This window comes from Faecalibacterium sp. i21-0019-B1, from assembly GCF_042852915.1.
In the GTDB taxonomy this organism is placed as follows: domain Bacteria; phylum Bacillota; class Clostridia; order Oscillospirales; family Ruminococcaceae; genus Faecalibacterium; species Faecalibacterium taiwanense.
This window is the reverse complement of sequence record NZ_AP031425.1, coordinates 1192287-1242544: the sequence shown is the minus strand read 5'-3', so window position 1 is coordinate 1242544 and position 50258 is coordinate 1192287. Positions and strand designations below refer to the sequence as shown.

The following is a 50258-nucleotide window of genomic DNA, read 5'->3' as shown; positions in this document are numbered from 1 at the left end:
TAGCCGCCCTCGCCGCTTGCGCCGCGCTCCACGCTGACGCGGAAATTGAATGCAGCGCCAGCCGTGGCGGTCTTATTCTCAAAGACGATGTTCACGCCTTTTTTTACCTCGGTCGTGGCATCCTGCCACACCGGGGCCGCGTCCTTGGCGTTGTTGGTCACCTCAGCCTTGAACTTTGCATCATCCGGGATGGAGCCGGTCACCTGAAGCACGGCAACGGTAATGTCGCCCTCAACGGCCAGCGGTTCAGCCAGCGTCACGCTTGCGGCGTGGACGGCCTTGGTAAAGGTCGCGGACGTGCTGATGGTTTCCTTGCCGTCGCTCACCTCAACGGTGATGGTGTGGTTGCCGTTCAGGATTTTCTGGAATCCGGCAGCGCTGGCCGTCTGCTCAAAGGTCAGGGCCGTGCCGCTGGCAACGCCGGTGCGGGTCTTGGTGGTCTTGCCGTCCAGCTTTTCGGTGACGGTCAAGGTGTCGCCGTCGGCATCCCTGACGGTGTACTTCCACGCAAAGGCCGCGTTCTTCTGCCCCAGAGCTGCGCCGTCCGTGCTGACGGTAGGTGCAGTGTTGACACTGACCGTGCCATCGTCAGAGACCACGAGTGTAGAGGGAAGAATGAAAGCGGGGCGAACACCATAGGAGTCGTCGTACCAGTTGTAGTAGGAGCCATCCGAATTGACGTACCAGACGCCGTAGGTGTTGTTGGTGACCGGAGAGCGCAGCCACCAGACGGCAGCGTCGCTGCCATTGTATGCAATACGCTTGCTGTTACCGCCGGAGCTGTTGCCAAAGTATGCCAGCCTCACACCGTCCTTCGGGAAATAGCCGTTGTCGCTGGTCGTCCAACCAACCTCATAACCAGACAGCAGGAACACTTTGGTGCTCAGGCCGTTGGAGCCGGTGGCAAGGCTGCCGCCGGAACCAGTGCCGTTCTGGTACGGGATTTTCACCTGCTTAATAGCTGCACGGATGTTGCTGTCGATGAGGTTGTAGAACGTCCCGTTCAGGTATGTGTGGATGCTGGAATCCTTGTAGGAGTTATTGTTGCCGAACGTGGACGTTGTGTAGATGTCCTTCATCAACAGCCACGTTCCGGCGCAACTCGAATCATAGGTGCTGGTATTCGGATTGCCCTGCTGCACAACAATAAAATCTTTGGACGCGCCGTTGACTTTGATTTTGACAATGCTGCCAACGGCTTTCGTGCCCAGTTTTACGTTTGCCATTGTTACCTCCTTGTTTTCGTTCAGGCCCACGGCATGATCTCCGCAGGCCGCGTGTTCTGCGATTCAGAGAGGGACAGGGCTTTGTGCTGCTTCTTGTAGATGCAGCGGCATTGCCTCGCCCGCCGTCTGTCACGCGCGAGTTTGTTCGAGTTGATTTTTCGATGGATAGGGATTTTACAGTCAAGCAATTTTTCGAGCCGGTCAGCGTACTTGCGGCGTAAAGAGTAGGTTTCACCATGGGCGGCATGGGCATCCCACGCATCAAAGCTCCGCAGGATTTCCTGCTTGGTTACTTCGCCTGCGGGGTATGCTGTTTCCCAATACTTGATCTTGTTCTTCATCCGCTTGGAGCTATCCCGGCGCAGCTTTTGGATGACCGCGCCGGTGTCGGTCAGGTAGCTATGGAATCCCAGAAAATCTATACCGTTCCGCAGCGGGAAGATGGCGGTTTTCTGGTTCAGCTCAAGGCCGTAACTGTCCATAAGCGCCCGCACATCCCGGAGAATGCACTGCAATTTACGCTTGTCCGAACAGATGATATAGAAATCGTCCATGTATCGGCCATAGTATTTGATGCGGTACTTCTCTTTGATGATGTGGTCGAACTCATCCAAAAACATCAGCGCAAAGAGCTGGCTCGTCTGGTAGCCCAGCGGCAAGCCGTCCTCCATCACGTCGATGTAGATGCAAAGCAGCTCATAGACACGCAGGTCAACGCCGCGCTTGTCCAGCACGGCCTTGAGCTTGCGTTTTAACTTCCGGTGGTCGATGCTGGCAAAGAAATGCCGCACATCGCCTTTCAGCACCCAGCCGTCCGCGCCGTGGCCCTCACGGCGGTAATAGTCCACCATGTGGGTTTTCAGGCGCATCAGGCCGTCGTCTGTGCCTTTGCCGGTCTGGCTTGCGTGGCTGTCCCGGATAAAGCTCTTTGTCAGAGCATCATACAGGATGTTATCGACCAGCGCGTGCAGCACCACCTTGTCCACAAATGCGGGGGCGTGTACCATGCGGCGCTTCGGCTCGTAGACGGCAAAGACCTCAAACTTGCTCGGCACATAGCATATCTGCTGCCGGATGTCGCCGCCCGGCTGGCGCACATTGCGCACGGCCAGCTTGCGGGACAGCTTTTCCGTACAGGCCAGCGCCTGCGCCTCGTACTCGATTGTTTTGCTTTTACTGCGCTTTCCCTTCCGGGCTTCAAGGTAGGCTTTGTAAAGCACCTCGAAGCTGCACAGTTCTTCGTATGTCAAAATTACCCTCCGCTGGTTCGCGTTACGGTAGTGGGCTGCATCCGGCAGGGATGGCCCACCTCAGCGGGATGTATTTATCACTTGCCTGCATCGGCAAGCGACAGGATGCGGTTTCCTTTGATGGGCGCACTGCTTTCAGCTTATGCCTACTCGTCACACGGTTCCATCAGAGCGGGGCGAACACCCCAGGAGTTGTAGCACCAGTTGAGGCTGCTGGAGCCATCGGTGTCGACGTGCCAGACGTTGTTGTTATTGTTGGTGTTCGGAGAGCGCAGCCACCAAATGGCAGCGTCAGACAAACAAACCGCACCCTTTATGCAAAGCGGTTGCCCGCTGTGCGTTTACGGTTCCGGGTAAAGGGCAGCTTTCAGGGCGGCAGCCTGTTCGGTCAGCCGTTTCCGTTCCGCTTCTGTCCGGAGTTTTTCGGCACGTCCGCGTTCCGACGTGAGCCACTTCATCGCCGGGTATTTTACGTCCGTGACCTTCTTTGTCCAGATACCGGCTTTCTTTGCGCTGATGATACCTTCCTCCGTGCAGATGGTCAGGTATTCCAGTAGCAGAGAGCAGCCGTCCACAACTGCGCCGATCTTCTCAATGCGCTTGTCGTAGTCGGTCTGGAAATTGACGTTGTTCGCCGCGTGTGCATCCAGCAGGATTTGCCGGGCAGTCAGCCGGATGCCCTCACCGTACAGACGGAAAGTGCTTTTGGAAAAGCCCTCCCTGTCCCGTGTGTCGAGTGCATGGACGGCAGTGCCGCACACCTTCTGGATGTCGCGCACATCTTCGAGCGCCGCGACTTTCTGGATGATCTTCCGGGCATCGCTCCGGCTGATGTCGTCGGTGACAATGCGGGTTGCCCTCTGGGTGTACCGCAGCAGCTCCCGCGCATTCGCGCCGACCTTGAATGTTTCAGCCATCAGAACTCCACCCTCGCCTGTTCGGCGTTCCACGCACCTGCCACGGTCAGGCCGTCCAGACTGCCGAACGTGGCAGAGAACGGATTTTTCGTGACGTTCGTGCCGAACTTCAGCTCAATGGCCTTGATGCTGGCGTTCATAGCTGCCACGCTGGCGCGGATGTCGCCGTGGGCGTTGGCTGCTTCGTTATGGGCATCCACCGCCGCGCTGATGCGCTGGTCGGTCTCGGCCTTTTTGTAGCTGTCCACTTCCCACCGCTGGCTCTCGGTCAGGTGGCCGTTTGCATCCAGCGTGGCAATGCCGCCCGGAATGCCGATCTGGTCAGTGCGGACAACATCTTCATCCGGCGCCTTGCCGGGGCCTGCATTAAAAGAACCGTATGCCATTTAGGTTCCCCCTTCCTGTGCATCCGTGTATCTCACGGTGCTTGTAATGTGATACTGTGCAGAAATTTTCTCGGTCGGAGCTTTGGCGGCCCTCAGCCGCAGCTTTCCTTCGAGGCTTTCGGTCGCAATAAAGCCCACCGCACCCGCCACATCGTAAAATTCCGGCAGTACCGTAACATCCACAATGTCGGTAGCCAACAGGCCCGCAATGGGGATGTTACAATAAAAATAGCCGGGGGAGGAATCATCCTCGCCCCAGCCATCGACCGGAATCGTAAAAGACACCGCAGCCGTGACATCCTGCTTTTCGTGCAGGATGTCATCGGTTTCCTCGAATCCGTTTGCCGTTGCTTCGGAAAGGTCTCCGATTGCGGTGTTGCACTGCTTGATGTGGCTGCAAAGCGCGGCAAGCCCTGTGCCCAAAAGCGTTTTAATCTTCGCTTTTGCCATAGAGCTTACCTCCTCATGTCTTAGTCAGCCAGCAGAGCGGCGATCTCCTCTGCGGAGAAGTCCTCCACGTCCTCGTCGTGCAGAACATTCTCCGGCTCGGTGTACACGACGACTTCCTTGCCGTCGATGTTCACATTGCCGTTGGTGGAACTGGCGGCAGTCTTGGTTGCGCCCTCAGAGACACCGGCCAGCTTTTCGCCCTCGGCATCGCTCATAAGGCGCTTGCCAGCCTCGGCGCCCACGAAGTCCGCAGGCTTCTTGCCGCTGTCGGTCAGATTGCCTTCGCCATCCAGCGCAGCAAAGTTGCCGGTGGTGGCACCGGCGACCTTATCGGCCTTGCCGGAGATGCCCACCTCCTCAGGGGTGGGAACATACAGACCATCGTCCTTCAGAACCAGGGCGTTGCCGACAGCAGCGGAAACATTGACCTTGACATCCACCTCATAACCAGCGATGGTAACGGTGGTGGATGCATCCTTGCCAGTGGCCTTGGCCTTATAGGTATCGACCAGAGCGGCCATGCTCAAGAAGGAGTAGGTGCAGGAGTCCGGGTTCTCTCCCTTGACGGCCAGCACCATGACCGGCTTGCCTTCCAGCTTGGGGTCGGTAGCGCCGGGATAGGTGGCAGTGTCGAACTTGAACTTTGCAACAAAGGTGGTCTTGGTCTGGTCGAGGAACAGCTCAGAGGGGAAGTCAACGGAGAATGCAGCGGAGCCGGTCTTGTCAGTGCTGGTGTAGAAGTTCACAGTGTTACCGTCCACAGCCAGAGACTTGATGCGGCGTTGGCGGCGGTCTGAACCGGAGTAAAGGCATCCTTCTTGACGAAGGTCTTCTTGATCTCGGCGGTCAGGTTGCGGATGGTGGTCTTGGTAGAAATCTGCTTAGACATAGTAGTGTCCTCCTAAAATTATTTCAGCATATCAACGATTTCCTGCTGCGTTTCTTCCTCGTTCAGCAGGTCTTCGCTCGTCATAACGGTTTCTTTGCGGACAGTCAGCGCGTTTGCGCTGTCAAAGTCAAGGCCTTCGCCAATGCGGACGGCAATAGCGCCGCTCGCGTCACGCTTCAAGCCCTGACCGATGCTTACGCTACCGGTTTCACCCGAACCACCTCCTTTCCCGAACAGGGTCACGGTCGCCTGAATATTATCGGACGGGATGCGCTGTGAAAAGAATCTGATGAAGCCATCATGCGTTTCGCACCCGTTCAGGACGCCCGCTTTGGTCGTAGTATAGAAGCTGCCGGGAGATACAACGCCAACGGGTACAAGCTCGCTGGTGCTGTCCGACAGTTCTGCATCATAAATGCACTGGTAGTAATCCATACCGCCAGCGTTTTCGTAATCATCCTCGCTGCGAGCGGGCTTCCACCCGTCAGCCGCAAGGGTGAGTTCGTAGGAGCCATAGTAGCCGCCGCCTGTGCCGCCGTCCACCTGCTCCTTGATAAGAGCCTTTACCTGTTCTTCGTTCAGGATTTCCCCGGATTCAGACAGGTTCTTCACGGCTGCGCTGACCGCTGCCGTGATTGTCGCCGCATGGGCGTCGGCATTGGCATTGTGCTTCTCGATCTCGGCTTTGACCAGCTTCATCAACGCCTGCACCTGAGGGTCAACGGCGATGGACATGTTGGCTTCTGCCGAAACAGCCAGCAGAACGGCGATTTCAAACGAAAACTCGGAGTTCGTGCTTGCGGCAGGGACTTCAATGCCGCGTTCATCCTGCATGATAAACAGGAGCGTTTCTGCGCCATCGTTCAAGACACCGAAAACGCCGATCTGGTGCATAACGTAGGTATCTGCTGCACCGGTGGCCTGAATGCTGACCTTGCGGGCGGTTTTGCCGTCGTCCGTGACGGTTTCAATGCCCAGCAAGGACAGTTCGTGTGTGTCTCCGCTGACTGCGGTTTCTGCCGACAGGTCGGTGTCAACAGAGCCGGTGCCGCTCGCGGCGCGGGTAATGGTCAGTGCGCCGCCGGAGAGAGATTCCGACAGCAGGGCGGCACCGGCTTTCGTGTAACTGGATTTTTCCCAACTCACGTTGTCTGTCCTCCAATCGTAATGGTTATGGTTTCATGTGTGTGTGCAAGCCTGCCTGCGGCATAGGCTTGCGCGGAAACGGATTTCGGGGTGATGATTCCGGGGATTTCGACTTCCGCCATCATCCTTGCCGAAGCGGCGGCACCGGCAGTGTATGCCGTGGCTCCAACAGCTCGCGGCTTGATTACACCCGGCAGCCGGATGGTGCAGGATGCATTAACATTGTATAATTTCCCGGAAATATACGCGAGCTTCGTTTTCGGCTGATACAGCAGAGATAGGCGATATGTCAAATGCGACGGTTTAATTTTCTTTATCTGCTTTACAATGCGAAGAACATTTACTTCCTCCGCATCATCTGCTTTCAGATAAACGCCAAAAGTATACGGTGCGATATACTCTCTAATTTCCACGTCACATTGCGTTGTTGCTTCAAGAATCCTTTTGAAACGTTCCGGGTTCATCGGAGCACGGGCGCCGCGGCGGGCGATTATGTCCGCCCGGCGGGCTGCCAGGCTCCGGCTCTCGTCCACCTCGATGCCGTAACGCTGCTCCCAGTAGCGCAGGGCCCAAGTTGCCGTTTCCGGGTTTGCCTGCTCCCGCAGTTCCGAGAAGCGGATCTCCGCGTCGTCCACCTCCTGGCCCATGACCTCATAAAGCCACTTCGCCACATAGGACCGCTCATAGATAGGCGAAACGCGGGAGATCATGCGCTGGGAAACGCGGTTTTCGGGGAATTTTTCAAGGTCGAAGTTCTTCCGGGTGCTCATTCGCTGGTCGCCTCCGTGTCCTTGATGCCGTAGATTTCACCGGTGCAGGGGTAGTCTGCCGGGTCCAGCGGAATGTCTTTCACGTCGCCGTTTACAAGGACCTTGGAGAAGTTCTTCACGCCCTCGGTGCGGGTCAGTGCCGCGTGGATCTCGTTATACTTCACCAGGCTGTCAGCCTTGGCGGTGATGTAATACTCAATCAGCGCAGAACGGAAGGTTTCTTCCACCTCCGTTGCGGTCTTGGCGCCGTCCAGCTGCAAACCCTCGACGGAAATGTTCACCACTTCGCCCTCGGGGGCCTGCACCAGAAGGATTGCGCCCACAGGTGCCTTGCGTTCAATCCGGTTGTCATCCCTCATAATGTGGTCATACACGTTTTGGATAATAGAGCCGTTGGCGGGCTCGCCGGAAGAATCCAGAATAATAAGGCGCACCCAGTTGGGATGCGTCTTTTCATACTGGGCATCAACCAGTACCGTGCCCACGCCGGAAACCTCTTTGGCCCAGCGGATATAGTCCGCGTCGCAGCCCACAAAGGATTCGCCCGAAGTTTCGTCATACTCCGCAATGCGCAGGCGGAGGGATTCGTCGTCTTCCTCCTCTGCGCCGCCGGTGATCTTGTCGGCGTTGTTCACAAGGGTAACGCCTGCAATCGGGTCCATCATAATTGTAATGACTCCCGCGCCCACGTTGCCGGTGGGGCCGGGCTCTACGGCCGTTACAGCAACGTCAACGGTGCCGTCCTCCCCGTCGGTCGCCTCGCCAATGTAGGCCGCGGAATCCGTGGCGTATTCAATGGCGGGCACTCCGCCGCAAGAAGGCGCACAGACCACAGTCCCCTCCGGGATCTGTGTGCCAGGCGTACCGGTGAAGGTAACGATACCGGCCGCAGCGTTCGCCGGGCGTCTGGAAAGGCCGTCAGCCCTGGCGTGGCCGTCAAGGTATGCACCATAGGACCACGCCGGAAACATCAGCTTCAAGGTTTCCACAAGGTGGAAATTCAGAAGTTCGTCCTTTTCAAGCGCTGTCGGATAGGTAAAGTCCCAAGGGAAACCGCCTTCGGTGTCGTCAATGTCGGGCGGGAGGCTTTCCATCATGCGCGCCTGGATCTGCTCTGCCGTTTCGGTTTTCAGCCAGTCAGGCGGAGAAAATGCCGGAATTGTGGCCATGCTCTCACCTCCTTACTTTGAAAAGTTCAGGTTGACGGTCTGGATCTCGTCATAGCCGCGGCCCTTTATGTTAAATGCACAATCGCAGCTGTCCGGCCCGTTCCATGTAAACGTGAAGTCGCGGCAATACTCTGTTTTGGGGTTTGCCATGATGGCCTCAATAATAGTCCGTTCCAGACTAGCTTCCACGCTGGCGTGGTCGCTCTGTGCAAGCGAGATTTCAAGCTCTGCGCCGTACTTGGTCGAATACGCCAGAAAGGCGTCCCGCTCCGTCATAACGGTTTTCATGCACCACTGCATATAGGCTTCGCGGCCGCTGGCTCCTGCCATGCGTCCGGCGCCGTCAAGGCGAAAATCGCCGGTCGCGTAGTCAAAATAAACAGAGGGTTTATATTGCTGCTTCCGGCTCTCCTCGTTCTTCTTTGTGACGAAGTCGGGGACTTCAAAAACGGGGTAAAGCTGCTTTTCAGCCATGGGAAAGTCCTTCCTTTCGTCTGGTTATTTTTTCAGGTCCTCCGCCGGGCAGATAATATCCACCACAACGGCCTCCGACTGCACCCAGGCCACCAGAACACGGTCCCCGGGTTTCAGGCGGCGCATTTTCTCGGGAATCAAAACGTGGTGCTGGTGGGCGCCCTCCGGTCCTCCGCTTCCCGCGTTGCTCTGCGGCGGGTCTGGCGGGTCTGGTTGAGCACTGGCTGCCACGCCAATCGATCCGGTGCAAGGCTTTCCGAGAGAATCCTTTAACTTTGAAACAACATTGTGTTCATGCTCTCCGCTGCCCGGAGAGCCAACGGCCTGGGTCTTCGCCAGAATGTCCCCGGTTTTGCCAAGGGTCAGCTGACGGCAGACGTGGTAATCTTCTACCGGAATCGGAATGGAAAAGGTGTTCGTTTGGAGGCTGTAATCATCCATGATCTCGCCAAAATCAAGGACAAGAGCGGAATTTCGGTCATGGTCCTTTTTGCTCTGACCGGCCAAAACCTGGGCCAGGTGGTTCACACCCTTGTTGCCAGAACTCGGGTTCACTGTTTCCTCCTTCCGTTATTTTGAAAAGGCACCTTCATCCACCCAGCCGTAAACGTGCGTTTCGGCCCAGTTCTGATAGATCAGATGGTACGGGTGTTTTGCACCTTTCTTTATGATGGTTATTTTAGCCTTGCCGGGCGAAAGGTTAGTGCTTGCGGCCTTTGTATCGGTGGAAGCCTTGTAATGGCTGCCACCGGCAAAGTTCACAATATCGCCCACCTTGTACTCGTCAGAGTCCTTCTTGTTCCCGGCCGGGTCTTCGTCCAAAACCTTAACGGTCATGGTCATTGTGCGGTTTGCGGCATCGTGCTGCACTCCCAGCACAGTGCAAAAGCCGTTCACGGTCCTGGCCGCAGCCCGGATTTTGTCGCCCTTGCGGATGAACGGAAGATCTGCGCCTTTCAGGGTGGTTTTCCGTGTAGGTTCTCCCTTTTCGTCAAGGGTCTTCTGTGCGGCGGACTTGGCCTGCGCGGCCGTATCGTCCGAACTGCGGGTATAGATCCGCTGCCGGATGCCGTACTCCGTTTTCCCGTCCAGGGTGGCTTCCACAGACCGCTTCTGGGTCTTCTTTTCAAGGCCTATCACCTTAACGCGGGTCACAAGGTCGGCCGTGCTGATCTTGTCTCCGCTCGTCGTCAGGTTGTCGTCCTCGTCAAAGTGGTAAACTGTTTCGTTGGCGTTGATGGGCAGAACGTTCACCTTGCCACCGCTCATTCTTATAACGTAGTTGTCCGCGCCGTGCTTTTCGGCATCGTCCAGAAGCTCCGTTATAATGTCCCCCAGATATTCCGCTTTGAAAAGCGTTTTTGCGTGGGGCTTGTCCGGGCCCTTGTATTCTCCGGCCGGGATTCCCCAATCGGAAAAGATGGCGTTCAGGGCGGATTTCGTGCCGGTTCCAGCCTTGATATAGCGGTCGTCCTGGCTCTTTTGGAGGTTGTAAAGGTCGTCGTAGCACACCACGGAAAAGTCCTTCATGGCGGCCCCGTCCTGCGGGTTCCACTCGATTACTTTCCCGCTGGCAACTTCCTGTTCATCGCCTCCGGCCGATGCCGTTACCACAATGGCGGTGTTCGGCTTTATGGTCGAAGAAAGCGGGCTCCCGTTATAGTCCACGTTTGCAACAGTGAACGAAAAACGGGAACTCAACTCGCTCTCTCCTTCCTCCCAGCCCAGATCCATGACTGCTGGGGTCACGTTCAGCCGGGTGCCGTCTTGCAGGACCGCATAAACATTGTATGCTACCTTGGAAACGTCGATCATGCGGTCCTCCTCACCCCGGAATGGTCAAAACCTGGCCCGGCTTAATCAAATTCGGGTTGCTCCCGATTACGGCCTTGTTGGAGTTGTAGATCTCCGAATACCGCGAACCGTTGCCAAGGTACTTCTTGGAAATGGACCACAGCGTGTCCCCAGGCTTCACAGTGTAGGTTTTGCCGGTCGCCTGTGTGGAAGCTGCGGCCGCTGCGCTTGCCGGGCGCTCGTCCAGGCTTCCGCCATCCGTTTTCCCGTCTGCCTCGTCCGTGGTTTTAATCAGAATGTCCTTTGCTTGCACAAAGGAAATGCTGTATTCTGCCCGGTCGAAGTATTCATGGGTAACGGTGAAGTTCTGGATATAAACGTCGTGGTTTATGGCCGTGCCGGTCACAAGAAGCCGAAGTTTCTTCCGGTTCTTCTTCCAGCCGTCAAGAATGCCGATCATCACGCGGGGCGGCTTCCAGTCGAAAAGCGAAACGATACCCATGCCCAGCATGGAAACGCCGGGGAGAATACCGTTCCAGGAAAATTGCGCCAGCTTCTCGCCGTTCGGGATCTTCACCTCGCCAACATTCAGGATGTTGTAGGAAATGAAATTCCCCTCCCGTTTGTCGGAAACCTTCTCGGGTGTAAGGGGGAGCGCAATTCTGGTTCCCGTGTCGAGCTGGGTAAGGTACACAATCTCGGGTAACATTTTGCCCTCCTTTCCTTATGCGGGCATATTCGCAAGGACACGGGCCAGGCGTTCGGCCATCTCGTCGCTTATGTCGTCCACCATTTCGCGGATGCGGGATTTCACGGTTGCGATAATCTCGTCCGGGCTCATGCCTGCGGTGCCCTGGATGATAAACTGCGGGTTCAGCCCAATTTCTACCGGAATAGAAATGGGCTGCGCTACGGCTCCTGCGGGCGCCTGCGGCGCCGGTGCCGGGTACACGACGGGGGAGAACGTGGGCACGTTTTCGGGCGTGTCGTCGTCCGAATCGCCCGAATAGTCGGCGCCAAGAATCGATCCCGTTTGATTCCAAAGATCAAGCGCTCTAGTTCGGCGGCTGCCGCCAAGCGGAATAATCGCTTCCGGGCCGTCTTCTGCCACAAGGCCAACGTGCGGGCTCGTCATAATGCCGCCCATAGCGTGCGGAGTAACACGGCCGCCTCCGCCGCCGCCGCTCGTGCCTCCGCCGGTCGTAAACGATCCGGCAGAGAGGCCAGAACTAAAGGCGTTTTTGGCGTTGGTGAAAAATCCGCTGATCTTGTCGCCCACGCCAGACCAGAAGCCGGTCCACTTCGCCGGAAGCGTCACGGTGAAGAAGTTTGCCGCGCTCGTCACGCTGCTTTCAACCCATGCCGGGACTTCCTTTGTCCAGAAGTCGCCAACGCCGGTCCAGAAGTCCGTCCACTTGGTCGGAAGCGTTTCGGTGAAGAACGTGACGGCCTTTTCGCCGGTGCTCTCCACCCATGCAGGGACGTCCTCGGTCCAGAACTCCCCTACACCATCCCAGAAGGCGGTCCACTTGGTCGGAAGCGTTTCGGTGAAGAACGTGACGGCCTTTTCGCCGGTGCTCTCCACCCATGCAGGGACGTCCTCGGTCCAGAACTCCCCTACACCATCCCAGAAGGCGGTCCAGTGTTCCGGCAGCGTGTTGGTAAAGAAAACCTTCGTTTTGCCCAGGGCGTAGCCGATTGCATAGGGGATTGTTTCGGAAAACGTGGTGCCCACGCCATCCCAGAAACTCGTCCAGTGCTCCGGCAGCGTCGAAGTGAAGAAGGTTCCAACCGTCTGTTTCAGGTTGTCCAGCGCTCCGCCTTCGTCCAGTGCATCGGAAAGCGCCTGGCCGATTTTGTCGCCAAAGCCCAGGGCGCCAAGACCACCGATACCGGCACCCACAAGAGCGCCGACGCCGGTTCCAACAACAGGCACCACAGTGCCCACGGCTGCGCCTGCCGCTGCGCCTGCGCCGACCATGCCGATCTTGGTCCCGCCCTTGGAATACTCGTTCTGAGCGCCCTTGCCGGTGGTCTGGGTGCCGCGGTACAGGTTTCTCACGCCTGCACCGATGCCCAGAAGGCCCAGAATGCCGCCCAGAATACTTGCGCCGCCCGCTGCGGCCGTGCCTGCCGCCGTGGTCGCATGGCTGCCCAGGGCCGTGCCAATGCCGCCCAGGGTGCCGCCAACGCCGCCGGTAACAGAAGTCAGGGTGCCGTCCGCGCTCATGGTGGCCTGGGTGGAGCCCTTTTGCAGGAGCTTGCCCAGCCAGCCATTTGCGGAAGTCAGGCCCTTTGCGGGCAGTGCCGCCGGGTCAATCTCAACGGCCGTCCCCTCAAAGGTCGCCTTGCCGTCGCCGAGGAGCCTTGTAGTGCCGGGCAGCGCTCCGGCCGTCGCCGGGGCGCCCGCGCTCGGGACAAGCGCGCCGCCGCTCGGCAGCGAAGGGCTGCCGGTGCCACCAGAAAAGGCCGCTTCTGCCGCCTGGCGGGCCTTGGAGCCAGCCTCAGCGCCAAAGTTGCCAGACTTCAAGACCACCATCTGGGCCGTTACGTTCATAACGGCTGCGGAAGTCTTGAAAGAGCCGCCCATGGAAGGCATACCAGAAGAGCCCATGCCGGTGCCCGTGCCGCCTCCAAGGCCCAGCGCCGCGGTAAGACCGCGAAGTTTAGAATAGGCGCTTGCTGCGCCCGTTACCAGCTTGAAGCCGAGAACGGCGCCAATGGCCGCCACCTGGGCCTTGTGGTTTTCCGCCCAGGTCTTCAAGCCGTCCAGGATTCCGTCGAAGTCCAGGCCGTCCATAAAGCCGGAAACAAAGTTTGCACCAATAGCTGCACCGTCGTCAATGGCCCCGGTGGGATCAATGCCCAGTAGCGCCAGGAATCCGGCGGTAATGCCGCTGCCAAGGCCACGGCCCAGGCCTGCGGCCCTGTCGGCAAAGAACTGGCGGCCGCTGCCGTTCCACCACTCGTCGAACGGCTCCGCCACGATCTTATCCCAGGCAATGCCAAGCTTGCCCCAAATGTCGGCGCTTGCCCACTCGTCGCTGGCGGTAAACTCTGCAATGGTGTGGCGCAGATCCTCGACCTTTGCGTCCACATGGTCCATCACGTCGCCGATTGCATCCTCTACCAGCGGCATTTTGTTGGTGATCCACGTTGCGAGCTCCCGAAGGTACGGAGAAAGGCGCTCGCCAAGGGCGATTTTTGCGCCGTCAACCGCCGATTGCAGCAGCGTAAAGCTGCCGTTCATGTTGTCCAGCATCGTGTCTGCCATCTGCTGGGATGCACCGTCGGCGTTGTTCACGGCCGCGGTCAGTTTGTTGTAATCGTCTTCGGATGCGTTGATGATCGCCAGCATACCGGCCATGGCTTCCTTGCCGAAGATGGTACTTGCGGCCGCGGTCTGTTCGGTTTCGGAAAGGCCGCCCAGGCTGCTGCGCAAGTTGTCCAAAACCTCGTGCATGGTCTTCATTTCGCCGTTGCGCTTGGTCAGGCTGATGCCGTACTTGTCCATGGCGGCTTCCATTTTGTCGGTGGGCGCTGCCATGTTCGCAAGGGAGGTTTTCAGGCTGGTGCCTGCCATGGAGCCCTTGACGCTGGCGTTTGCCATGAGGCCCAGGGCCAGGGAAACGTCTTCCACGGAATACTTCAAGGCGCCTGCCACAGGGGCAACGTACTTGAACGATTCGCCCATCATGCCGACGTTCGTGTTCGCGTTCGCGCTGGCCTGCGCCAGCACGTCGGCGAAGTGCCCGGAATCGGACGCTTTCAGCCCAAAGGCCGTCAAAGCATCGGTCACAATGTCGGAAGTGGTCGCCAGGTCCTCGTTTGAAGCTGCGGCCAGGCTCATAATACCGTCAATGCCTTGCAGCATATCTTCGGTCTTCCACCCGGCCATAGCCATATAACCGAAGGCGTCCGCCGAATCCTTGGCCGTGAATTTCGTGGTTGCGCCTTCCTCCTTGGCTTTGGCGGTCAACTTGTCGAACTCCTCGGCCGTAGCGCCGGAAATGGCCTTCACGTTCGACATGGATTCCTCAAAGGCTCCGTATGTACTCACCGTGTCGGCCAGGCTCACAGAAACGCCGAAAATGGCACCGGCCTGCAAGACGGGGTTTTTCACAAGGTTTATAATGCCCTGCAAAGGCGCCGTCGCCTTGTCAATGATGCCAACCGTAAAATTCCAGGCTTTACCGACGAAACCGTGCACCTTCGTTTCCACGTTCTGGATCGTAGCGGTTGCCCGGTCTACGGCATCCAGGTCAATGTGGAATCCCGTGCTTGTCAGCCGGTCCAGCCGGTCTTTGGTGTGCTCGATGCTCTTGTCGAATCCAGAAAGGCGCTTCTGGGCGGACTGTACGCCGGGGCCGGTATTGTCGTTGACGGTCGCGTCAATGGCAATTCTAAAAGTTTCAGAGGCCATTTGTTCCCTCCTCTCCGGCCTTCTGCTCTTGTTCGAGCTGCACCATCATGGAGGCCAAACAAAACGCTCTTTCACCATGTGGGGCGTTCCAGACCTTGCCCGGCATTACGCCGGTGCGCTGGAAGATCTGGTGCAAAAGCGTTGCGCGCCCTCCGGCGAGGATTAGTTTTTTGCCACGTCCTCCTCGGAAAGCTCATAGCCGCTGATCTGATCGATAAGGGAAAGAACGGCCTCTTTCTCGCCTGCCATCAGAAGCGCGTTCACGGCCTCGTAGCCGGTCACAAGATCCAGCTTCTTCCACAGAGCCTTGTTGCACCAGACCTTTACCTGGTCCTCCGGGGTGGTAGCCTGGAAAATCAGCTCTGCGCGGTAGTTCACAGCGTTCACTTCCTCCGGCACACGGATGCCGCCCTGGACTTTGCTCTTAACGAACTTGGTAAACTTCTTGCGGCAGCTGTTGTAGTCCTCCTCACTCAACGGGTGAATGTGGAAGCTGAACAGGTCCTTTCCGTTGCGGGAGATCACCACGTTTTTGATGCACTCTTCCGAAGTCTTGAAGTCCGCAGCAGCCAGAAGGCCGTCCAGCAGGGCGGTTTCATTCTCGCGGGCGTCCGCAATCTGCTCTTCTTTGGTGGTCTCGGTGGTTTCAGCAGCAGGGTTCACAGTAGCTTTGATGCTCATATATTTGTCCTCCATAACGGTCTTGTTCGTTCATGCGAATGAAATAGAAGGGAGGCGCCCTCGCAAGGCATCTCCCCCTGTATCTGTTCTTCGTTTTTGTGGCCTCTCTTATGCGGCCAGGAGCTTCTGGAGCTCCGGCGGGTCGTTGACCACAATGTTCCATGCGCGCTTAATAATATCACCCACAGAAGCGCCCTGGAGGTCAATGTTGCCATCGGGCACACAGCCGCGGTAGTTCATGCGCTGCTCGCTGCCGTTGCGACCGTAAACAACGCCCTGGAGGTTCCAGTTAGGCTGCTGGCCGCTGTGCATCATGGCGAACATATCCTCAATAAAGGCATCGTCCTCAATGGTGATTTGGGAGAAGGTCAGCGTCACCTTGTAACCGGTCATGGCGGCGTGCTGCTGCGCGTCGCCCAAAGGCTGGTAATCAGAATTGGAAACGTTCACCTGGACCTGGAAGCTCTCAACAGTGGCAAGCATAACGCCTTCGCCATTGAAAAGGACTGCGTCCTTACCGCTCAAAACCTTGCGGCTGTCGGCCGGGCCGGACTGATTATACATAGCTCATTCCCTCCTTTACTCGCTCACTTCGGTGGCGAAACGGAACTTATACGCCAGATAGACGTGTTCCAGGCTGTCCTTGTCCACAATGTCAAGGATAAACCATGCAGAATCGCCCTGCGGCGGGTTGCTTTCATCCTCGTACATATCGCCGGAAGTCAGCTTCTTTTCGCCCACCATGGCGGCAATGATCGCCTTGCCCATGGCAATAACGGTGGCGCGGCCGTCGCTGTCGTTGTCCAGTTTGCCCACAATGGGGTCCAGGCTGTCGTCGATGCGCTGCATAAGCTCGAAACGTTCCTTGGTGCGGCGGATTTTCTTCCAGCCTGCATCCATGTCACCGTCCGGGCTCACCAGGGTGTTGATACCCTGCTCGATCTGCACCTGGCCGGAAGCGTTCTTGGTCAGCACGATGCAGCCGCGCTTCAACGCCTTCTCGATCTGGCTATTGGTCAGGCCTTCGTCCAGGTCCACAAAGCCCTTCACCACGGTGTGGGTCAGGGCCACGTTGGAAGCCACGGAAGCGATCATGCCGCCAATGCGGGCGGCCAGCTTGTAGCCGTTGTAGTCGTCGCCGGTGGCATTCAGGGCGCCATTGACGCAATAGTGCATCTTCTCGTCATTGAAGGCCGCGGCGTGGGTTGTGCGGGTGTCGAACTCAACGCCCTTATTCTCGGCAACACAGCCCATCAGGTAGCCGCCGCCGGTAAAGGTACGGGTGATGTAAGCCTGCACCAGGGCATGGACAGCCGCGTCGTCGGTGTCCACACAGATAACATTGCCGCGCACGGCGTCGAAGGCGTCCAGGGCCGCGCTGTAACTTACGGTGTTCGTGGTGGGCTGGGTGCCCTTGGTCATAGCCGACTGGGTAACGGTAGCCATAACGCCGGAGCCTGCGGCGGTTGCCTTGGCGATGAAATCCTTGGTTGCTGCATTGATGGCAGCAGCCAGGCCAGCGGGTTCCTTCTTGTCGGCCGCAAACGTCACCTTCAAGAACTCGGTCGTGCCCTCGTAAATGATGCACTCGCGGCCGTCGCCGGTCAGGCTGTCGCGGATGGAAACGGTGAAAGCCCGGTCGCCAACATAGGCGCCGGTAATGGTCACAACGTCGGCCTTCGCGTCATCTTTCAGGGTAATGGTGGGCGCGGTGCCGCCGGTGCCACAGCGGACAAAATAGCCGCTGGAAATGCCACCGGAAAACATTTCGGTGATAAGGTCCTCGGTGTTGCCGTTGCCAAATACCGCGTTCACGTTGGTGGACGGTTCAAAGGCAACGGCCTTGTTCAGGGGACCCCAGTTGGCGCGAATGATGCCCATGCCAACGCCATTCAGGGCGCCAGCCAGTTCACCGCTGCCAACACTATAACGCCGGTGGTAAACGCCGGGGCGGGTCTTGGTTTCGCCCACAGAATAAGTGCCAGCCATATTATTTCACCTCCTTGGTCGCAAACTCGGTGATGATGGCCCTTGCCTCCTCAACGGTGGCAGTCTTCTTGCAAGCCATGCGCAGGGCAGCGGTGGCAACGTCCGGCGAAACGCCAAACTTTGCCGGGGCTGCTGCGATAAGCTCGGCCGCGGTATAGGTGGCCGCCGCCTCTGCGGGCGCGGCAGCCGTGGTTTTGGTTTCTGCCATAATAGCCTCCTTTTACGGGTTGTAGTTGTAATTCGTGTTGATGTGGTTCAGCTTGTGGGCGAACTTCGGCCGTTTCAGGATTCCCCAGCGGACGCCAAGGCGCATTTGCCCGGCCGTCAGCGGGTCCAGGCTCCCGTCCACTTCCAGAGCGCGTATAAACATGGGCGAGGTGTCCAGCATTTCGACTTCCCCGCGGGTTGCAAGCTCGTCCGCCAAGGCTTTGAGCCAACGTTGGCGGCCTGCATAGGTCGGCGCGATCATGTGGCCCACCAGGACGCCTTCCATCCACGCCACGGTGTGCGTTTCCTGTGCCAGGTGGTAGTTTGCAAGGCGGAAATAAGCCGCCGGGCGCTCGTCCGACGGCTCCGTATACTCGCCCATGCGGTCGCTTCCAATCACGGTCACAGCGTTGCTCCACCTGTTCGTGAAGGCGTTCATTGCCAGGATGGGGTCCGGGTCGGTGGTTTCCTGCTGCGGCAGCGCATACAGATCAAAAGTCACCGTCACGCCAATAACGCGGGCGCTCTTGTCAAGCTGCTTCGTGGCCTCGAAGGTTTCACTTGTAACCCACGCCAGACTGTACGGGGGCTGTTCCTGCGGCGCCATAATAACGTCGCACAGGGCAGCCCGGACGCTGGGCTCTACGGCCTCCGGCGCGGTCCCGCTGTCCAGGCACCAAACATCAAGGTACAGATTCCCGGCGGTTTGGCGCTCGGGGTTTGCCCTCATGTCGATGGTGTAGGAAATACGCGGATACTGTTCAGCCCCGGCCCAGCCCGGGTCCGTGTCGGTAGGCACCGGGCCAAAGAAAACGGCCGGTGCCCCGTTGTGGAGCGCCAGCCGTTCAGCGGCGGCGGATTCAGAGATCCGCTTATAGATAAGTTCTTCAAGCGTCATGCTGTACTCCCTCGGTCTGGATGGTCTTCATGTCGGTGCTCCAGGAAATTTCCCAAAGCCCTTCTGTGACCTCGTCTGCCGCGATCAGAAAGTAATTGCACACGTTCCGGATGCCCGGAAAATAAAGGCAGCGGATTTCCCCGCCGGTCACGGCGGTAACAATACCGTTCTTTGCCTCGTTCCAGTCTGCATACTTTGCGCGGATCAGGTCGCCGGGGTGGATGGCGGTTGTATCAATCGCCGCGGATGTGGTTTCCTTCATAAGGCCCATGGGGCTGCCCTCCTCTTAGGTGTATTTTTCTTCAAAAATAGCCTTCACCTCGGGGAAGGCCTTCTGCTTGATCTCCTCCGCGTAGGGGCGCGGGGAAATTCTGTTGGTTCCGTCTTCCAGGAACGGCGCACACTTCACATCTGTGCGGATGCCAGGCGTGTAATGCTTGGCGCTCTGGACGATTTCGCTCTTTGCAAGCGGTCGGAAGCTCCGGCGGAGGTCGCCGGTGCGAAGGGCGGGCGGTTCACCGGGGGCGGATGCCGTGTAGGTCTTATTGCTCGCAGGCTTGCGGTATACTTTGCCGCTGCGCTTCGGGTTGTTCGACAGCACGCTTAGTTCGTACTTGCGAATAACGTGTGCGGCACGCTCGGCGCGGCTCGCAACCTGTTTTTCCACGTCCTGCACAAAGCCCTGGACGGCGCCAGAAATATCAATTTCCATTGTGCGTGTCCTCCCTTTGCTGAACGTAGTAGAGCGTATAAAGGCCCAGGTCCCCGAGCGGGTCCACGCCTTCAACGTAGTACGCCCGGTTCTCCAAAAGAAGGCGGTCGCCAGCCTTGGCCTTGGGCCTGCCACGCTGCGCGATCTGGTGTGTAACAGGGTGCGCGTTCTGGCTGAATCGTTCGATTACTTCCGGGGAAGCGTCCGAAAGCACGCCGCGGAGAAGCTGTCGGCTCTCCGTGTCGTATTTCGCAGTTGCCCGCCCGGTCGTGCTCTTTTCCGCTATGTGTGGTTCGATTACAAAGTCCTTGTAAAGGTTCCCGGGTCTAAGGTAAAACATGGCCGCCGCCTCCTCTGCCGGTCCCGTGGTTCTCCATCATGCCAGCGTAGAAATAGTGGTCGCCGTTGATAGCCGCCGGGTTTGCCAGCGGGGCGGAAGCGCTCACATCTGCCTTTAAGTCAGAATAGAGCTTTTTCCAGTAGTCCAAGCGGTCGCTCAGGGAGAGGTTCAGTTCTCCAACCTTGGTGTTCACCTCGTAGGAAAACCGGCGCAGAATGCTTTCCACGCAGGCCAGCTTTGCACGTTTCCAGCGGGGGTAGGCTTCAATAACGGCTTTGTATTCCTGGTCGCTCAGCGCACAGGTTTCCACGCCGCCATCCACCATCGTGTCCCCCAGCTCGAAACGCATCTGGTCAAGGCCGTGTTCGGCGATTTTGCTCGCGTCGTAGGTGTATGTGAGCTGTGCCAATCAGCTCACCCCCTCGGAGCCGCCCTCCGGGGCCTCCTGCACGGCCTTTGCAGCCTCATCTTCCAGGAACACGCCGCGCTCCTTGGCGGCCGCCTTGACGCTCTTGCGGCTGTCGCAGGCGTTCACCAGAATAAGGACGCTCTGGTCCTCAACCTCGGCAATGGTCGTCACCGCTTCCTCTGCCCGCTGCTGCAAAATGCACACAGCCTGGACAACGGCGTCCGGGGTGGCGTCAAGCTCTACCACGCCGCCCTCCGCAGTAATGGGGAGGGTCAGCGTTTCGATTTTGCCCACTTCGAGATCCTGGAACTCGGCAATAATGCCCATGTCCTGCATTGCCCTTGCGCTGCCCGGCTGGATCATTTCAGCCTCCACAACGTCGCCCGGGCGGTATTTCACGCCGCCGAAGGTCGCCATTTTCAGACAGGTGTATCCCATGGCATCCTCCTTAGACGCAGTCCTTCAGGAAGATTGCCAGGTCGTCAGAAGTCTTCTTCATGTCGGAAGCGCACAGGCCTTCAATGAACTCCGCGTGAGTGCCGTTTTCGCCCTCGTACTGGTCAAAGGCGACAGAAGCGCCGTTGCCCAGCATATCCCAGGTGAAAATGTAGCCCGCGGAGGGCTCGTCGATCTGCGGGGTCGGGGTGGCATAGCACAGAAGCGCGGCCTTGGGGTCGCAAATGAACTCCATGTTCTCCTTCTGGCCCAGGCTTGCGGAGTTGTAGGTGGATTCCAGGATCTTCACCTGCTCAACGCCGAAAAGCTGCGCCAGAACGTTGGGCGTAACGATGGCCGGGTTTGCGGTGGTGCCGGTGTATTTCACGCTCTCCTTCACGAAGGGGTTGCTTTTCAGGGCGTTGTAGGCCTGGATGCCCAGAGCCAGGCGGTTCGGGGTGCGGCGGCCCTGGCGCTTGATCTCGGTGCGCAGGTCGTCGAAGAAGCCGATGGGGTCAAAAGAAGTGTCGTTGAACTTCACGAACTCCTTAGAGCCGCTGCCGTTGGTGGTGCCGGTCAGCTCGTTTGCCCAGACGCCAGCATGGAAAAAGTTCTTTGCGAAAAGAATGTCCTGGTGGAGAAGCATCTGTTCAGTGGCGGTGCGGACCTTGGCGCGGCGGGGGTCGTTCACGCCGGGGGCGCGGCTGCGCTGGTAGTTCAGGGCGGCGATCTGGTCAATGCCAAGAATGATCTGGTCAACGTGGCACTTGTAGGTGTTGTCGTCCTGGCCCATCACAGCAGGGTCAACCTTGCCGAAAGCGGGCTTAGGCTGCACGTTGTCGCGGGCCAGATCTTCCTTGCTGAACGTGTAGTAGTAGGAAGCGGACAGCTGCACCGGGCAGACCGGGAAAATGCTGTGCGCCACATAGTCTTCCGGCTTCTGGAAGTAAGCCATGGACATATTGGTCAGGTAGTTGTTGGGCTGCCAGCCTTTGGCGATCTCGGCCGCAATGCCCGCGGTGGTGTTTCTGGTGTTGCTCATTGTTTATCTCTCCTTCCTTTAGCCCGCCTTCGGCATAAAGCCGCTCTTGGTGATCTGGATGTGGATAATCTGGCCCGCGGCGGTCGCGCTCTCCATGGCATAACCCACGATGAACTTTTCCGCCTCGGCCTTCACGGCGCAGCCTTTGGCGTCGCTTGCCAGCGGGTCGCCAGCAGTAACGGCCGCGCCAACCTGGACCAGGGTGCGGTCCTTGATCTGCACGGTCACGCCCTCGCCTGCCGCCACTTTGTCCTCGGTGTCAGGCAGCAGGATGCCCACAGCGGCGACGCCCTCGGTAGCCAGGGAAACGCCGTTCTCGCCCAGGGTGACGAAGTGGTTCTTGCCGTTCTCAATGGCCGCAGCAGCAGGCGCAGCCAGGTACGGGCTGGAATTGGTTGCAGTACCGATGATGCTCATACTCTTTTCCTCCTCTCTTTAGCGGCCGTTCTCGTACTCATGGACAAGCTCGGGGTTCTGCTGGCAAGCCTGGTCGATGGCCTCGTAATAGTCCATAGTGGGGGCAGACTTGCGGATCTCCTCGGCCCGCTTCTCGATCTGGCTCCATGCGTCGTCTGCGCCGGTCGTGGCGTGGCTGTGGTCGCCGCCGCGCTTGCCAATCTCGGAAAATGCGCCAGACTTCTGCACGGCTTCCAGGTTTGCGTCCAGGACGCCGATCATGTCGTTGTAGGCGGTGCCGCCTGCGGCTTTCAGGGATTTCAGCACGGGGACAAGCTCCTCGGGCTTCTTGCCCAGAAGCTCGTACTTCTTGGCAACGGTCAGAAGCTCGCGGTTCTCCGCATCCTGGCGGAACTTGCGCAGCTCTGCGATCTCCTTTGCCACTTCGGGATGGATGCCCTTGTAAATATCCTCCTCGCCGCCCGCGGTGTTATCTGCGGGGGTGGCAGGGGCGGACTTCTCAACGCCTGCGGGCGTGGCGGGCGCTGCCTGGGCCGGAATACCGGCCTTCTTCTCGATTGCTTCCAGCTGCGCCACTTCCTCGGGGGACAGCTTGCTCTTGTCGATTTCCATGTCAAATGCTCCTTTCTGCACGGGTTCTTCCTCCTGCTGCGGTTCAGCGGGAGGCGTCGGGTCGGTGCCCTCTTTCGGGGGCTCCGGCGGTATATCTTCGGTCGTGGGCTTCGGCTCCGCCTTGGAGATCATCTCGTCCAGACGGGCGCGGGCTGCTTTGGCGTTCTCGATTCTGTCGGGTGTCAGAGGCGCGGGGGCTGCCTTTTCCAACTTCACGGGAATGCCGCCGGACCATTTCGGGATTGCCGCTTCGGTCGCCGCTGCGAACTCTGCGCAGCTCTGGGCCATGAGGGCCTTTTTGTCCTCGGCTGTAATGTCGGCATTTGCCACAATGCCGCACAGGCTGTCATTCAGGGCGTAACAGTAATCCCAGATTTCTTCCGTGGTCTGGCGCATCCGGCGGCGGGCCATAGCGTCGCCAAAGGTGGGGACGTCCGCGTTCTTGGAAACTTCCTCAACGGCCGCAGCTGCCTGCGCATCGGTGGCGCCGATACTCTTGGCAATGGCGTGAACAATCCGCTTCAAAATAGATTCCTCGGGCGGGGTGTCCTCCTTGGGCTGCACAGCAGGCGTTTTCCCTTCCGCAGGCTTGCTCTTGTACAGAGCAATACTCGCGCCAGGGTTCGCGCCGTTGTCCACGAAGTCCACTTTCTTGATTTTCAGGTTTTTAAGTTTGGTGGCCATTTGCGTTTCCTCCTTTCTTTGAAGATTTTTTATAAACAACAAAGCCCCGGCGGGTGCCGGGGCTTTGGTTTATCGGTATTTAGTTCTCGGGCTCCTCGTCGTCCACTTCCTCGCGGACGGCCTCGCCCTCAATGGAAAACATGGGATAGGTGCCGTCTTTGACCTTCTCCCAAACCTCGTCGTCCGTCACCTTAAAGCCGATCCACCAGCCTTCCGGGACAACGCCCTCCGGGATGCCCATAGCGGCCATTTTTTCCTTGGTGAAAATTACGCTCTCCACCAGGACGGCACAGCCGCCGCGCTCGTGCATTTCGCCGCCCTCGCGGTAGAACTGTACAAAGTTATAGGCAGCCTGTTCCAGCTCGTCGGGCTCGATGATGTCCTCGTAGTAGTCCGTCACGGTATCGCCCGCGGCCGTGGCTGCCACGCTGGCCCAGCCAAAGGCCAGGCGCTTTTCGTCAACGGATTTCTGGATCTTGAAGGTGCCAGCAATGCGGCCGTTCGGCTCTTTGCCGGGTGGCTTCTTGCCGGTGAGTGCTTCGTTAAAAGTAACCATGGCTTTCTCCTTATTCGCTGAATTTGCAGGATTTTTGCAAAAATCAGCGTAAATTTCAGCGTATTCCGAATTTTAAGCGTAAACAATTCGGAATTTTGAATGAACTATTCGGAATTTATGCGGGGATAGCAAAGCCCGGCGGCCTCGCCATACCTCTTGCGATACCATTCGTGAAGGTCCACCGTGCTGCGGATCACCTGGGCAATGTAGTTGCCGCCTTCCACGATTTTGTATGTTTCGCGCCGGAAGCGCTCAATGGTCAGCTTTTCAAACCGCCAGGCTCCGGGCGCGTAGCCCTCCGAAGTAAACGTGAAGGCGTCCTCTCCGTCCTCCGTCACCTTGCCTGGGATCTCGTGGCCGTGCTCCGTGTCGAAGTAGCGGAAGGCCCCGTGCCAAAGGTGGCAGTTCAGGGCAAGGCCGGTGGGCTTCTTGTCGCCCGGGCGCTTGATGGTGTAAACAAGCCGTCTATTCATAGCAGATCGCCAACCTCCACAAAATCCTCAATGGGCACTCCGTTCACTTCCGTTATTCCCGCATTGCGGAACGCTTGCAGCAGCCTGCCGCGCTCACGCTCGCCCGGGCAGCGAATCTTTTGTATGGACGTGGCCGGGATGCCCTGGCGGAACATGATTTCATTGCCGGACTGGTAATAACCCTCTTTTTGTCCTCTCACGAACTCCTCGGAGCCTTGGCGGCTGTGGAAGGTGCTCGGCTGGGTCGTTCCGAAGTTGTCCCCGGTATATGCGTACCAGTCTGTGCGGCCCAGCTCCGCTTCGTCAATAATAAGGCGATAGCCGCTGCCACAGAAAGATTTATCATATCGCACTTTCCCGTGAACATTCTTCACTCCAATTCTGGTGAAAACATTATCTGCGCCGCCGGTGCGCATATCCTGGCTTGGGCTTGCGCCGGTCAGCCTGATGCCGGAAAGGCAGCGCCGGTTTGTGCTGCGAAGGCCTCCGCTCTGAATGATAGAAACAACGCTGTCAGCGCTTCCAACGCCGCACCAAACGTAATCCGCACCCGCAGCCTTTAAGGCTTTGGCCTGCGCCGGGTCGTAATAGACGGCGTAACCGTCGCATACCTTGCGCAGCTCCACGCCGTCCACCCGCTTCTGGTCAATGCCCAGGTCTTTTAGGATCTCGTCCAGCTTCTTGTCCAGGGCGTTGCTGGTCAGATTTTCATACTCTGGGGCGCGGGAAGGGGCGTTCTGCCAGACAAGGCGGGACTTTATAAGGCGTTTTTCGGCCTCCACTGTCGGCGTTTCCGTCAGGTCGTCAAGGCCTGCCGTCTTCAACAGTTTTTTCATTTCCCGGGCATCAAAGCCGCCGTCTGCCGTCACCGGAACACGGGCCCGAAAAAAGCCCTGCCAGGAGTAATATTCGCCGCCCTCGTGGGTGTAGATCTGCAAGGTCTTTTCGCCATCGTGGACAGCCCTGCACTTCGTGTTTACTCCAAGGCTCAAACCGCTGGAACTGAAAAAGGCGCTCGTCTTGGAGGCTTCCTCAAATTCCAGCGCTTCGGTTGCACTGCTGGGCTTGATTGTTTTCAACGCCCGCGCCCAGGTCCCTTGCGTCAGCTTTCCGCTCACCTCGTAGACCTCGGCGCCGTCAATGTTCATCCGCCGGGCGCGAAGGACAAGGCCCTCCACGCTGCCGCGGTCGGAAGCAATGGGGATTCCTTCCTGTGTGGTGGGCACCTTGGACAGGTCGGAGAAGATTTCTCCGGCACCCTTAACGCCCTTCGGGATTGTTGCCTGCGGGGCTGTGTACTGGGCTTTTGCCTTTCTGGCGGCTGCATTTGCGGCGGCCTTTGCCTTTACCTCCTGGGAAAGCTCTGCGGCTTTCACGGGGTCCGTCACAGCCTGCACCAGCTGGGCCTTGCTCATTTTGCTGTAGTAGGCAACGCCCTGGCTCTTTGCAATCTGTTTCAGGTCTTGGACGGTCATGCCTTTAGCCGCCTGCGGGGTGATCTGCACGGCCGCAAGGGGCTGCTTCGCAACGGCCGCGGCCTCGTCCGCCCAAACAAAAGAAGCCTTCGTGCCGGTGCGTTCCGTCAGAAGGCTTTCGTAAAACGTGCGGTAAGTTTCGCGGAGGGTGCTTTTGCGCTCCACGATCTCGTCCAGCAGCTTTTCCGCCTCTTTTCCTTGGCCGTGTAGGGCCTCGGCATAGGGGCGGAAGATCTCGCGGTATTCTTTATCTGGGATGCTCTCAACCCGCTTTATATACGGCAAAGTGTCTTGGAGGTTCAGGTCTATATCTTCCTCCGCAAACCGGCGGAAAAGGGTGTTGTAGACCGGCTCCGTTTCGCCGTATGCGCTGTTCGGGTGGTATGTGTAGCTCATTACATGGCTTTTGGCGTCGCCCATGTAGCGGAAGGCCTGCTCTTTGTCAATGCCAACGATTCGGCCCTCCTGGTCTGTCAGGAAGTTTTCGCCGTGGGCATCGAAGTTGCCCAGAAGCCAGTCCGTGACGTGCTCGCGCTGGATCTGCGCCGTCACCTCCGGCGGAAGGTCGGAAGCCGCGCCAAGCTGCCAGGCTTCAAGGTCGATTCCTCCGGCGGAGGTCTTTACCTTCTCCTGGAAAGCTCCAAACTTTCCGTCAATAGTGCCAACGCCCACCGGGACGGCCGTGTCCGGGTCCACGATGGACTGCACCTTGTAGCCCGCCTCCTGCGCATAGGCCCGGAACGGCTCATACTGCCCGCCCTTGCTCTGGGCAGGCTTAAAATACCACTCCCAGCCGTTGGCGTCGGTGTAATCGTACATCTTGCCAGTGTTGCCCAGGTGGACGGGGCCGTTTGAGGTCATGCCATCCGGCACTTTCAAGCTACCCGCCACAAAGGCCTGGCCTTCGTCCTCTGCCCTTTCGCTCGGGTCTGGCAAATTACCCGGCCATGGCTGGATAACGTCCTGTGCAGGCTGCTGGGGCAGAAAGACGGGCGGTTCCTTCTCCTCGAAGTATTCGGCGCACCGGCAGCGCGGATGCACCGGCGGGTGTGGGCCCATCTTGAAGGCCATTTTTGTTGTGCCGATGTGGTAACTTCCCTCGGCGTCGGTTTCGGTGCCGTTCAGGGCGCTGCACACCGGGCAGACGTCTTCATCGTCGGCGGTCGCAAAAACATACACACCCTTCCCAAGGTAGCCTTGCGCCTGGGCTTGGGCCGCGCCCTCACGATACCCGGCGCAGTACGCTGCGGCGTTCTCGGTGATGGCAATGGTATAGGCTCTCTGCCGGAGCTGTTTATCGGCGTACTTATAGGCCTGCTCCCTGGCCTTCTTGGTGGCCGCATCCGCTTTCACGCCGTTGTCAAGGAGGCTTTTCTTAACGCTGGCGTAATATTTCAGGTTTGCGGCCGCCTGGGGCTCTGTCAGGCCGATAAGCGGCCGGATCGCCCGGGAAAGCTCGTCCACCGTGAACTGTCCCTTTGTGCTGGCCTCGATCATGGCGCGCATGGCATCCCGGGTTTCATCGTTTATTTTCGTTACCCACTCGGCGCCGTGGTCTTTGATCCAGGCCGTCATGGCGTCGCTCATGGGGTCAAAAACCCATCCGCCGGAAGCCGACGCCGCCAGGGCATCGGCTCCGGCTTTGGCTGCCTGCTGCCAGATGGGTTCAAGGTGGCTTTTCACAAAGAGGGAGTAATCTTGCTGCCACGCTTGGAGGGTCGCTTCGTCAAGGTAGCCGTTCATAATGGCTTCACGAAGTTCTTTGTAGGTGATGGCGTTGCTCTGGGCCTTCCAAAAGTTGTGAAGGAAGTACATCGGCTCACTGGAAGCCGAGTTCAGGTAGTCGTTCAGCTTTTTAAGGGCGTCTTTCCCTGCTTTCGACTTCTTGGGCTTGGATTTTGCCACGAAGTCGTGGGGCGTCGGCGCCCGCGCCTTGCGAATACTAAACATTTTAGTCCCTCCCCAGGTCCTTTCTCGCCTTTTCTACCGCCTCCGGGTTTTCTTCCGGCTCCTCGTCGTCAAGGCCGCCCATCTTGTCGCCGGTGTCTTTCTTCGGCTTCTGGGTGGTTCTCACCTTGCCCGGCTCCAGGTCCTCGCCCGGCATCGGCACATAGTCGTCAAGCCGCTTCGGCAGCCCGGCGGCTTCCCGGATGTAGTCTTCCACGCCCTCGTCGGGCACCAGGAGGCCGGAGGTCGTGACGTTCTTCAAGTAGTTGCCCAGCTTGTCCAGGTCCACGTCCTCCACGTCGCCGTGGGTAAGGTGCGGGTAGTCAGTAAGACCCGCGAAGTGCTCACCGTTCATTTTCATAAGATCGGGAATCGCCTTGTTGTTGAACTGCTCGCAGATCACGTCCAGGAAAGCTTCGATTGCCATAGAAAAAATATGCGTTTTGTTGTCGCTCAACGCAAAGGAGCCGGTCTGCTGGTGGCCCAGCAGAACAAAATCCGCCATAACTGTCATGGCGATTCGGGTGTCGTAGCGGTCAATAACCTTGTTCGTGTCAAACTGCCGGTCGCCGCCGCTGCTTAAAAGTTCCAGCTTCCAGCCGGACGGAAGCACCAGGCCTTCCAGGTGGTCCCGGCGGATGTTCTGGACGATGGCCTGGGCATTGTTCAGGATTGCGACCATTTCCGGGTCGTTCTGGTCCCAAATGTCCGTGCCTTCCGGCGCGGTAAGCACAGGAAAGCCCGCAAGATCGCGTTCAATGCCAATGCCTTCAATTTCCTGGATTCTCCGTTTGAAATACCAGGAACGGTAGGCATTGCGCAGGATGCTGCGGCCTTCCGGGTTGCCCTTGCTGCTCTCCGTGCGGAAGAAAAGCAGCTTTTCCGCCGGAATCGTGATAAGCTCAAAATTCGGCGGTGGCATCTGGGTCATGGCGATAAGGTTGTCGTTCTCGTCATACTCCCATTGGTAAAGGCTCTCTTGGGAACGGATGGGAAGTTTCATCCAGCCGACCAAGTTGTCGTTGTACTTGCTGTTCAGGCGCGGGTCCCGGCTGCTGCCGCACCGGCGCTTGTAAACGATCTCGTGGGCAGACCAGCCGAAAGTCAGGAAGGACAAAATTTCGCTGATCGTGTCCGTCCAGGTGTCTTGCATATCGGCCATACATTCCAGCACGAAGTCCGCGGCTTCCTGGTCTTTCTCGGAAGCACCGCCGGGGGCCACGTTCCAGTCAACTTGCCGGATCAGCATCTTTATTGCGTACAGAATGGCGCCCACAAGGTCGTCATTTGCCGCCATTTCGCTATATGCTGCCATGCCGCGGCGGCCGCGCAGCTCCGGCAAAAATTCTTCGTAGAAGACGCCGCCATAGCGTTTCTGGCCTATGCGGCCGACTTCTCCTTTTCGGGTTGTCACGCGTTTTCCTCCTTCTGTTTATCTCCGCCAATAGCTGTCTTTGGAAAGCAACGCTTCTGCCTTTGGCGGGCTCTTTGCGGGCTTGTCCATCAAGTACAAAATAGCCTGCACAAGTGCGTCTATATCGTCCTTGTATTCGCCCTTGGGGAACATCAATAGATCCTGGATGGTGTCATGCACCCAGGGCGCCGTTTCCGGCTTCGGGAAATGAATATTCCCGGCTTCAAAGTAGGGCGTAACGGAAAGGGCACGTTCTTGCTTGCTGCCCTTCGGGTTGAACTCCACCATGCCAGGAATCTGCTTTTTCAACAGGTCAACGATTGCGGGGCCGTTGGCCTTGTTCTCTATAACCTTCGCCCTGGCCTTCGGCCATTTGCCCGTCAGGGTGCGCACGGCCGCCACGCTCTCGGTAAAGGTCATTTTTTCGTTTACCAGGTCCCAAATGTAAATGTCTGCGCCGCTCCGGCCCACAATGTAGCCCGCCACCTTGGCGCTGCCTTCGCTCTTGGTGAAGGCCATATCCCAGGACTGGATAAGCATACTTTGGTGGGGTGCCGCTTTGGGGTCGAAGAAATTTTGCAGCCATTCGCGCTTAAAAATCAGGCCGTCCGCCGGGGCGGGGGTCTGTTCATACTGGCCCGCGTACTGCAAGGAGCCCATGGACTTTTTAAGGCTTGCCAGGGTTTCTTTGTCGAAACGCTGCGGGTTCAGGATGTCGCCTTCCTCGCGGATCACCTCGCGGCCGCTCACCGGGAAGGTGATTATTGTGCGCTGCGGCGCCTCCGCCGGGAGGCAAAGGTGTGTATAGCCCAGGTCCTCGGCCAAAATATGGCCGGTCAGGTCCTTTTCGTGAAGGCGCTGCATCACAATAATAAAAACGCCCGTCTTCGGGTCGTTCAAACGGGATTGCAGGGTGTTTTTGAAGAAGGCTATGGTTGCTTCTCTCTCGGTTTCGCTGTTGGCTTGTAAGGGGTTCTGCGGGTCGTCCAGGATGATGCAGTCGCCGCCTTCGCCGGTCAGCGCGCCGCCGACAGAGGTTGAAAACATCAAGCCTTGGTGCGTGTTCTTAAACTCGTTTTGCCGGTTCACGTCGTCCTTTAGGCTGAATCGGTCCCCCCAGTTGGCCGTATACCATGGGGATTGTATGATGTCACGGGTCAAAACATTGTGCTTGCGGCTCAAACTGTCGGAATAGCTAACCTTTATGAATCGCCGTTCCGGGTGTTTTACCCACGTCCAGGCCGGATAGCACACTGTAATTTCCAGGGACTTCATGTGGCGGGGCGGCATATTTACGATCAGGCGCGTTATCTGGCCGCGGTTCACCGCTTCCAAATATTCACCGATACAGTCTATATGCCAGTTGTCAATAAACGTCGTGCCGGGCTCAATGACGGGCCAGGCCTGGCGGATGAACTCGGGGAGGTTCCGTTCCGCCTGTTCCCGGCGGACCTGTCGGAGAAGCGCCGCTGGGTCAACCCGGGCTAGATTTTTCCAGTAGTCCGGCAAGCTGGCTCAATTCCTCGTCAGAAAGGTCGGAAAGGTCTGCGCGCTGGGTGCTCTCCACTTCCAGGGCGCCGCCATGGGTAACGGTGCGGTTCTCCGTGGGCTCTCCCCGGCTCAACCGCTCCACTTTTACGCCAATATCAACCATACGAACAACGGCGTTTGCGTCCACGTCCTCGTCCGCCAGGGTCAACAGGCGGTGGGTGGCTTTGCGTAACATCTGTTCCGCAATGGCCGCGTGTTTCTCGTGCATCTTCACGATGTTGGCCGTGTTCTTGGCCGCCACGCAGTCCAAAATATAGTTGTCGTACTCCTCCGCCCTCGCTACCCAGTCAAACTTCGCGCTCATGGGCTCCAAGCTCTTGCGGGTAACTCCCAGCTGTTCAGCTAGGCCGCGAATACTGCGGCGGACGGTAAAATCCGGCCGGACAACGTCGCCGGGCTTCTTCGGCTTCTCCAAATACCGCATATCACGGTAGGCGCAAAAGCACTCATACTGCCGGGCTGTTTCACCGGGCAGCTTTTCCCAGGGGTCCCGCTGTCCTGTGTGTGCCATGGTCTTTCCTCCTTCCTGGCAAAAAGTAATGCCCGGGATTGTTCCCGGGCCTCCTGCGCTGTTATTCGTCCCCGGTATCTTCTCCGAGAATTTCTTTTAATAGGGCCGTGTTGTCGTACTGGTCGGCTTCCTCTGCGGTTTCCGGCGTTCCGATGATCTCCGCGGCCTTCTTCGGATCGCCCTTGGTGAAAACCAGGACTTTTTCGTGGTTCACGCCAAGTTTTCCCGCTCCGGCTTTCAGATAGTCGTTTATGTCCTCTGTGTATTCCTGCGAGTCTCCCGTGCGGAAGGCTGCGCTTTGGGCAGGGTCGCCGTTGCAGAATACAAGGACGTTCTGGTGGTCTTTTCCCATCTTCCGGCTGTGTTCAAACTGCTTGCCCACGCGGATTGCCAGTCCTCCGGCCGTGTTTACCAGAATCGCTTCGTTGTAAAGCATCAGGCCCACGTCCTGGAAGGCGTCGATGGTGTCAGAAATGAAATTGCGGTAAAAGCCCTTCTTGTCCCGAAGGTCGCTCACCACAATAACGGCAAAGCTGTTAGGTTTCAGCATAGCGGTTGCCCGGCGGATCACATTGCGGTAAAGCTGCAAGAACTCGGGGTAATCCTTGTTTGAAAGGTCCTCGAGCTTGTCGCTGTACACTTCAAGATCCGCGTAGGGCGGACAAGTGAAAAAGAGGTCATATTCTCCCGGCGCCAGCTCGTCAATGTTGGAACTGTCGCCGTTTATCCAGGTGGGCGGTATCACCTCGGGCGCATCGTCCAGGACGCTAATGTGGGAGATTTCTTCCCAGTTGTTCACGTTGGCCTCAATCTGGCGGCTGCTTAAATCGCAGCCGGTGTATTTCCGGCCGGTAAGGGCCGCCACCACGCCGCGGACGCTGCCGCCTGCAAAGGGGTCAATAATCGCACCGCCCTGCGGGCAAAACCAGCGGTATGCCAGCTCACAAAGGACCGGGTCAAAAATGGAAGTGGCGCTGTACGCCATGGCATCCGGGAAAAGCTCTGCGAACTCCTCCCAGCTTATTTTCTGCCCGATTTTCTCCTCATAGGCGTTCTTGGCCTTATAGGCACCCGGCGGCTGGCTGCTTATGTTATAAGTCAAGCCCGCCTTCGTGTTGTCGTCGTCAGCACCGCGGCCGACTTCGGAACGAATACCGAGGCGCTTCCAAGCCTTCTTCCTCTCGGCCCATACGCCGCCTCTGGAATCCAGGACGGTGAAGGGCGGAATAAGGAATCTTTCGCCCAGGGTCAGGCGCGCGGCCTGCTCCTCGGCTTCCCTGTCGGGCTGGCTGCCCGCGATCATGTCCTCGATCTGCTCCGTCGTAAAGCCGGACAACTCCGGGTCCAGGTCGTCGGTGTTCTCTTTGAGCTCGGCCAGAATCCCGGCTATGGCGTCCTGGTCCAGGACAGCAAGCTCGGCGATTCGGTTGTCTGCGACAAGGTCCGCCATTTCGGCGCTGTCGTTGTCGTAGTCCTGCCACTCAACAGGGGCGTACTGGCTGCCTGCCTCGTAGCCTGCAAGGCGCCGGGCGTGGCCGCGTACAATGTAGCCGCTGCGCCTGCTCACGGTGATGGGGGCTCGCCACCCCTGTTCCCCGATTATGTGGGCCAGCATCATCACTTGCGCCTCCGGGTGCCGGTTAGGGTTCCGGGGGTTCGGTTTCAGACTGTCGATTTCCACGATCTCGTCATACGCGCAGTATACTTTGAAGCCGTCAGGCGTCACCTCGCGGGGGGGGGGTGCCGTTATAGGTTTTTTCATTCATCCTCAAGCCTCCATGCTAGTATTATATATCTTTCAAAGTGCCCTGTCAGTGCCCAATTTGTGCACCCTGGTGCACGTTAGGCAGCCTTTACGGCGTCAATGCCGAAAAACAAGGCGGTAAGCGGCTGAATCGCTGCATTGATGTCCTTGTATACGGTGCGCCGCTCGATGCCAAAAGTGCCCGCGATTTCCTGTACACTTTTTTTGGGCTCCCGGATGTAGGTTTCCATGACCACCTCGTAGCGCCTCACGTCCTCCTCTGTGCCGTTCTGCTGGCACCAAACGCGGTAGAGGTCCAACATCTTCTCAATGTGGGCCAGAATAATCAACGTGCGCTCCTGGCTGCGCTTGATGCTCTCAATATAAAGGCTGTCGTCCCGGGTGTAGCTTTCCAGGCCGTCCAAGATGCTTGCCGCGCTCTCCTTCTCCTTGGCCTGCTTGGCGTTGTAGATGGCACCTGCGGTGTGCCGCTTCAAAAGCCGGTAGTTTTTCAGCAGGAGCCGGGTGTTATGGAGGCGCCGGTCGGTGCGTTCCTTGGCCTCCTTCTGGTGCTCCTCCTCAATGTGTGCGGCTGCTGCGCTCACGCCTGCGGCAACGCCGGTGCGGATCGCGGTCTGCATAAGGGTCTGGCCCATGTTGGCAATACGAGTGCCCAGGGCGCCCATGTTCTCGCGGCTGTTCATTCTGCATCGTCCTTTCTTCTCGGGCACCAGTCGGGGGACTGGCGGTTTCCTCTGGTGGGGATGTGGCGGGCGCCTCCGTCCTCGTAGCCTTCGGCCGTCCATCCAATGGCGCAGTCTTTCCGGGTGCCTCTCTGGCCCTTCTGGGTCTTAATACAGTGCTCGCACTCTGCGCAGTGCGGCGTGGGGCGGTCTTTAGGGTGTTTGAGCGCATCCGGCAAGGCCTGGGCGGGTTCTCCACCAATCACAGCGCGGATCTCCTCGCTGTCCTTGATCCACAGCGGAACGCCTGACCTTCGTGCTGCGGCTGCCAGTTCTTCCAGCCAGCCTTCTTCTGGGGTGATTTTCCCTGCCCGGTGGCCGGTTTCGGCTCCCGCAATGATCCAATCAACCTTCCGGGCAGCGTCCTCGTCGGCAATGCCCAGGGGTTTAAGCATGGGTTCGTAGCTCACGAAGGTGTGGTGGTATTCGCTCCACCAAAAGCTGTTTTCCGGGCCTGTTATGCTGCTGCCATACCAGAAGTTCGGAAGCTCCGGCAGCTTTCCCGCTGCTGCAAGGGTCTGGTAGCGGCCCGGGTTCTTTGTCAGGAATAAGTAATTGTGCTGGGGTGCTGCCTTGCAGGCCTCAAAAACAGCCTCGATCCATTTATCGGGAATCCAGTCACCGAAAAGGTCCGCCATGCTGCAAACAAAAATATTTGCAGGCTTCTTTTTCTTCGCCGGGTCGCCCAGGCGGTATTTGTGGAAGGTCGGGGCGAAACCGGCCGGGAACGGAAGAACGGCGCCGGTGTAGTTCTTGAAGGGCTGTTCCAGAACGTAAAGCCCGGCAGCTTCGGTTTTAAGCTGCTCGCTCGTCATGTTCATGCGAATGTTTCCGGCAAAGCGGGTGGCCTGGCGCTGCGCATAGCAGTATTCACATCCAAAATTGCAGCCGGTGACGGGGTTCCATGAAAAATCGCACCAATCGATTGCGCTCTTGTTCATCATTTTTGTGTGTTCTCTCCCTGTTTCAAAAGGTCCGGGTTGTCGTAAATGTTGCCCACGATTTCGTCCGGGTATGCGATCTGGCAGGCGTACCAGGGGCGATCTACCGGGAAGGCTCTAAAAGCACTCCGCTTTTTGTCGTACTTCACCACGGCCAGACCAATGGGCAGGGGCGTTTTGTGGTGAATCTTCAAAATATCGCCCTCGAAAATGTCCCGGGCGCGCTTGTCCAGGATACCGGTAGCCTGCCCCACGGTTTCAGGGTTCACGCGGCCGTATTTGCCCACAACGTTTTTGCCGGGGCGGATAATACAGATTCCCTTGCTGTCAACGTTCAGGTTCCCGCTGGCCCATTCACCACTTTTCAGCTTCCCACGGAAAAGAATCCGGCGCGGCAGCTCCCGGGTTTCAGGCTCGCGGCTTTCTTTGGCTGCTAAGCCGAAAAAATCAAAGTCTTCCATTTATCTGTACTCCTTCCCGCTCGTTTTGTCGCGCAGCGGTATGCGTCCGATAATCTCAAAGCCCGCAAGCTCTGCCGTCTGGCGCAGAATCGGCACCAGGGCCGAAACCACAGTAAGGCGGGCGGCGTCCAGCCGCTTTTCCTCCCTGCGCATATTCTCCCAGGCGGTGCCTGGTGTGGGGTCGCTGTAATGTTCGCTGTTTCTGCCCATGTCCATGCGTGGGTCCTCCTTTTCATCGCTCATTCATCAATCACCGCCTTGTTTCAACGGCTCGAACTTGCTCCATGCAATCGGCGGCCAGAAACGGCCGTCGTTGTAGGTGATGCAGAACGGGACCTCCGGGGTGTCGGTGTATTCTGTGCGGGTGTGGTAGTTGCCGTAGGCGTCCACGGTCAAAACCGGGTGTTCCAGGGGTGGCAGGGCCTTTTTGACGTCCATCCATACGCCAGCGGGCAGGGTTTCAAATTCTTCCACGGTCATGCGGCGGAAGTCAGGCGCGGGCCCGTCCAGAAGGCGGAAGCCCTCATGGCCCGGTTTTGGCTTCTTATACGGCCAGTGCGGGAAGCGCTCGTGGAGGTCGATTGTCCAAGCCTTAAAAATGGATTCTTTCTCGATCATGGGCGTGCCTTCTCTCAAATGTTCAGGTGAAGCGGCTGGCCTGTCGCAAGCTGCCGATGGATAAATTCTCTTTCAAGGCAGTTGTTCACCATGACCAGAGCTTGCAGTTCACCGGGCAAAATCTTGCCGTCAATGTAAAGCCGTTCCATTTCCGGCTGCCGTGCGTGGAGCTCTCGAAGGGCTGCTTCTGCGTTCTCCCATTCGGTCAGGTCGTACAACTCTCCGAGTGCCTTGTCAAATTCGCTTTTTTCGGGCATTGTCGCCGCCTCCTTCAAGTCAAAATGCAAACAAAAAACGGAAAGGCAAGAATCTGCAAAAAGTCCGCGTTCCCGGTTTTCAGGATGCAGGCAACGGCCACAGCAGCAGACGCCAGCCAGGCGGCAGCCTTCCAAATACCTTCACTACTCATTTTTTCTTCTCCCATTCCCTGTTCCAGGCTTTCACAGTCGGCGCATAGTGGCCGCACGAAACGCATATAACGCCGTGCAGGCTGCCAAGCCAGGCAAGAATCCGGGGTGTTGTGCAGCCGTAGGGCTTCCCGTGCGCCAGGAAGTTGCTTCCGCATTTCGGGCAGGGGTGGACAAGAACGGTTTTCTTTTTCATGTGTGTTCCTTTCTCTTGTACTGCGCGTTCCACGCCTCCACGCTCTCCGCGTGGAATTTGCACAGGGCGCAGAAGATTTCTTTCGGGCCGCCGTCTGCGGGCGTCGCCTCAATAATCAGCGGGCTGCCACACTTTGGGCAGGGCGTGGGAATAACGGAGTTCTTTTTCACGGTTTCCCCTCCTGCTCGGTCAGGCGGTAAAGCCAGCGTGCCATTTTCGGCTCTGCATACTCGCCGCACTCGCTCATAAACTCGTGGTAGTTCTGCGGGTCTTGCTCTGTAAGGGCATCAATGGAGTTCATAACGTCGCCGATTTCCTTTTTCAGGTCCTCCCAGCACTCTTCTAAGGTCTTCGGCGTCGGGTTCTTGCCATCAATTTTGCGGCGCAGCTTCGACGCAGCCGCGGAAGCCTCCGCCAGTTCTTCCGCAAGCTGGCCCAAAATTTCAGGCTTCGGCAGAATGTCGGAGATCTTCTTTTTCGGGTAAAGCCTGCCCAGTGTGGCCTTTACCTGTTCCTGGAGCTCCTTGTGGCACTCGCCAGGGCCCACCACATAGCACCAGCTTTGCGGCGGTCTGTTAAGCTGCAAGGCGCAATTCCCGCAGCAGTTCCCGTTTGCAGGGTGTTCAATGTGCATTGCACAGCCGCCGTTATTGCACCAGCGCAAGGCGTTTTCGCAGCGAAGGTGAAAAGCCGCCAGGTCAAGTGGTGTTTTATACGTCTTCAACGCGGTAATGTGCCAAGCATAGCCTTTGCCGTGCGTGTATTTCCAGATCTGGTCCCGGTCCATGCAGGCCTGGGCTTCCAGGTCGTCCGGTGCATGGTTCAGCGGGGCGATTTCATACACGCGATCACAGGTAAACTCCCCAATGACGGTCCCATCCAGCCGCATCAAGCCTCCGTCAGGCTCTAGCCGGAATCCAGCGTTTTGCCCTTTTGTGCAATAAATAAAGCACTTAAAGGGCTGGCCCTGGAAGTCCTTCGGGAAGCTCTTGCGGATCTCCATGGTCTTTTCTCCGCGAAAAATCTTTTGGCACCACTCCGGGCGGATGCTCAAAAGAACGGCTGTTTCTTCCATGTTCATTTTTTCGCCTCCTCAAAAATCCCAATCGTCAGGAACGTACAAACGGCACTCTCCATCCCCGTTGTTGCTGGTCGGTTTATCAAATGGGCAGCCCGGGCAGCCTTTCCTGGCCGCCAAACGGCAATGGCAAAGATCCATCAAATAATGGGCCATATCTTCCGGGCTCATTATGGCAGCTCCGGGGCTGGTTTTTGCCTCCTCGGTTTCAAAGAAAAACTCAATCGGCTTTTCGTTTTCAACGACGTTCCCATAAGCCACGCCAATTTTATAAATATAGTCGCCGCGCAGCTTGCGGGGGATCTCGGCAATATACCGGCGAAACACTTCCAAGGAATTTGCGCGCTTGTAGTGGTTGCACATCCGGCAGGCGGGCATAAGGTTTGAAATATCATCTGCCGCGCCGTCCGCTTCGTCCCACACCCGCAGCGGTCGGAAATGATCGACCTGCATATCCTTGTAGGCAATCACCCTGCCGCAATACGCGCAGCGGCCGCCGTACTTTTGGTATACCGCCTCGCGGATCTTCTTACTGATTGCCATTCTGCGCCGCCTCCTCCGGGGGTAAGGGCATCCAGCCCACCACGGGGCAGTCTATCTTGTTATTGTAAACGTCGTCCGGGTTGAAGTGGCGGTATTCCCACCAGCCTTCCGGGATTCGGTAGTCGTCCCGCTCCTCGTCGTATGTTCCCCAATCGGAAAGATCTTCCCAATTCCATTCGCTGTCCTCGGAGAAAACATTGCCGTTTTCGTAGTGCGCCGTTGTAATACCCAGATAGCCATTGCACCGGTACAAAACCAGCACTTCGGTTTCCACCTTCGGAGGGTCCTTGTCGGGGTCGCGCCAGGCGGGAATCATCTTTTGGGGGTCAATCACCAGCAGTTTTTTCAATTCCTCGATTTCGTCCTCTGCCGCCTCCTCAACCGTCAAAACTTCCGTTGCACCTTTCAGGTCTTCCAGCTCGTTTTTGAGATCTTCCAGGAGCGGGCCAATATCAACGATTCTTTTTTCAGCCATTTTCTTTTCCTCCGAATCTATCCCAGCCCATCGGGCTGCCATAAAGCGGGCAAAGCGCGCCTTTGTTGCCTTTGTCGAAGATGCAGTTCTCGCCGCAGCATCCTGTTTTCCGGCGCTTTTCACAGTAGAGCCGAACGGTTTCCGCAGCCGCCATGGCCTCCTGGTCTTCGTCCGCTCGGTCCCCTCCCTTCCCGCCGGTTGTCAATTCGTCCAGCGCGTCAATGACGCGCAGAACGGTTTCGGCTGCCTCATGGCGGCCTTGCAGCTCGTAGCCTCCGGCAGCGCCAAGAAGAAGGCGGCGGAAGGAATCGGCTCCAACAAATACGTTCTCGCTCATTTTCGTTCCTCCCGTGCCTTCCGAAGGCACTTCATTTTGTAGGCAGTTGCCTGGTAGCCCTGCCAGCGGTCGGAAAACCATTGCTGCCAGATCGCGCAGCCCGGGAAGGTCTTGCGGTCTCCACCTTTGCCCACAGTAATGCTCGTGCAGCCAGCGGAGGCACATTTAAGGCAAGGGCTGTCCGCCGGGCGCGGGAGGTTGTCTGTGCTGCTCATTGTGTGTTCTCTCCTTTCGCCTTATTTCCGGCCTCTGCGGGCCTTTGGGGGCTCGCTGTTCATGGGCTGGTATCTGTTCTTATTCTCGTTCCATTCAAGCGCCACCGGAGCCTCACAGTTCAGGCAAGGCATATCAAACGCGGCATCCTGGATGTTCGTATGGTAGCGGTAAGCGCTGCCGCACTCGCACCAGATCTTGACCTGGCGCATATTTTTGAGCTCCGTTTTCCCGCCGCACTCCCGGCAGTAGCACGAAGAAATGGGCGTTTTTGCGCAGAATCCGCGTTCCTGGCCGCACTTCTCGCAACGTACATACAAGAAACCCGTGAACTTTGCCGCAGTGGGCGCCTCCGGGGCTCTGTGGGCGCTTTCGGTGGGCAGCGTAGGTTTCACCATGGCGGGAATGTTCGGCCGCTGTACAATGCGTTCTTTATGCGGTGCGGGGCGCTGGAACGTCTTCGGTTCAAATGGCAGCCGGTCCACCACTTCCTTCACGGAATCCTCCACAGCCTTTGCCATGGTCTTTTCCAGCGGTTCTTTCTGCGTCTGCCGGGCGGCCGCTGCTTCTTTCTTTTTCAGCTCGCCGAGGATTTCCACGGCCAAGTCGTCCAGCGTTTCCCGCTCTGCGGCCGTGTGGCCCGGGTCGCCAAATGCGGCGCCCGCTTCATAGCAGGCCCGGCGCAGGACGCGCAGTTCTTCAACGTTGAAGGCTTCAAAACGTACTTTTTCCATGTGTTTCTCCTTAAAGCCAGGCTTCCACAATGCTGTCGTCCGGTGCTGCCGGAAGGCGGCTCATTTCGGCCGGAATTGCCTTTCGTAAGTCTTCCAGGGTATCTTCCAGGACCATGTATTGGGTACTCTCCGGGACGCTCATGTCCCAAAGGCGGGCAACAAAGCGCCGCGGGTAGTCGTCCTGGTTTGCCGTCACGATAATAACGGGGATCGCGGCCTGCTCCGTCAGCTTCGCATACTCGAAACGGGCTAAATAAATATCGTCACTCATTCCAGAACTCCTTCCAGCTTTTCAATGGTTTCCAGGTACGGCAGGCCAGTGCGGCCGCCGAGGTGAACTTCCCAGGCCGGAAGAAAATCTTCCGGGGCTGCGCTCGCCATGGGCGGCGGCGTCCAGGTCTGGCCGTAGGCCGTCACGGTGGGCGGTGTGCGTTTCCGCTCGGTCGTTCCTCTCTGGGCGGCCCATGCGGTCCTGGCTGCTCGCCAGAAGGGCCAGGGAACGGCAAAGAAGCGGAGAAGGTTGAAGCTAACCAGGATCATGCCCACCGCTTTGTCGGTCGTCCAGGCGTCCAGGAAGGCCGCCTGGTGGGGCTGCACCGCGTCAAAATCAATTCGGCCGGTGTGGGTCTGCTTTGCTTCTACCGCAACAGGGGTGCCATTGTAGCGTCCCAGGAAGTCAACGCAAGATTTATGCTCCACCTTGCAGCTCTTGATCTGGCCGGTGCTGTCGCGTATCGGTAGGAACTCGGTCGGAACTTTGTAGACCACAGCTTTGCCGCTGCGAGTGTATAGGTCGTTCACCTGGATAACGAAGTCTTCAAAGTCACGGCCGCGGTTTGCGAATGTGTTGTAACCTCTCATGCTGTCCTCCCTGGGCTTTAATTTTCTTCTGCCACTCACAGAGGGGGCAGACGTAGGTTTTACCGCCGCCTTTTGTTATGCGGCTCACGTTCCAGCGATTCCCGCAGGTCTTACAGATCCGGTAGCACCGGCCATTCTCTGCGCTCATTTCGCCCTCCACGAAGGGCCGTCAAGGGGAACTGCAAGGCACATTTCCCGGAGGCGGTCAATCATCTTTTGGGCGTTCCGTTCGCTGCATCCGGCCGGGGTCAGGCTCCGGGTCAGTTCTTCGGTGCCGCAGTTGGTCGTTACGATCACCGGCATATAGGCTTCATAGCGGGCGTTTACGATGGTGAATATCATGGATGAAGTCCACTCCGTCGCGGCCTCGCTGCCCAGGTCGTCAATAATCAGCAGCGGGGTTTCGGTATAGAGCTTCAAAATGTCCGCTTCGTCGCCCTGGCCGTTGTAGGTCCGGCGCACGTTCGCCAGAAGGTCGATCATGGTCATGCACAGCGCCGGGGTGCCGTTTCGGATCAGCTCGTTTGCCACAGCTGCGGCCAGGTGTGTTTTGCCGGTGCCATAACCTCCCACCAAGAAAAGGCCGTTGCGTTCCTGCTGCGGGGGCACTGCCTCGCCGTCCTTACCCTTGCCGGGAAGCATCTGCGCTTTGAAGGCTGCCGCATACTCCTTGCAGGCGGTATAGGCCTTCTGGTTTTCCGGCGTCACCTGGAAGCGGTCAAAGGTCCGGTTCTGGAATCGGGCGCCCATGCCGCTGTCGCCCAGCAGCCGGTTTATACGCCGGTTGAAGGCTGCGGCGGCCTCTGCTGCCGCCTTTGCCTCCTCTGCGGCCTTGTTCTTGGCCTCTGCTCTCTCCCAGTAGGCTTGCGCCCTGGGGCAGTTGCAGCGCTCCGGCTGCGAATCCCAGCCAAAAACGCGGGTCTTGGAAATGGCCGGAAGAAGGAAACCTCTATATTGCAGGGTTTTGCCGCAGAATTTACAGTGTTCCGGCTCCGGGGCCGGTTTGTCCATCTTGTAGCCGCGACGGATTGCCTCGTCTGCCAGGATGGAGGTTTCACGCGGTGTGGAATCCTGCGAGGTCTTGGGTTGCCGGGATTGCGTCCCGCTGGCGATCATATCGCCCAGCTTTTCCATTTCGTGCTTCCTCCTTTGTCCATTTATCTGCATCCACGGCCGCGTCCAGGTCCTTCACTCCCTTGTCCCTATACCGGGCCAGAACGCCGCGGACGTATTTCCAGTTCGGGGCTTTGTTCCTCTGGGCGATCTCCATTGCGTGGATCACCACGTCAGCGCCGAAGTCCGCGACCGCCTGGGTCAGGTCTTCAAGCTCCCAGCGTGGCGGCGTTGGGTTGATGTTGTTCAAGTAAAATTGTCCAGCCCTGGCCAGTTCCGGGTCCGTTCGCGGTTCCGTTCTCTGCGGTGGCTGCGGGGCTACGACAAGCGGTTTTTGTGCTGGTGCAGAAACTTTGTTTGCTTCTGCCCTGGCGGCCTCTGCGGCCTTCTCTGCCCGCTTTCGCTCTTTGAATCTCCGTTGCCGTTCTCGTGCTGCCTCCCGGCGGGCTTCCGCTTCGATCTGTCCTGTGTTTTCGGCCCAATCATGGAGCCGGAAACCGTCTGGTGCTTCGTCTATGTAACCGGCATCTATCATGGCCGCCAGAAAGTCGGCCGGTTCGCCTGCCCACCCGGAAACCTCTGCGATTTCCGTCGGCGTCATTCCCGCCAGGCTGCCGTCCTTGGTGCTGCTTGCGGCCCATACCCAGAGCATTGTAAGATGGCCGACCGCCTGGGCGACGCCTATCCCCAGCAGGCCTTTAAGGCGCAGCGTTTTTCGGTGCGTCAAGGTCCCCTGTTCAATTTTTACCCCGGCCATGTCGTCCTCCATCGTAGAAATTAACAAACGTACACTTCCGCGCCGGTAAGGCGCTGAATCCGGCGTTTCATTTCGGCCTCGTCCGAATTTTCAGCCGAAAGGTGCACGAGGTAGATTTGTTTCAGCCGCGAAAGGTCGTTTGCCTCCAAAAATTCAACCAGGTGTTGGAGGCTCATGTGGCTGTGCATCAACCGAGCGGCCCGAACTGTTGGCAGCGTGTCTTCCGCAAGGTTTTCTTGCACTCGTTCCCGGGTGTAGTTGCACTCTCCGAGTATGTGGGTAATGCCCGAAAATCTGTATTTCAGGTAATAGGTATCTGTGAAATACAGCAGCTTTTCTCCGGTCGCCGTAGATTCCAGAAGAAATCCTTGCGAATCCGGCGCATCGTGTTCCACATCGAAAGGCAAAACCAGAAACGTGCCAACCGTCAACTGTTCAAGCGGCCGCGTAATGTGCAGCCTGTGGCCTTCCAGGCGGCAGGCTTCTGCGGTGCCCTGGCCCGTGTAAACGTCCACGCCGTAGCGCAGAAGGTCTTTTGCGGCTTTGCTGTGGTCTCCGTGGCAGTGCGTAATAAAGCAGCCTCCCAGCTCCCGCACACGGAATCCGCATCCTATCTGGATTGCCTTCATCGGGATGCCAGCATCAAGCAGCAGCGGGGTTTTGCCGTCGGATATCCAATAGGCGTTTCCGCTGCTGCCGCTGGCAATGGGCCGAATGTCCACTTAAAAATCCGGCTCCGCAACGTCCCACTGTGCCGGGGCTGCTTTCCGGCTGGTGGGCTTTGCCGCGGGCGCCGCCTGGGGTTCCAGAACTTCGCCGGTGCTGGCATCGACCTGGATCGTCTTCTTGGACTCCGGCAGGCTTGCGGGCGCTGCGGGCTGCGGCGCGGTGTCGATCAGAACGGTGTTGGCCTGTTCCTGGATCTCAGCCTCCGCCTGGATCTCGGCATAGGCAATCTCTCTGGCCTTCATCACGCGGTAATCTTCGTCCAGCTTTTCGGGGTCGCGTACAATGTGCTTTGCGCTGAAAACCTCGCGGATCAGGGTCTTGCGGCACATTTCGTCCAGCCAGCCTTCCACGGTGGTGTCTTCCTTCTTGCCGGTCTCCTTGTTGTAAACCTGCTTCGTACCGCCCCAGAACTCGGCGCTTGCGTACTTGGGCATACGCTTGCGAATGGCAGCCATGGGCATAACAATAAGCTCGTTCTGTGTCGGGTCGTCGTATTCGAGGTAGCCAAAGCCGCCCACAATGTCGCCGCGGTCGAAGGGATTCGTGATCTCGAACTCGTAGGACGCAACCGGGTGGCGGCTGTCCTTCGGGTGCGGAGCAAACTTGTCATTGCTGTAAACAAGTTCGATTGTGTCCGCCTTGGGCTTGTACAGCGCATATTTCATGGCAACGTAGCGGATACCGTTATAGCCGGGCATCAGGGTCACGTCGTACAGGTTCGTTTTGTTGTTCTTGTACGGGATCGGGAACAACATATTCTCGCACTGCATATCCAGGCCCATGCGGGCATAGCGTACCAGGTCCATTGCCAGGTCCTGGAGATTGACGAACTTCCACGTTACGGGGATGGTTTCGTCCCACTTGTGGTCCCGGTTCTTGGCGTTCTTCGCCACGCGGGCCTCCTCTGCTACGGCCAGGGCGCGGTCGATCTGGATAAAGTATCCCTGGATAAGGCGGCGCTGGAACTCCGTTACTGCAATCTGGCTGCCGGTGTTACTGGCAAACTGGGCCAGCACCTTTTTGGTAAAGCGGGTGCCGATGCTCTCGGTGGCTGTTTCTGCAACCGCGTTTTCGGCCGCGGGGGTCATTGCTGTGTTTTCTGCGTTCATGTGTGTTCCTCCATTTTTTATTTCTTGCTGGCCGCGTAGAAATCTACGGGCGGCAGCTTTACAACTTTTTCGATTTGCTCTGCCATCTGGGCGGCCGCCGGGTCCTGGTAAGAAAGGCTCGCCGCAATGTGGGTATAAAGCACAATCAACATTGCGGTATCTGCCAGCGGGTATGGCCCCAGGGCCTCCGCCGTGCAGTTGAAGTAATGCGCAAAGCCTTCCAGAAGCACCCGCAGGCCTTCTTCCGGCTTGTGTTGCTCCACGGTCAGCTCAACGGCCCGCGGCAGATACTGTGAAGTTTCCGGGGCCGCCTTGGGTTCCTCCGGCTTCTTCCAGTGCGTGCGGAACGGAAAATTATTTTTCATGTGTGTTCTCCTCTTTGTCGCCCAGGACGTCAAAAACCGTTACCTGGTTCGGGTCCGGCATTTCCCGAAGAGCCTTCATGCGGCAAACGTGGCCGATGCCGTTTCTCACGCCCTCTTTGCTGGTCAGCAGACCGCCGCAGCGGCGGCAGCGGCAAGCCTGGATCATAAACGTGCCGGGCTCCTGGTCTTTGTCCTTGGCGCTCATTTCTTCCCTCCCGGAAACGGAATTACAACCGTGGTGATGTGCTTCAAAATGTCGTCTTCCAGTTCCGGGCCATTCGCAGGCAAAACGCCGCGGATGCCGTCGTGAACGGATTTCATAGCCGCAAGGAAAATGGGTATACCCTCGGACGGAAAGGTCCTGATAAGGCTCTTGAACTGCTGGCTGTAAAAATTCAATCCCTGCTGCATCACGTTTTCGGTCGGGTTCTCGTAAACCTTCCGCATAAAAGATTCGTTCATTTGTCTACCTCCACGCGCAGGCTCTCGTCTTCTGCGCTCACGACCAGGCGGATCACCTGGGAATCAACAGGGAGAAGTTCGGTCACGCTCTCGGCGTTGTCTACCACAATAGGCAGCCGGACGCCGTAGTGGTGGGAAAGCGTGGCGATGATTTCCAGGCCAGCATTTACCACGGCCGCCTTGTTTGCGGTCGAATACGGCACCATGGCGCCGCCCTCGCCGGGCACCAGAACTTCGCAGCAGTCAGCGACGCCGCCGTTTGTCTGCTCCCGGAAAAGCTGGAAGCTCACAGACTTGAACTTGCTGTTGATCCGCTCGGTCAGAAGGGCCACTTTGGTTTTTACGAAAACTTCACACAGGTAAACGCCCTGCTCGGTCTTCTCGTATTCCGCAGCCAGGCTCTTTTCCTCGGCTTCAAGTTCCGCAATGCGCTGGCGCTGGCGCTGCGCTGCCTCTGCCTGGCTCTGCATATAGCGGATCTGGCGGCAGTTGTTCATAGCTGCCTGCTGGTGCTCGTTCACTTCGCGGAGGGCTGTGCTCTGCTTCTGCTCGGCCGCCTCGATCTGGCCGAAAATCGTCTGGATAGTCTTCGCAATGGCCTGGCCGCGGTCAGTTTCGGAGAAGTCCGGGCGGGGTGGCTCTGCCTTGATGGTCTCTTTGCGAGAGGTGTAAATTTCATCGGCGCGGGCCTCGGCTGCCGCTGCCTTTTCTTCGAGGGCCGCAATGTCCTGTTCAAGCTGGGCAATGGCTTCCTTGCTGGCTTCCTTCTTGCCCTTGGTGTTGATGGCTTCCAGCTTGGCGGACCGGCGCTGGAGGAAGTCTGCGCGGAGCTCCTCCACCTTTTCTTCCGGCAAGGCCTGGCCACAGGTCGGGCAGATCTCGCGGTGCTCGTCCCAGGTTTCTGCCGCTGCTTCCTTGTACTCGGCCAGAATGGCCTCCCGGCGGGCCTTCATGTGTTCCAGGTCTGCTTTCTTGCGCCGGGCATCCGCGGTGGCGTTGGCAGCTTCCGTCTTGGCTTCCATCAGTTCGGTTTCTGCCTTCTCCTGTGCCTTGCGGTGCTCGGCGCGGGCCTCGCTGCCCTCCTCGATGTACTCGGCTTTTGCCGCTGCATAGTCCGCCTTGGCGTTCGCCAGGGAGCTGCGGAGTTCCGAAGTATCACCGGCCAGAATTGCCCGCTTTTCCTCTGCAATTTTGGTTTCCTCGGCCTCCGCTGCGGCCAGCTTGGCCGCCAGGTCTTCTAGCGTCGGGAGATCCTTGTCAATGGCGCGGCTTGCCTCGTCAATGCGGTTCGGAATGGCCTCGATCTTCTTGTTCAGGTCGGTTTTCTTGGCGGCAGCGATTTTTCTGTACTCGTCCACCTTATAGAGGCGGGTCGTACTGCCGGGCATTTTAAGGAACTCGGGAAGCCCTGCCAGCTCCGGGGTGCTGGCGATCACGTCGGCGTCGGAAACGTCGCCGCAAATGTCCAGCAGAATTTCCCGGCGCTTCTGCCAGTCCATAACGGAGGGGAAGTAGTCGGGCATGGTCAGCAACTTCATGGTTTCTTCGCCGCTGCAATACTCCTGGACGGCCGCCATGTACTCTTTTTCCTTGCAAGGGACGCCGTTGATCTGGTAGTCAATGGTATTCCCGGAGTACTCCTCTGCGGCGCTGCCACGCTTGCGCTTCCATACCTCGCGGAAAACCTTTTTCAAGGTCACGGTCTGGCCGTCGTCCAGCCGGAAGGTGCCGGTTGCGCTGTGTTCCAGGTTGTGCAAATCCCCGTTGGGTCCCTTTGTCTTTGGGTCCCAGTTCTTCGCCCAGGTGCTCGGCTTGCCAAAAAGCAGCCATGTGATGGCGTTGAAAATGGTAGTTTTTCCGCTGGCGTTCCGGCCGTAAATGCTGGCGCTGTGGCCGTCCAACTGGATTTCCTCATGCTTCAAGCCCTGGAAGTTTTCAAGGCTCAACGTCAAAAGTTCCATTGTGTGTCCTCCTTGATTTTTCGCAAAAATCGTGATAAACTGTTGGTGTGTGTTCTGGGGTCGTCAATTTTTGGCGGCCCCTCTCTTTATTGTCCAGGCTGAAAACGTCGCTTCGCGGATGTACTCCGCTGCAAGCTGCGCCATATAGCCGGGCCGCTCTCTGCATCCGTCGTACCCGCAGAACTCTGCGATATGGCGGATTTTTCTTTTGGCCTTCTCCCAGGCTTCCGTCCATGCGGAATCGCTCACAGGGCGGCCGAGAATCGCGCTGGTGCGCTCTCTGGTTTCTTCTTCGCTCATAAGCCGCACCGCTGCATGAAATAGCTGCGAGGAACGCGGCCCCGGGGCACTTCGTATCCCTTGGCGCGGAGCTCGTTGTTAAACTTCTGGATGGTGTGGTAGGCGGTAGACTTGGAAACGCTCAAAATCTCCATTGCCTCGTCCACCCGCACCATTTTGGAAGGCTCCCGGGTGCTTTTCTTACTTCTTGCCATTGTAGGCCTCTCCTTTCAAATTCTTCTTGATCCAAAGCTGCATTGCCTCCGCTGTGCTGGCAACGTTCTTCATGTAGGCCAGGATCTCGCCCATCTTCACATCCTCGCCGGGGTCCACGCGGCCGTCCCGGGCAATAGAAATAATGGCGGCGCTAACTTTGTCTGCGCCCTGCAATGCGGCAAGCGCCTGCATCATAACGCGGTCGAACTCCTGCAAGGCGCAGGGCTTCACGTTCTGGCGGCCAATCGGGCAGCACGTCGAACAATAGAAATTCAAAAGCTGCGGGGCGTCGTAGGCATCGGCCAGAAGCATAACTTCTTCCGGGTATGGGGTGATGCTGTCCAGCTCTATGCGAGCCAGGCGGGTGCGGTCAATGCCCGTTTCGTCTGCTGCACCTTCGCGGCTGCTGAAGCGGTCGTTGACCTTCGCAGCCTCCATTCGTGCCAAATAGAACGGGCTGTTTGCCGCTTTCGTGGCGGGTTTGCTCATGTGTTCCAACCTCTTTTCGTGGTAAAATTTAAGTAGCGGGCCAGTTCTTCGGGGCAAATGGGCGGCCTTCTTGCCAGGCAAGCGCCCGAAGGTCCTCTTTAGCCTTTCTTACGCCCACGGTGTTGTCCCAGGCGTAATAGTTGCCGTCCGGAGCTAGGATGTGCCGTTTACATTTGCCGTTGCATCGGTCAATAATGGCCTGGTAGCTGAAATAGTTCTGTTTGGCCGCCTGCCTGGCACTGGAATAGCATTCCAGCAGCTCGCCGGTGGCGCTGAATTTCAGCACCGGCCGCCGGGTGCTATCCGCGCCGGTCATGCGGCCTATTTCTTCCGGGGTGCGGAAAACCAGGTTCCAAACGGAGTTGTCCGCCGGGTTGCCGTTCTTGTGAAAAATCGCCATCCCGGGAGGAACTGGCCCCAGAAAGGTTTCTGCCACGACTTTTGCGGCGGAAATCTCCTTCCTGTGCCCTTCCAGATCTGTGAGGTGCACAAAGCGTTTTGCGCTCTCCCTGGCATTTCCGTGGGGCTTTTTCTTGAACTGGGCCATAATGGTGCGGCCTCCGTTCTGGCGTCTCTGGCCGTGCCAGAAGGTGTTTGCAATGCGGCCCATGTCGCTTGCCTGGTACTTGCCGCCATAGCCTGGCACGTCCCGCCAGGTTTCACTTACGGCCACTGGTCTTCCTCCTTCCAGCGGTCTTCTTCCGGGCGGCTCCGCCGGTCCTTGCAGTCTGCGCACCGGGCGGCGGAAACCATGCCAAGCACGAAGAAACCGCCGCAGGCACCAGCTACCAGGCCGCCAACAAACAAAAGAATCACTGTTTTTCGCCTTCTTTGGCTTTCTCTCGGTTTTCCCGGATGGTCCTTGCAACGCCCCTGGAAAGCAGTGCGCCGAACTCCTGGGCCACTTTGTCGGGGTCTGCGTCGTCCTTCACGGTGCCCACGATCACGGCTTTGGCGGCTTCCAGAAGAAACGTTACAAGCTCGCCGCTGTCCCGGATTCCGTCTTCCAGCGGCGGGGTGTAGAAACTGAACTCGGCTTCTCTCTCGGTGATCGTTACCCTTCGCACGGTTCCGCCTCCTTTTTCCCTGCTTTCTCCTCCGCCCGGCGCTCCCGTTCGTCCCGGATGTCCTGGACAAGGTAGCTGGTAAACGCCTTCGTGAAGGACGCTGCCGCCTCCTGCGGGTCCGCGTCGTCCTTGGTCACGGCCGCGATCAGGCCGGAAGTTGCCCGGAACAAAAACAAGATTGCCCTCCACGGGTCCTGTGCAACTTCGCCGGTCATTTCAAAAGAAATGCTCTCGTCCTTGTCCACAATGCGGATGCTCTCAAATTCTTTCATGCGTATTCCTCCGGGGCCCCTCTGGACCTCCACACGCCGTAGCTCAAAGGCTCCCGCCCTGCGGCCCGGCGCTGCTCGTTGTATTTCTTCAAGGCTTCCAGGTCGTCGTCCAGGTTTCGCGGCTTCGGCTGTGCAGCCTCCGCGGCTCTCCTGGCTCGCTCTGCCTCGTTCGCCCTACGAACGGATTCCCGGTTATGGCCCACACGGCAGGCGGCGCAGCGCTTTGTATTGCTCGGCACATCAACCATAACCGTGCCGCAGTCTGCACATTTCACCGTTGTGTGAAACATATTCACCCCGCCTTCCGCTTCGCGCTGGGCTTTACGGTGCCCTTCTGGGCCTTGTGGATCTTGCTCTGCTTCTCCTCCATGTCCTGCACTGCAAAGCTCACACGGGCCAGCAGCACAGCCAGAAGCAGGAAGCCCAGGGAAACCATAAACGTGCTGGTGTTGGTTTCGCCGGTCGTTTCAAAGTTCCCGGCAAAGCCAAGGCCAAAGAACAGGCCCAGGCCGCCGCACACGACCGCGATCTTCTGCAAGGTAATGGACTTGATTTTCATTTTGCTTCCTCCTGTTGTCTTATGGTCACGCCCTCCGGGTCAACGGTAATCACCGCGCCCAGCCCGGCGGCCAGCTTCATAACGGTGCCCAGCTGGGCCCGTTCAAGTTCTGCGCCCGGCCGGGTCAGTTTGAAGATTGCCCCCATGGAAAGCCCTGCGGCTTCGCACAGCTTCGTCAAGGAAAGGCCGCGCAGTATGCGGAGCTCGTCAATCGTCATTTTCCGAGCCTCCAATGTTTCCCAGCGCACCCAGCAGGCGCAGCGCATCAACCTGGGCCTTGCG

Annotated in this window: 71 protein-coding genes (2 of these 71 cut by a window edge); all 71 read right to left on the bottom strand. The window is 58.0% G+C overall.

Going from position 1 to position 50258, the window contains the following annotated elements; genetic code table 11:
• Positions 1 to 1226, bottom strand: partial view of a DUF6273 domain-containing protein gene (locus tag ACGHP1_RS06140; RefSeq protein ID WP_390508409.1) — the 5' portion only. Its footprint begins 31 nt before the window's first position; the window shows 1226 of its 1257 coding nt (coding positions 1–1226); its start codon is at positions 1224 to 1226; the stop codon falls past the left edge of the window.
• A 20-nt stretch (positions 1227 to 1246) separates the two neighbouring features.
• Positions 1247 to 2476: a reverse transcriptase/maturase family protein gene (locus tag ACGHP1_RS06135; protein WP_390556624.1), complete on the bottom strand. Its 1230-nt coding sequence runs from the start codon at positions 2474 to 2476 to the stop codon at positions 1247 to 1249.
• A 146-nt stretch (positions 2477 to 2622) separates the two neighbouring features.
• Complete coding sequence (locus tag ACGHP1_RS06130) at positions 2623 to 2775, bottom strand: DUF6273 domain-containing protein (protein ID WP_390508048.1); 153 nt, start codon at positions 2773 to 2775, stop codon at positions 2623 to 2625.
• Between the two features lie 42 nt (positions 2776 to 2817).
• Positions 2818 to 3393, bottom strand: a complete 576-nt coding sequence (locus ACGHP1_RS06125) for a hypothetical protein (protein WP_390508046.1) — start codon at positions 3391 to 3393, stop codon at positions 2818 to 2820.
• A complete protein-coding gene (locus ACGHP1_RS06120; RefSeq protein ID WP_390508044.1) occupies positions 3393 to 3779 on the bottom strand; it encodes a hypothetical protein in 387 nt (128 codons plus the stop codon). The genes ACGHP1_RS06125 and ACGHP1_RS06120 overlap by 1 nt, the downstream gene beginning before the upstream one ends.
• Complete coding sequence (locus tag ACGHP1_RS06115; RefSeq protein ID WP_390508041.1) at positions 3780 to 4229, bottom strand: hypothetical protein; 450 nt, start codon at positions 4227 to 4229, stop codon at positions 3780 to 3782.
• A 20-nt stretch (positions 4230 to 4249) separates the two neighbouring features.
• The gene (locus ACGHP1_RS06110; RefSeq protein WP_390508039.1) at positions 4250 to 4975 is read right to left on the bottom strand and encodes a hypothetical protein; all 726 of its coding nucleotides are present in this window, start codon (positions 4973 to 4975) and stop codon (positions 4250 to 4252) included.
• A complete protein-coding gene (locus ACGHP1_RS06105; RefSeq protein ID WP_390508036.1) occupies positions 4972 to 5118 on the bottom strand; it encodes a hypothetical protein in 147 nt (48 codons plus the stop codon). Before ACGHP1_RS06105 ends, ACGHP1_RS06110 begins: the two co-directional genes overlap by 4 nt.
• A gap of 18 nt (positions 5119 to 5136) precedes the next feature.
• Entirely contained in the window at positions 5137 to 6264 is a 1128-nt protein-coding gene (locus ACGHP1_RS06100) for a hypothetical protein (RefSeq protein ID WP_390508402.1), read from the bottom strand.
• Complete coding sequence (locus tag ACGHP1_RS06095; protein WP_390508399.1) at positions 6261 to 7034, bottom strand: putative phage tail protein; 774 nt, start codon at positions 7032 to 7034, stop codon at positions 6261 to 6263. The genes ACGHP1_RS06100 and ACGHP1_RS06095 overlap by 4 nt, the downstream gene beginning before the upstream one ends.
• Positions 7031 to 8203 (bottom strand): baseplate J/gp47 family protein, encoded by a 1173-nt coding sequence (locus ACGHP1_RS06090; RefSeq protein ID WP_390508397.1) that lies wholly within the window; start codon positions 8201 to 8203, stop codon positions 7031 to 7033. Before ACGHP1_RS06090 ends, ACGHP1_RS06095 begins: the two co-directional genes overlap by 4 nt.
• Before the next feature lie 12 nt (positions 8204 to 8215).
• The gene (locus ACGHP1_RS06085) at positions 8216 to 8677 is read right to left on the bottom strand and encodes a DUF2634 domain-containing protein (protein ID WP_097777986.1); all 462 of its coding nucleotides are present in this window, start codon (positions 8675 to 8677) and stop codon (positions 8216 to 8218) included.
• A gap of 24 nt (positions 8678 to 8701) precedes the next feature.
• Positions 8702 to 9232 (bottom strand): hypothetical protein, encoded by a 531-nt coding sequence (locus ACGHP1_RS06080; RefSeq protein ID WP_097777987.1) that lies wholly within the window; start codon positions 9230 to 9232, stop codon positions 8702 to 8704.
• A gap of 15 nt (positions 9233 to 9247) precedes the next feature.
• Positions 9248 to 10492 carry a hypothetical protein gene (locus tag ACGHP1_RS06075; RefSeq protein WP_390508395.1) on the bottom strand — a complete coding sequence of 415 codons (1245 nt, stop codon included), beginning with the start codon at positions 10490 to 10492 and terminating at the stop codon, positions 9248 to 9250.
• 10 nt (positions 10493 to 10502) lie between these two features.
• Positions 10503 to 11180, bottom strand: coding sequence for a LysM peptidoglycan-binding domain-containing protein (locus tag ACGHP1_RS06070; protein ID WP_097777989.1), 678 nt, complete (start codon positions 11178 to 11180; stop codon positions 10503 to 10505).
• Positions 11181 to 11195: 15 nt separating this feature from the next.
• The gene (locus ACGHP1_RS06065) at positions 11196 to 14894 is read right to left on the bottom strand and encodes a phage tail tape measure protein (protein ID WP_390508393.1); all 3699 of its coding nucleotides are present in this window, start codon (positions 14892 to 14894) and stop codon (positions 11196 to 11198) included.
• A 162-nt stretch (positions 14895 to 15056) separates the two neighbouring features.
• On the bottom strand, positions 15057 to 15575 hold the full coding sequence (locus ACGHP1_RS06060) for a hypothetical protein (RefSeq protein WP_390508391.1): 519 nt from the start codon (positions 15573 to 15575) through the stop codon (positions 15057 to 15059).
• A gap of 108 nt (positions 15576 to 15683) precedes the next feature.
• Positions 15684 to 16139, bottom strand: coding sequence for a phage tail tube protein (locus tag ACGHP1_RS06055; RefSeq protein WP_390508389.1), 456 nt, complete (start codon positions 16137 to 16139; stop codon positions 15684 to 15686).
• Between the two features lie 15 nt (positions 16140 to 16154).
• Positions 16155 to 17564, bottom strand: a complete 1410-nt coding sequence (locus tag ACGHP1_RS06050) for a phage tail sheath subtilisin-like domain-containing protein (protein WP_390508387.1) — start codon at positions 17562 to 17564, stop codon at positions 16155 to 16157.
• A gap of 1 nt (position 17565) precedes the next feature.
• Entirely contained in the window at positions 17566 to 17772 is a 207-nt protein-coding gene (locus ACGHP1_RS06045) for a hypothetical protein (RefSeq protein ID WP_390508385.1), read from the bottom strand.
• A 12-nt stretch (positions 17773 to 17784) separates the two neighbouring features.
• The gene (locus ACGHP1_RS06040; protein WP_390508382.1) at positions 17785 to 18570 is read right to left on the bottom strand and encodes a hypothetical protein; all 786 of its coding nucleotides are present in this window, start codon (positions 18568 to 18570) and stop codon (positions 17785 to 17787) included.
• 88 nt (positions 18571 to 18658) lie between these two features.
• A complete protein-coding gene (locus ACGHP1_RS06035) occupies positions 18659 to 18940 on the bottom strand; it encodes a DUF5026 domain-containing protein (RefSeq protein WP_390508380.1) in 282 nt (93 codons plus the stop codon).
• Between the two features lie 15 nt (positions 18941 to 18955).
• Positions 18956 to 19381 carry a hypothetical protein gene (locus ACGHP1_RS06030; RefSeq protein ID WP_390508378.1) on the bottom strand — a complete coding sequence of 142 codons (426 nt, stop codon included), beginning with the start codon at positions 19379 to 19381 and terminating at the stop codon, positions 18956 to 18958.
• Positions 19371 to 19721 carry a hypothetical protein gene (locus tag ACGHP1_RS06025; RefSeq protein WP_390508376.1) on the bottom strand — a complete coding sequence of 117 codons (351 nt, stop codon included), beginning with the start codon at positions 19719 to 19721 and terminating at the stop codon, positions 19371 to 19373. Before ACGHP1_RS06025 ends, ACGHP1_RS06030 begins: the two co-directional genes overlap by 11 nt.
• Complete coding sequence (locus ACGHP1_RS06020) at positions 19708 to 20130, bottom strand: hypothetical protein (RefSeq protein ID WP_390508374.1); 423 nt, start codon at positions 20128 to 20130, stop codon at positions 19708 to 19710. Before ACGHP1_RS06020 ends, ACGHP1_RS06025 begins: the two co-directional genes overlap by 14 nt.
• Positions 20131 to 20568, bottom strand: coding sequence for a hypothetical protein (locus ACGHP1_RS06015; RefSeq protein WP_390508372.1), 438 nt, complete (start codon positions 20566 to 20568; stop codon positions 20131 to 20133).
• Between the two features lie 10 nt (positions 20569 to 20578).
• Positions 20579 to 21607: a hypothetical protein gene (locus tag ACGHP1_RS06010; protein WP_390508370.1), complete on the bottom strand. Its 1029-nt coding sequence runs from the start codon at positions 21605 to 21607 to the stop codon at positions 20579 to 20581.
• An 18-nt stretch (positions 21608 to 21625) separates the two neighbouring features.
• Positions 21626 to 22024 carry a capsid cement protein gene (locus tag ACGHP1_RS06005; RefSeq protein ID WP_390508368.1) on the bottom strand — a complete coding sequence of 133 codons (399 nt, stop codon included), beginning with the start codon at positions 22022 to 22024 and terminating at the stop codon, positions 21626 to 21628.
• Positions 22025 to 22042: 18 nt separating this feature from the next.
• Positions 22043 to 23320, bottom strand: a complete 1278-nt coding sequence (locus ACGHP1_RS06000; protein ID WP_390508366.1) for a hypothetical protein — start codon at positions 23318 to 23320, stop codon at positions 22043 to 22045.
• 79 nt (positions 23321 to 23399) lie between these two features.
• A complete protein-coding gene (locus ACGHP1_RS05995; RefSeq protein WP_390508364.1) occupies positions 23400 to 23876 on the bottom strand; it encodes an XkdF-like putative serine protease domain-containing protein in 477 nt (158 codons plus the stop codon).
• Between the two features lie 104 nt (positions 23877 to 23980).
• Positions 23981 to 24349 (bottom strand): hypothetical protein, encoded by a 369-nt coding sequence (locus ACGHP1_RS05990; RefSeq protein ID WP_390508362.1) that lies wholly within the window; start codon positions 24347 to 24349, stop codon positions 23981 to 23983.
• Entirely contained in the window at positions 24346 to 27774 is a 3429-nt protein-coding gene (locus tag ACGHP1_RS05985; protein ID WP_390508360.1) for a phage minor head protein, read from the bottom strand. The genes ACGHP1_RS05990 and ACGHP1_RS05985 overlap by 4 nt, the downstream gene beginning before the upstream one ends.
• A 1-nt stretch (position 27775) precedes the next feature.
• A complete protein-coding gene (locus tag ACGHP1_RS05980; protein WP_390508358.1) occupies positions 27776 to 29185 on the bottom strand; it encodes a hypothetical protein in 1410 nt (469 codons plus the stop codon).
• A gap of 18 nt (positions 29186 to 29203) precedes the next feature.
• Positions 29204 to 30694, bottom strand: a complete 1491-nt coding sequence (gene terL, locus ACGHP1_RS05975; protein ID WP_390508356.1) for a phage terminase large subunit — start codon at positions 30692 to 30694, stop codon at positions 29204 to 29206.
• Entirely contained in the window at positions 30660 to 31247 is a 588-nt protein-coding gene (locus ACGHP1_RS05970) for a hypothetical protein (RefSeq protein ID WP_390508354.1), read from the bottom strand. Before ACGHP1_RS05970 ends, terL begins: the two co-directional genes overlap by 35 nt.
• Positions 31248 to 31308: 61 nt before the next feature.
• On the bottom strand, positions 31309 to 33009 hold the full coding sequence (locus ACGHP1_RS05965) for a ParB N-terminal domain-containing protein (RefSeq protein ID WP_390556622.1): 1701 nt from the start codon (positions 33007 to 33009) through the stop codon (positions 31309 to 31311).
• 80 nt (positions 33010 to 33089) lie between these two features.
• Positions 33090 to 33695 (bottom strand): hypothetical protein, encoded by a 606-nt coding sequence (locus ACGHP1_RS05960; protein WP_156065423.1) that lies wholly within the window; start codon positions 33693 to 33695, stop codon positions 33090 to 33092.
• Positions 33692 to 34678, bottom strand: a complete 987-nt coding sequence (locus ACGHP1_RS05955) for a DUF5131 family protein (RefSeq protein ID WP_390508350.1) — start codon at positions 34676 to 34678, stop codon at positions 33692 to 33694. The genes ACGHP1_RS05960 and ACGHP1_RS05955 overlap by 4 nt, the downstream gene beginning before the upstream one ends.
• Entirely contained in the window at positions 34675 to 35136 is a 462-nt protein-coding gene (locus ACGHP1_RS05950; protein WP_390508347.1) for a YopX family protein, read from the bottom strand. Before ACGHP1_RS05950 ends, ACGHP1_RS05955 begins: the two co-directional genes overlap by 4 nt.
• On the bottom strand, positions 35137 to 35352 hold the full coding sequence (locus tag ACGHP1_RS05945; RefSeq protein WP_390508344.1) for a hypothetical protein: 216 nt from the start codon (positions 35350 to 35352) through the stop codon (positions 35137 to 35139). It abuts the gene before it with no gap.
• A 30-nt stretch (positions 35353 to 35382) separates the two neighbouring features.
• Positions 35383 to 35754 (bottom strand): hypothetical protein, encoded by a 372-nt coding sequence (locus ACGHP1_RS05940; protein ID WP_390508342.1) that lies wholly within the window; start codon positions 35752 to 35754, stop codon positions 35383 to 35385.
• A 14-nt stretch (positions 35755 to 35768) separates the two neighbouring features.
• On the bottom strand, positions 35769 to 36011 hold the full coding sequence (locus ACGHP1_RS05935; RefSeq protein WP_390508339.1) for a hypothetical protein: 243 nt from the start codon (positions 36009 to 36011) through the stop codon (positions 35769 to 35771).
• A gap of 14 nt (positions 36012 to 36025) precedes the next feature.
• Positions 36026 to 36178 carry a hypothetical protein gene (locus tag ACGHP1_RS05930; protein ID WP_179859685.1) on the bottom strand — a complete coding sequence of 51 codons (153 nt, stop codon included), beginning with the start codon at positions 36176 to 36178 and terminating at the stop codon, positions 36026 to 36028.
• A gap of 175 nt (positions 36179 to 36353) precedes the next feature.
• Positions 36354 to 36527 carry a hypothetical protein gene (locus ACGHP1_RS05925; protein ID WP_390508337.1) on the bottom strand — a complete coding sequence of 58 codons (174 nt, stop codon included), beginning with the start codon at positions 36525 to 36527 and terminating at the stop codon, positions 36354 to 36356.
• Positions 36524 to 37360: a hypothetical protein gene (locus tag ACGHP1_RS05920; RefSeq protein WP_390508334.1), complete on the bottom strand. Its 837-nt coding sequence runs from the start codon at positions 37358 to 37360 to the stop codon at positions 36524 to 36526. The genes ACGHP1_RS05925 and ACGHP1_RS05920 overlap by 4 nt, the downstream gene beginning before the upstream one ends.
• 90 nt (positions 37361 to 37450) lie before the next feature.
• Complete coding sequence (locus ACGHP1_RS05915; protein ID WP_390508332.1) at positions 37451 to 37978, bottom strand: HNH endonuclease; 528 nt, start codon at positions 37976 to 37978, stop codon at positions 37451 to 37453.
• Positions 37965 to 38453 (bottom strand): hypothetical protein, encoded by a 489-nt coding sequence (locus ACGHP1_RS05910; RefSeq protein ID WP_390508330.1) that lies wholly within the window; start codon positions 38451 to 38453, stop codon positions 37965 to 37967. The genes ACGHP1_RS05915 and ACGHP1_RS05910 overlap by 14 nt, the downstream gene beginning before the upstream one ends.
• A complete protein-coding gene (locus ACGHP1_RS05905) occupies positions 38446 to 38790 on the bottom strand; it encodes a hypothetical protein (RefSeq protein WP_390508328.1) in 345 nt (114 codons plus the stop codon). Before ACGHP1_RS05905 ends, ACGHP1_RS05910 begins: the two co-directional genes overlap by 8 nt.
• Positions 38787 to 39005, bottom strand: a complete 219-nt coding sequence (locus tag ACGHP1_RS05900; RefSeq protein WP_156065437.1) for a hypothetical protein — start codon at positions 39003 to 39005, stop codon at positions 38787 to 38789. The genes ACGHP1_RS05905 and ACGHP1_RS05900 overlap by 4 nt, the downstream gene beginning before the upstream one ends.
• A 21-nt stretch (positions 39006 to 39026) precedes the next feature.
• Positions 39027 to 39737, bottom strand: a complete 711-nt coding sequence (locus ACGHP1_RS05895) for a hypothetical protein (RefSeq protein ID WP_390508325.1) — start codon at positions 39735 to 39737, stop codon at positions 39027 to 39029.
• A gap of 10 nt (positions 39738 to 39747) precedes the next feature.
• On the bottom strand, positions 39748 to 40008 hold the full coding sequence (locus ACGHP1_RS05890; RefSeq protein WP_390508322.1) for a hypothetical protein: 261 nt from the start codon (positions 40006 to 40008) through the stop codon (positions 39748 to 39750).
• Positions 40005 to 40598 (bottom strand): Holliday junction resolvase RecU, encoded by a 594-nt coding sequence (locus ACGHP1_RS05885; RefSeq protein WP_390508320.1) that lies wholly within the window; start codon positions 40596 to 40598, stop codon positions 40005 to 40007. The genes ACGHP1_RS05890 and ACGHP1_RS05885 overlap by 4 nt, the downstream gene beginning before the upstream one ends.
• A gap of 144 nt (positions 40599 to 40742) precedes the next feature.
• Positions 40743 to 41732, bottom strand: a complete 990-nt coding sequence (locus tag ACGHP1_RS05880) for an ATP-binding protein (protein ID WP_390508318.1) — start codon at positions 41730 to 41732, stop codon at positions 40743 to 40745.
• Positions 41653 to 42468, bottom strand: coding sequence for a DnaD domain protein (locus ACGHP1_RS05875; RefSeq protein ID WP_390508315.1), 816 nt, complete (start codon positions 42466 to 42468; stop codon positions 41653 to 41655). Before ACGHP1_RS05875 ends, ACGHP1_RS05880 begins: the two co-directional genes overlap by 80 nt.
• Before the next feature lie 20 nt (positions 42469 to 42488).
• Positions 42489 to 43190, bottom strand: coding sequence for an MBL fold metallo-hydrolase (locus ACGHP1_RS05870; RefSeq protein ID WP_390508313.1), 702 nt, complete (start codon positions 43188 to 43190; stop codon positions 42489 to 42491).
• Entirely contained in the window at positions 43191 to 44306 is a 1116-nt protein-coding gene (locus ACGHP1_RS05865; protein ID WP_390508311.1) for a recombinase RecT, read from the bottom strand.
• A gap of 17 nt (positions 44307 to 44323) precedes the next feature.
• Positions 44324 to 44671 carry a hypothetical protein gene (locus ACGHP1_RS05860; protein WP_390508309.1) on the bottom strand — a complete coding sequence of 116 codons (348 nt, stop codon included), beginning with the start codon at positions 44669 to 44671 and terminating at the stop codon, positions 44324 to 44326.
• Complete coding sequence (locus ACGHP1_RS05855) at positions 44661 to 44876, bottom strand: hypothetical protein (protein WP_242914548.1); 216 nt, start codon at positions 44874 to 44876, stop codon at positions 44661 to 44663. The genes ACGHP1_RS05860 and ACGHP1_RS05855 overlap by 11 nt, the downstream gene beginning before the upstream one ends.
• The gene (locus ACGHP1_RS05850) at positions 44873 to 45133 is read right to left on the bottom strand and encodes a hypothetical protein (protein ID WP_390508306.1); all 261 of its coding nucleotides are present in this window, start codon (positions 45131 to 45133) and stop codon (positions 44873 to 44875) included. The genes ACGHP1_RS05855 and ACGHP1_RS05850 overlap by 4 nt, the downstream gene beginning before the upstream one ends.
• Entirely contained in the window at positions 45130 to 47094 is a 1965-nt protein-coding gene (locus ACGHP1_RS05845) for an AAA family ATPase (RefSeq protein ID WP_390508304.1), read from the bottom strand. The genes ACGHP1_RS05850 and ACGHP1_RS05845 overlap by 4 nt, the downstream gene beginning before the upstream one ends.
• A 63-nt stretch (positions 47095 to 47157) precedes the next feature.
• Positions 47158 to 47394 carry a hypothetical protein gene (locus ACGHP1_RS05840; protein ID WP_156069258.1) on the bottom strand — a complete coding sequence of 79 codons (237 nt, stop codon included), beginning with the start codon at positions 47392 to 47394 and terminating at the stop codon, positions 47158 to 47160.
• Positions 47391 to 47588: a hypothetical protein gene (locus tag ACGHP1_RS05835; protein ID WP_242699862.1), complete on the bottom strand. Its 198-nt coding sequence runs from the start codon at positions 47586 to 47588 to the stop codon at positions 47391 to 47393. Before ACGHP1_RS05835 ends, ACGHP1_RS05840 begins: the two co-directional genes overlap by 4 nt.
• Positions 47575 to 48078 (bottom strand): XRE family transcriptional regulator, encoded by a 504-nt coding sequence (locus ACGHP1_RS05830; protein WP_390508301.1) that lies wholly within the window; start codon positions 48076 to 48078, stop codon positions 47575 to 47577. The genes ACGHP1_RS05835 and ACGHP1_RS05830 overlap by 14 nt, the downstream gene beginning before the upstream one ends.
• A gap of 28 nt (positions 48079 to 48106) precedes the next feature.
• Positions 48107 to 48751, bottom strand: a complete 645-nt coding sequence (locus ACGHP1_RS05825) for an HNH endonuclease (protein ID WP_390508299.1) — start codon at positions 48749 to 48751, stop codon at positions 48107 to 48109.
• Positions 48742 to 48894: a hypothetical protein gene (locus ACGHP1_RS05820; RefSeq protein ID WP_242914536.1), complete on the bottom strand. Its 153-nt coding sequence runs from the start codon at positions 48892 to 48894 to the stop codon at positions 48742 to 48744. Before ACGHP1_RS05820 ends, ACGHP1_RS05825 begins: the two co-directional genes overlap by 10 nt.
• The gene (locus ACGHP1_RS05815) at positions 48891 to 49145 is read right to left on the bottom strand and encodes a hypothetical protein (protein ID WP_390508297.1); all 255 of its coding nucleotides are present in this window, start codon (positions 49143 to 49145) and stop codon (positions 48891 to 48893) included. The genes ACGHP1_RS05820 and ACGHP1_RS05815 overlap by 4 nt, the downstream gene beginning before the upstream one ends.
• Entirely contained in the window at positions 49133 to 49417 is a 285-nt protein-coding gene (locus ACGHP1_RS05810) for a hypothetical protein (protein WP_390508295.1), read from the bottom strand. Before ACGHP1_RS05810 ends, ACGHP1_RS05815 begins: the two co-directional genes overlap by 13 nt.
• Positions 49414 to 49707, bottom strand: coding sequence for a hypothetical protein (locus ACGHP1_RS05805; protein WP_390508293.1), 294 nt, complete (start codon positions 49705 to 49707; stop codon positions 49414 to 49416). Before ACGHP1_RS05805 ends, ACGHP1_RS05810 begins: the two co-directional genes overlap by 4 nt.
• Before the next feature lie 2 nt (positions 49708 to 49709).
• Positions 49710 to 49976 carry a hypothetical protein gene (locus tag ACGHP1_RS05800; RefSeq protein WP_242914529.1) on the bottom strand — a complete coding sequence of 89 codons (267 nt, stop codon included), beginning with the start codon at positions 49974 to 49976 and terminating at the stop codon, positions 49710 to 49712.
• Positions 49973 to 50194 carry a hypothetical protein gene (locus ACGHP1_RS05795; protein WP_390508290.1) on the bottom strand — a complete coding sequence of 74 codons (222 nt, stop codon included), beginning with the start codon at positions 50192 to 50194 and terminating at the stop codon, positions 49973 to 49975. Before ACGHP1_RS05795 ends, ACGHP1_RS05800 begins: the two co-directional genes overlap by 4 nt.
• Positions 50184 to 50258, bottom strand: the 3' portion of a protein-coding gene (locus ACGHP1_RS05790) for a cell envelope integrity protein TolA (RefSeq protein WP_390508288.1). 669 nt of this gene lie beyond the right edge of the window; only the last 75 of its 744 coding nucleotides appear in the window; its start codon lies beyond the right edge, outside the window — the gene reads right to left on this strand; its stop codon occupies positions 50184 to 50186. Before ACGHP1_RS05790 ends, ACGHP1_RS05795 begins: the two co-directional genes overlap by 11 nt.

Bases quoted from the DNA above. Each gene is read 5' to 3' on its own strand.
- ACGHP1_RS05985 (WP_390508360.1), bottom strand. From the start codon at position 27,774: ATGTTTAGTATTCGCAAGGCGCGGGCGCCGACGCCCCACGACTTCGTG.
- ACGHP1_RS05995 (WP_390508364.1), bottom strand. From the start codon at position 23,876: ATGGTTACTTTTAACGAAGCACTCACCGGCAAGAAGCCACCCGGCAAA.
- ACGHP1_RS05805 (WP_390508293.1), bottom strand. From the start codon at position 49,707: ATGTTTCACACAACGGTGAAATGTGCAGACTGCGGCACGGTTATGGTT.
- ACGHP1_RS06120 (WP_390508044.1), bottom strand. From the start codon at position 3,779: ATGGCATACGGTTCTTTTAATGCAGGCCCCGGCAAGGCGCCGGATGAA.
- ACGHP1_RS05860 (WP_390508309.1), bottom strand. From the start codon at position 44,671: ATGAAAAATAATTTTCCGTTCCGCACGCACTGGAAGAAGCCGGAGGAA.
- ACGHP1_RS05935 (WP_390508339.1), bottom strand. From the start codon at position 36,011: ATGCCCGAAAAAAGCGAATTTGACAAGGCACTCGGAGAGTTGTACGAC.
- ACGHP1_RS05840 (WP_156069258.1), bottom strand. From the start codon at position 47,394: ATGAGCGAAGAAGAAACCAGAGAGCGCACCAGCGCGATTCTCGGCCGC.
- ACGHP1_RS05855 (WP_242914548.1), bottom strand. From the start codon at position 44,876: ATGAGCGCCAAGGACAAAGACCAGGAGCCCGGCACGTTTATGATCCAG.
- ACGHP1_RS05835 (WP_242699862.1), bottom strand. From the start codon at position 47,588: ATGGCAAGAAGTAAGAAAAGCACCCGGGAGCCTTCCAAAATGGTGCGG.
- ACGHP1_RS06105 (WP_390508036.1), bottom strand. From the start codon at position 5,118: ATGTCTAAGCAGATTTCTACCAAGACCACCATCCGCAACCTGACCGCC.
- ACGHP1_RS05970 (WP_390508354.1), bottom strand. From the start codon at position 31,247: ATGGCACACACAGGACAGCGGGACCCCTGGGAAAAGCTGCCCGGTGAA.
- ACGHP1_RS06065 (WP_390508393.1), bottom strand. From the start codon at position 14,894: ATGGCCTCTGAAACTTTTAGAATTGCCATTGACGCGACCGTCAACGAC.
- ACGHP1_RS06005 (WP_390508368.1), bottom strand. From the start codon at position 22,024: ATGAGCATCATCGGTACTGCAACCAATTCCAGCCCGTACCTGGCTGCG.
- ACGHP1_RS06050 (WP_390508387.1), bottom strand. From the start codon at position 17,564: ATGGCTGGCACTTATTCTGTGGGCGAAACCAAGACCCGCCCCGGCGTT.
- ACGHP1_RS06015 (WP_390508372.1), bottom strand. From the start codon at position 20,568: ATGGGATACACCTGTCTGAAAATGGCGACCTTCGGCGGCGTGAAATAC.
- ACGHP1_RS06070 (WP_097777989.1), bottom strand. From the start codon at position 11,180: ATGTTACCCGAGATTGTGTACCTTACCCAGCTCGACACGGGAACCAGA.
- ACGHP1_RS06075 (WP_390508395.1), bottom strand. From the start codon at position 10,492: ATGATCGACGTTTCCAAGGTAGCATACAATGTTTATGCGGTCCTGCAA.
- ACGHP1_RS05990 (WP_390508362.1), bottom strand. From the start codon at position 24,349: ATGAATAGACGGCTTGTTTACACCATCAAGCGCCCGGGCGACAAGAAG.
- ACGHP1_RS05910 (WP_390508330.1), bottom strand. From the start codon at position 38,453: ATGGCTGAAAAAAGAATCGTTGATATTGGCCCGCTCCTGGAAGATCTC.
- ACGHP1_RS05915 (WP_390508332.1), bottom strand. From the start codon at position 37,978: ATGGCAATCAGTAAGAAGATCCGCGAGGCGGTATACCAAAAGTACGGC.
- ACGHP1_RS06045 (WP_390508385.1), bottom strand. From the start codon at position 17,772: ATGGCAGAAACCAAAACCACGGCTGCCGCGCCCGCAGAGGCGGCGGCC.
- ACGHP1_RS06010 (WP_390508370.1), bottom strand. From the start codon at position 21,607: ATGAGCAACACCAGAAACACCACCGCGGGCATTGCGGCCGAGATCGCC.
- ACGHP1_RS06035 (WP_390508380.1), bottom strand. From the start codon at position 18,940: ATGGGCCTTATGAAGGAAACCACATCCGCGGCGATTGATACAACCGCC.
- ACGHP1_RS05880 (WP_390508318.1), bottom strand. From the start codon at position 41,732: ATGGAAAAGCTGGGCGATATGATCGCCAGCGGGACGCAATCCCGGCAA.
- ACGHP1_RS05810 (WP_390508295.1), bottom strand. From the start codon at position 49,417: ATGAAAGAATTTGAGAGCATCCGCATTGTGGACAAGGACGAGAGCATT.
- ACGHP1_RS05875 (WP_390508315.1), bottom strand. From the start codon at position 42,468: ATGGCCGGGGTAAAAATTGAACAGGGGACCTTGACGCACCGAAAAACG.
- ACGHP1_RS05940 (WP_390508342.1), bottom strand. From the start codon at position 35,754: ATGATCGAGAAAGAATCCATTTTTAAGGCTTGGACAATCGACCTCCAC.
- ACGHP1_RS05945 (WP_390508344.1), bottom strand. From the start codon at position 35,352: ATGGACATGGGCAGAAACAGCGAACATTACAGCGACCCCACACCAGGC.
- ACGHP1_RS05920 (WP_390508334.1), bottom strand. From the start codon at position 37,360: ATGGAGATCCGCAAGAGCTTCCCGAAGGACTTCCAGGGCCAGCCCTTT.
- ACGHP1_RS05795 (WP_390508290.1), bottom strand. From the start codon at position 50,194: ATGACGATTGACGAGCTCCGCATACTGCGCGGCCTTTCCTTGACGAAG.
- ACGHP1_RS05905 (WP_390508328.1), bottom strand. From the start codon at position 38,790: ATGAGCGAGAACGTATTTGTTGGAGCCGATTCCTTCCGCCGCCTTCTT.
- ACGHP1_RS06060 (WP_390508391.1), bottom strand. From the start codon at position 15,575: ATGAGCATCAAAGCTACTGTGAACCCTGCTGCTGAAACCACCGAGACC.
- ACGHP1_RS06000 (WP_390508366.1), bottom strand. From the start codon at position 23,320: ATGGCCACCAAACTTAAAAACCTGAAAATCAAGAAAGTGGACTTCGTG.
- ACGHP1_RS05800 (WP_242914529.1), bottom strand. From the start codon at position 49,976: ATGAAAATCAAGTCCATTACCTTGCAGAAGATCGCGGTCGTGTGCGGC.
- ACGHP1_RS05890 (WP_390508322.1), bottom strand. From the start codon at position 40,008: ATGAGTGACGATATTTATTTAGCCCGTTTCGAGTATGCGAAGCTGACG.
- ACGHP1_RS06025 (WP_390508376.1), bottom strand. From the start codon at position 19,721: ATGTTTTACCTTAGACCCGGGAACCTTTACAAGGACTTTGTAATCGAA.
- ACGHP1_RS05960 (WP_156065423.1), bottom strand. From the start codon at position 33,695: ATGAACAGCCGCGAGAACATGGGCGCCCTGGGCACTCGTATTGCCAAC.
- ACGHP1_RS06125 (WP_390508046.1), bottom strand. From the start codon at position 3,393: ATGGCTGAAACATTCAAGGTCGGCGCGAATGCGCGGGAGCTGCTGCGG.
- ACGHP1_RS06030 (WP_390508378.1), bottom strand. From the start codon at position 19,381: ATGGAAATTGATATTTCTGGCGCCGTCCAGGGCTTTGTGCAGGACGTG.
- ACGHP1_RS05850 (WP_390508306.1), bottom strand. From the start codon at position 45,133: ATGAACGAATCTTTTATGCGGAAGGTTTACGAGAACCCGACCGAAAAC.
- ACGHP1_RS06090 (WP_390508397.1), bottom strand. From the start codon at position 8,203: ATGGCCACAATTCCGGCATTTTCTCCGCCTGACTGGCTGAAAACCGAA.
- ACGHP1_RS06115 (WP_390508041.1), bottom strand. From the start codon at position 4,229: ATGGCAAAAGCGAAGATTAAAACGCTTTTGGGCACAGGGCTTGCCGCG.
- ACGHP1_RS06085 (WP_097777986.1), bottom strand. From the start codon at position 8,677: ATGGCTGAAAAGCAGCTTTACCCCGTTTTTGAAGTCCCCGACTTCGTC.
- ACGHP1_RS06055 (WP_390508389.1), bottom strand. From the start codon at position 16,139: ATGTATAATCAGTCCGGCCCGGCCGACAGCCGCAAGGTTTTGAGCGGT.
- ACGHP1_RS05830 (WP_390508301.1), bottom strand. From the start codon at position 48,078: ATGAGCAAACCCGCCACGAAAGCGGCAAACAGCCCGTTCTATTTGGCA.
- ACGHP1_RS05955 (WP_390508350.1), bottom strand. From the start codon at position 34,678: ATGATGAACAAGAGCGCAATCGATTGGTGCGATTTTTCATGGAACCCC.
- ACGHP1_RS05885 (WP_390508320.1), bottom strand. From the start codon at position 40,598: ATGAGAGGTTACAACACATTCGCAAACCGCGGCCGTGACTTTGAAGAC.
- ACGHP1_RS05895 (WP_390508325.1), bottom strand. From the start codon at position 39,737: ATGGAAAAAGTACGTTTTGAAGCCTTCAACGTTGAAGAACTGCGCGTC.
- ACGHP1_RS06095 (WP_390508399.1), bottom strand. From the start codon at position 7,034: ATGAGCACCCGGAAGAACTTCGACCTTGAAAAATTCCCCGAAAACCGC.
- ACGHP1_RS05900 (WP_156065437.1), bottom strand. From the start codon at position 39,005: ATGAGCAGCACAGACAACCTCCCGCGCCCGGCGGACAGCCCTTGCCTT.
- ACGHP1_RS05965 (WP_390556622.1), bottom strand. From the start codon at position 33,009: ATGAAAAAACCTATAACGGCACCCCCCCCCCGCGAGGTGACGCCTGAC.
- ACGHP1_RS05865 (WP_390508311.1), bottom strand. From the start codon at position 44,306: ATGAACGCAGAAAACACAGCAATGACCCCCGCGGCCGAAAACGCGGTT.
- ACGHP1_RS05930 (WP_179859685.1), bottom strand. From the start codon at position 36,178: ATGGGAGAAGAAAAAATGAGTAGTGAAGGTATTTGGAAGGCTGCCGCC.
- ACGHP1_RS05950 (WP_390508347.1), bottom strand. From the start codon at position 35,136: ATGGAAGACTTTGATTTTTTCGGCTTAGCAGCCAAAGAAAGCCGCGAG.
- ACGHP1_RS05845 (WP_390508304.1), bottom strand. From the start codon at position 47,094: ATGGAACTTTTGACGTTGAGCCTTGAAAACTTCCAGGGCTTGAAGCAT.